Origin of the sequence: Phaeobacter sp. JH204B, from assembly GCF_048055755.1 — a bacterium.
GTDB classification, from domain to species: Bacteria; Pseudomonadota; Alphaproteobacteria; order Rhodobacterales; family Rhodobacteraceae; genus Phaeobacter; species Phaeobacter bryozoorum.
The window spans coordinates 1-56,537 of sequence record NZ_JAYMXF010000011.1; the positions used below are offsets into that span (position 1 = coordinate 1).

Annotated in this window: 51 protein-coding genes and 2 pseudogenes (1 of these 53 running past the window's edge); 25 read left to right on the forward strand and 28 right to left on the reverse strand. The window is 62.6% G+C overall.

What is annotated here, in order from left to right; translation table 11 throughout:
- Positions 1-179 precede the first annotated feature (179 nt).
- Positions 180-1,436: a tyrosine--tRNA ligase gene (tyrS, locus tag VXL81_RS06440; RefSeq protein WP_416553403.1), complete on the reverse strand. Its 1,257-nt coding sequence runs from the start codon at positions 1,434-1,436 to the stop codon at positions 180-182.
- A 153-nt stretch (positions 1,437-1,589) separates the two neighbouring features.
- Between tyrS and VXL81_RS06445 the strand changes: the two genes are divergently transcribed.
- A complete protein-coding gene (locus VXL81_RS06445) occupies positions 1,590-2,750 on the forward strand; it encodes an anhydro-N-acetylmuramic acid kinase (protein WP_340545200.1) in 1,161 nt (386 codons plus the stop codon).
- A gap of 59 nt (positions 2,751-2,809) precedes the next feature.
- On the opposite strand, the gene VXL81_RS06450 is transcribed toward VXL81_RS06445, so the two are convergent.
- Positions 2,810-3,241 carry a cupin domain-containing protein gene (locus tag VXL81_RS06450; protein WP_340545201.1) on the reverse strand — a complete coding sequence of 144 codons (432 nt, stop codon included), beginning with the start codon at positions 3,239-3,241 and terminating at the stop codon, positions 2,810-2,812.
- A gap of 62 nt (positions 3,242-3,303) precedes the next feature.
- Between VXL81_RS06450 and VXL81_RS06455 the strand changes: the two genes are divergently transcribed.
- Entirely contained in the window at positions 3,304-4,743 is a 1,440-nt protein-coding gene (locus tag VXL81_RS06455) for a protein adenylyltransferase SelO (protein WP_416553405.1), read from the forward strand.
- Between the two features lie 2 nt (positions 4,744-4,745).
- On the opposite strand, the gene VXL81_RS06460 is transcribed toward VXL81_RS06455, so the two are convergent.
- Positions 4,746-5,669 carry a DMT family transporter gene (locus tag VXL81_RS06460; protein WP_416553407.1) on the reverse strand — a complete coding sequence of 308 codons (924 nt, stop codon included), beginning with the start codon at positions 5,667-5,669 and terminating at the stop codon, positions 4,746-4,748.
- A 170-nt stretch (positions 5,670-5,839) separates the two neighbouring features.
- Here VXL81_RS06460 and VXL81_RS06465 point away from each other — a divergent pair, with 170 nt between their 5' ends.
- Positions 5,840-6,559 (forward strand): endonuclease/exonuclease/phosphatase family protein, encoded by a 720-nt coding sequence (locus VXL81_RS06465; protein WP_416537334.1) that lies wholly within the window; start codon positions 5,840-5,842, stop codon positions 6,557-6,559.
- A 109-nt stretch (positions 6,560-6,668) separates the two neighbouring features.
- Here the strand turns inward: VXL81_RS06465 and VXL81_RS06470 are convergent, their stop codons facing one another.
- A complete protein-coding gene (locus VXL81_RS06470; RefSeq protein ID WP_340545205.1) occupies positions 6,669-7,997 on the reverse strand; it encodes a DEAD/DEAH box helicase in 1,329 nt (442 codons plus the stop codon).
- Positions 7,998-8,369: 372 nt separating this feature from the next.
- Between VXL81_RS06470 and VXL81_RS06475 the strand changes: the two genes are divergently transcribed.
- The 5 genes from VXL81_RS06475 to VXL81_RS06495 all read left to right on the forward strand — a co-directional run bounded on the left by VXL81_RS06475 (position 8,370) and on the right by VXL81_RS06495 (position 12,442).
- A complete protein-coding gene (locus VXL81_RS06475) occupies positions 8,370-8,783 on the forward strand; it encodes a Fur family transcriptional regulator (RefSeq protein WP_340545206.1) in 414 nt (137 codons plus the stop codon).
- Positions 8,784-9,091: 308 nt separating this feature from the next.
- A complete protein-coding gene (locus VXL81_RS06480) occupies positions 9,092-9,988 on the forward strand; it encodes a DMT family transporter (protein ID WP_416540358.1) in 897 nt (298 codons plus the stop codon).
- Positions 9,989-10,158: 170 nt separating this feature from the next.
- On the forward strand, positions 10,159-11,433 hold the full coding sequence (eno, locus tag VXL81_RS06485; protein WP_260105794.1) for a phosphopyruvate hydratase: 1,275 nt from the start codon (positions 10,159-10,161) through the stop codon (positions 11,431-11,433).
- Between the two features lie 65 nt (positions 11,434-11,498).
- A complete protein-coding gene (locus VXL81_RS06490; RefSeq protein ID WP_340545209.1) occupies positions 11,499-12,014 on the forward strand; it encodes a hypothetical protein in 516 nt (171 codons plus the stop codon).
- Positions 12,015-12,211: 197 nt separating this feature from the next.
- On the forward strand, positions 12,212-12,442 hold the full coding sequence (locus VXL81_RS06495) for a hypothetical protein (protein WP_416537338.1): 231 nt from the start codon (positions 12,212-12,214) through the stop codon (positions 12,440-12,442).
- 214 nt (positions 12,443-12,656) lie between these two features.
- Here VXL81_RS06495 and VXL81_RS06500 read toward each other — a convergent pair whose 3' ends face one another.
- The 18 genes from VXL81_RS06500 to VXL81_RS06585 form a co-directional block, all read right to left on the reverse strand.
- Positions 12,657-12,932: a glycine zipper 2TM domain-containing protein gene (locus VXL81_RS06500; protein ID WP_340545211.1), complete on the reverse strand. Its 276-nt coding sequence runs from the start codon at positions 12,930-12,932 to the stop codon at positions 12,657-12,659.
- A gap of 618 nt (positions 12,933-13,550) precedes the next feature.
- Positions 13,551-14,000 carry a GNAT family N-acetyltransferase gene (locus VXL81_RS06505; RefSeq protein WP_340545212.1) on the reverse strand — a complete coding sequence of 150 codons (450 nt, stop codon included), beginning with the start codon at positions 13,998-14,000 and terminating at the stop codon, positions 13,551-13,553.
- Positions 13,997-14,938, reverse strand: coding sequence for a nucleoside hydrolase (locus VXL81_RS06510; protein ID WP_416553409.1), 942 nt, complete (start codon positions 14,936-14,938; stop codon positions 13,997-13,999). Before VXL81_RS06510 ends, VXL81_RS06505 begins: the two co-directional genes overlap by 4 nt.
- Positions 14,939-15,110: 172 nt before the next feature.
- Positions 15,111-16,331: a DegT/DnrJ/EryC1/StrS family aminotransferase gene (locus tag VXL81_RS06515; protein WP_416553411.1), complete on the reverse strand. Its 1,221-nt coding sequence runs from the start codon at positions 16,329-16,331 to the stop codon at positions 15,111-15,113.
- Positions 16,332-16,499: 168 nt separating this feature from the next.
- A complete protein-coding gene (locus VXL81_RS06520; protein WP_416553413.1) occupies positions 16,500-17,810 on the reverse strand; it encodes an NAD(P)/FAD-dependent oxidoreductase in 1,311 nt (436 codons plus the stop codon).
- 117 nt (positions 17,811-17,927) lie between these two features.
- Complete coding sequence (locus VXL81_RS06525) at positions 17,928-19,286, reverse strand: glutamine synthetase family protein (protein ID WP_340545216.1); 1,359 nt, start codon at positions 19,284-19,286, stop codon at positions 17,928-17,930.
- Positions 19,286-19,966: a type 1 glutamine amidotransferase gene (locus VXL81_RS06530; RefSeq protein WP_416553415.1), complete on the reverse strand. Its 681-nt coding sequence runs from the start codon at positions 19,964-19,966 to the stop codon at positions 19,286-19,288. The genes VXL81_RS06525 and VXL81_RS06530 overlap by 1 nt, the downstream gene beginning before the upstream one ends.
- A 71-nt stretch (positions 19,967-20,037) precedes the next feature.
- Positions 20,038-21,372, reverse strand: coding sequence for a glutamine synthetase family protein (locus VXL81_RS06535; RefSeq protein WP_340545218.1), 1,335 nt, complete (start codon positions 21,370-21,372; stop codon positions 20,038-20,040).
- 191 nt (positions 21,373-21,563) lie between these two features.
- Positions 21,564-22,370, reverse strand: coding sequence for an ABC transporter permease (locus tag VXL81_RS06540; protein WP_340545219.1), 807 nt, complete (start codon positions 22,368-22,370; stop codon positions 21,564-21,566).
- On the reverse strand, positions 22,367-23,248 hold the full coding sequence (locus VXL81_RS06545; RefSeq protein WP_340546298.1) for an ABC transporter permease: 882 nt from the start codon (positions 23,246-23,248) through the stop codon (positions 22,367-22,369). Before VXL81_RS06545 ends, VXL81_RS06540 begins: the two co-directional genes overlap by 4 nt.
- A gap of 113 nt (positions 23,249-23,361) precedes the next feature.
- Complete coding sequence (locus VXL81_RS06550) at positions 23,362-24,072, reverse strand: transporter substrate-binding domain-containing protein (RefSeq protein WP_416553417.1); 711 nt, start codon at positions 24,070-24,072, stop codon at positions 23,362-23,364.
- A gap of 35 nt (positions 24,073-24,107) precedes the next feature.
- The gene (locus tag VXL81_RS06555; RefSeq protein WP_340545221.1) at positions 24,108-24,887 is read right to left on the reverse strand and encodes an ABC transporter ATP-binding protein; all 780 of its coding nucleotides are present in this window, start codon (positions 24,885-24,887) and stop codon (positions 24,108-24,110) included.
- Between the two features lie 278 nt (positions 24,888-25,165).
- A complete protein-coding gene (locus VXL81_RS06560; RefSeq protein WP_416553419.1) occupies positions 25,166-25,951 on the reverse strand; it encodes a phosphate/phosphite/phosphonate ABC transporter substrate-binding protein in 786 nt (261 codons plus the stop codon).
- Positions 25,948-26,388, reverse strand: a complete 441-nt coding sequence (locus VXL81_RS06565; protein WP_340545223.1) for a TerB family tellurite resistance protein — start codon at positions 26,386-26,388, stop codon at positions 25,948-25,950. The genes VXL81_RS06560 and VXL81_RS06565 overlap by 4 nt, the downstream gene beginning before the upstream one ends.
- Entirely contained in the window at positions 26,385-26,927 is a 543-nt protein-coding gene (locus VXL81_RS06570) for a TerB family tellurite resistance protein (protein ID WP_340545224.1), read from the reverse strand. The genes VXL81_RS06565 and VXL81_RS06570 overlap by 4 nt, the downstream gene beginning before the upstream one ends.
- Before the next feature lie 42 nt (positions 26,928-26,969).
- The gene (locus VXL81_RS06575; protein ID WP_340545225.1) at positions 26,970-27,263 is read right to left on the reverse strand and encodes a DUF1330 domain-containing protein; all 294 of its coding nucleotides are present in this window, start codon (positions 27,261-27,263) and stop codon (positions 26,970-26,972) included.
- Positions 27,264-27,543: 280 nt separating this feature from the next.
- Positions 27,544-30,654 carry a valine--tRNA ligase gene (locus VXL81_RS06580; protein WP_416553421.1) on the reverse strand — a complete coding sequence of 1,037 codons (3,111 nt, stop codon included), beginning with the start codon at positions 30,652-30,654 and terminating at the stop codon, positions 27,544-27,546.
- Between the two features lie 434 nt (positions 30,655-31,088).
- The gene (locus tag VXL81_RS06585; protein ID WP_340545227.1) at positions 31,089-31,526 is read right to left on the reverse strand and encodes an Lrp/AsnC family transcriptional regulator; all 438 of its coding nucleotides are present in this window, start codon (positions 31,524-31,526) and stop codon (positions 31,089-31,091) included.
- Positions 31,527-31,647: 121 nt separating this feature from the next.
- Between VXL81_RS06585 and VXL81_RS06590 the strand changes: the two genes are divergently transcribed.
- The 5 genes and pseudogenes from VXL81_RS06590 to VXL81_RS06610 form a co-directional block, all read left to right on the forward strand.
- Positions 31,648-32,799 (forward strand): type III PLP-dependent enzyme, encoded by a 1,152-nt coding sequence (locus VXL81_RS06590; protein ID WP_416536286.1) that lies wholly within the window; start codon positions 31,648-31,650, stop codon positions 32,797-32,799.
- 114 nt (positions 32,800-32,913) lie between these two features.
- Positions 32,914-35,211 (forward strand): xanthine dehydrogenase family protein molybdopterin-binding subunit, encoded by a 2,298-nt coding sequence (locus VXL81_RS06595; protein ID WP_416553423.1) that lies wholly within the window; start codon positions 32,914-32,916, stop codon positions 35,209-35,211.
- Positions 35,189-36,388 (forward strand): DUF2235 domain-containing protein, encoded by a 1,200-nt coding sequence (locus VXL81_RS06600; RefSeq protein ID WP_416553425.1) that lies wholly within the window; start codon positions 35,189-35,191, stop codon positions 36,386-36,388. The genes VXL81_RS06595 and VXL81_RS06600 overlap by 23 nt, the downstream gene beginning before the upstream one ends.
- Before the next feature lie 713 nt (positions 36,389-37,101).
- Positions 37,102-37,644 (forward strand): tyrosine-type recombinase/integrase, encoded by a 543-nt coding sequence (locus tag VXL81_RS06605; protein ID WP_416553528.1) that lies wholly within the window; start codon positions 37,102-37,104, stop codon positions 37,642-37,644.
- Positions 37,623-38,133, forward strand: a pseudogene (locus tag VXL81_RS06610) (transposase); the annotation flags it as partial. The gene VXL81_RS06605 and the pseudogene VXL81_RS06610, both read left to right, overlap by 22 nt.
- Before the next feature lie 451 nt (positions 38,134-38,584).
- Here VXL81_RS06610 and VXL81_RS06615 read toward each other — a convergent pair.
- Positions 38,585-39,598 carry an alpha/beta hydrolase family protein gene (locus VXL81_RS06615; protein ID WP_416553427.1) on the reverse strand — a complete coding sequence of 338 codons (1,014 nt, stop codon included), beginning with the start codon at positions 39,596-39,598 and terminating at the stop codon, positions 38,585-38,587.
- Positions 39,599-39,712: 114 nt separating this feature from the next.
- On the opposite strand from VXL81_RS06615, the gene VXL81_RS06620 reads away from it, so the two are divergent.
- From VXL81_RS06620 to VXL81_RS06665, 10 genes and pseudogenes are all read left to right on the forward strand, one after another.
- Positions 39,713-40,750, forward strand: coding sequence for a helix-turn-helix domain-containing protein (locus VXL81_RS06620; RefSeq protein ID WP_416542892.1), 1,038 nt, complete (start codon positions 39,713-39,715; stop codon positions 40,748-40,750).
- 637 nt (positions 40,751-41,387) lie between these two features.
- The gene (locus tag VXL81_RS06625; protein WP_260108715.1) at positions 41,388-41,780 is read left to right on the forward strand and encodes a hypothetical protein; all 393 of its coding nucleotides are present in this window, start codon (positions 41,388-41,390) and stop codon (positions 41,778-41,780) included.
- Positions 41,781-41,863: 83 nt separating this feature from the next.
- Positions 41,864-42,088: a hypothetical protein gene (locus VXL81_RS06630; protein WP_260084249.1), complete on the forward strand. Its 225-nt coding sequence runs from the start codon at positions 41,864-41,866 to the stop codon at positions 42,086-42,088.
- A complete protein-coding gene (locus VXL81_RS06635) occupies positions 42,088-43,548 on the forward strand; it encodes a TolC family protein (protein ID WP_416553429.1) in 1,461 nt (486 codons plus the stop codon). Before VXL81_RS06630 ends, VXL81_RS06635 begins: the two co-directional genes overlap by 1 nt.
- Positions 43,549-43,562: 14 nt before the next feature.
- Positions 43,563-44,921, forward strand: a complete 1,359-nt coding sequence (locus VXL81_RS06640; RefSeq protein ID WP_260081312.1) for a multicopper oxidase family protein — start codon at positions 43,563-43,565, stop codon at positions 44,919-44,921.
- A 40-nt stretch (positions 44,922-44,961) separates the two neighbouring features.
- Complete coding sequence (locus tag VXL81_RS06645) at positions 44,962-45,660, forward strand: copper-binding protein (RefSeq protein ID WP_416536278.1); 699 nt, start codon at positions 44,962-44,964, stop codon at positions 45,658-45,660.
- Positions 45,661-45,713: 53 nt separating this feature from the next.
- The gene (locus tag VXL81_RS06650; protein WP_260088069.1) at positions 45,714-46,916 is read left to right on the forward strand and encodes an ABC transporter ATP-binding protein; all 1,203 of its coding nucleotides are present in this window, start codon (positions 45,714-45,716) and stop codon (positions 46,914-46,916) included.
- A gap of 11 nt (positions 46,917-46,927) precedes the next feature.
- On the forward strand, positions 46,928-47,368 hold the full coding sequence (locus VXL81_RS06655; RefSeq protein ID WP_416553432.1) for a c-type cytochrome: 441 nt from the start codon (positions 46,928-46,930) through the stop codon (positions 47,366-47,368).
- Between the two features lie 66 nt (positions 47,369-47,434).
- A pseudogene (locus VXL81_RS06660) lies at positions 47,435-48,001 on the forward strand (IS5 family transposase); the annotation flags it as partial.
- 110 nt (positions 48,002-48,111) lie between these two features.
- Positions 48,112-48,525 carry a hypothetical protein gene (locus VXL81_RS06665; RefSeq protein WP_416537353.1) on the forward strand — a complete coding sequence of 138 codons (414 nt, stop codon included), beginning with the start codon at positions 48,112-48,114 and terminating at the stop codon, positions 48,523-48,525.
- 293 nt (positions 48,526-48,818) lie between these two features.
- Here VXL81_RS06665 and VXL81_RS06670 read toward each other — a convergent pair whose 3' ends face one another.
- A complete protein-coding gene (locus VXL81_RS06670; protein ID WP_416553434.1) occupies positions 48,819-49,376 on the reverse strand; it encodes a hotdog fold thioesterase in 558 nt (185 codons plus the stop codon).
- A 99-nt stretch (positions 49,377-49,475) separates the two neighbouring features.
- Positions 49,476-50,345, reverse strand: coding sequence for a methylenetetrahydrofolate reductase [NAD(P)H] (gene metF, locus VXL81_RS06675; RefSeq protein WP_260087554.1), 870 nt, complete (start codon positions 50,343-50,345; stop codon positions 49,476-49,478).
- A gap of 96 nt (positions 50,346-50,441) precedes the next feature.
- On the opposite strand from metF, the gene VXL81_RS06680 reads away from it, so the two are divergent.
- Together VXL81_RS06680 and VXL81_RS06685 are read left to right on the forward strand one after the other, a co-directional pair.
- Complete coding sequence (locus VXL81_RS06680; RefSeq protein WP_260087555.1) at positions 50,442-51,347, forward strand: LysR family transcriptional regulator; 906 nt, start codon at positions 50,442-50,444, stop codon at positions 51,345-51,347.
- 180 nt (positions 51,348-51,527) lie between these two features.
- Positions 51,528-52,313 carry an inositol monophosphatase family protein gene (locus VXL81_RS06685; protein WP_340545240.1) on the forward strand — a complete coding sequence of 262 codons (786 nt, stop codon included), beginning with the start codon at positions 51,528-51,530 and terminating at the stop codon, positions 52,311-52,313.
- Positions 52,314-52,403: 90 nt separating this feature from the next.
- On the opposite strand, the gene VXL81_RS06690 is transcribed toward VXL81_RS06685, so the two are convergent.
- From VXL81_RS06690 to putA, 3 genes are all read right to left on the reverse strand, one after another.
- Positions 52,404-52,817: a GFA family protein gene (locus VXL81_RS06690; RefSeq protein ID WP_416553436.1), complete on the reverse strand. Its 414-nt coding sequence runs from the start codon at positions 52,815-52,817 to the stop codon at positions 52,404-52,406.
- 40 nt (positions 52,818-52,857) lie between these two features.
- Positions 52,858-53,634 (reverse strand): rhomboid family intramembrane serine protease, encoded by a 777-nt coding sequence (locus tag VXL81_RS06695; RefSeq protein WP_416553438.1) that lies wholly within the window; start codon positions 53,632-53,634, stop codon positions 52,858-52,860.
- Positions 53,635-53,711: 77 nt separating this feature from the next.
- Positions 53,712-56,537, reverse strand: partial view of a bifunctional proline dehydrogenase/L-glutamate gamma-semialdehyde dehydrogenase PutA gene (gene putA / locus VXL81_RS06700; RefSeq protein ID WP_416553440.1) — the 3' portion only. The gene runs 651 nt beyond the window's last position; only the last 2,826 of its 3,477 coding nucleotides appear in the window; the start codon falls outside the window, past its right edge; the stop codon is at positions 53,712-53,714.

Consider the following 56,537-nt stretch of genomic DNA (forward strand, 5'->3'; position numbering starts at 1 on the left):
CATCCGGGATGGGGGATGACGGGCGGGAGCCTTTTGCGGAGGTTCCCGCAACGCCTCGGCCCTGGGCTGGCAATGGCGCTGCGGCTGGTCTGATCTTCGGGATCGAAAAAGGGGCCACAGCGGTCCCTTTTTTTGATTGCTGTCGGTTGGTCCGATCCGTCGGCTGCACCGCGGGGCGATTACCCCTCCAGCTGCACCAGCGCGTGACGTTTTTTGCCCGCAGACAGTTTGATCGGCGAGGCCAGAGCGGCGGCGTCTATCATGAGGCCCGCATCGGTCAGCGGCTTATCGTCGATCTTGGCACCGTTCTCGGCGATCAGGCGCTTGGCGTCCTTGCCCGATTTGGCCAGCCCCGATTTCACGATCAGCTGCACGATGGAGATACCATCGCCCAGATCAGCGGCAGTCAGGCTGAGCGTGGGCAGGTCGTCGCCAATGCCGCCTTTCTCGAACACTTCGCGGGCGGTGGCCTCGGCGGCGGCGGCGGCCTCGGCACCGTGCAGCAGGGTGGTCACCTCATTGGCAAGGATCACCTTGGCGGCGTTGATCTCCGACCCTGCCAGCGCCCCCAGGCGGTTGCATTCGTCCACCGGCAGCTCGGTATAGAGCTTGAGGAAGCGGCCCACATCGGCGTCGGTGGTGTTGCGCCAGAACTGCCAGAACTCATAAGGCGAGAGCAGATCGCCATTGAGCCAGATCGCGCCATTCTGCGATTTGCCCATCTTCTTGCCGTCGGAGGTGGTCAAGAGTGGCGATGTGAGGCCATAGATCTCATGGTCCAGCACCCGGCGGGTGAGGTCGATGCCGTTGACGATATTGCCCCATTGATCGGAGCCGCCCATCTGCAACACGCAGCCGTAGCGGCGGTTCAGCTCCAGGAAGTCATAGGCCTGCAGAATCATGTAGTTGAATTCGAGGAAAGACAGCGACTGTTCGCGGTCGAGACGCGATTTCACGCTCTCAAACGACAGCATCCGGTTCACCGAGAAATGGCGGCCGATGTCGCGCAGGAAAGTGAGGTAGTTCAGATCATCCAGCCATTCGGCGTTGTTCAGCATCATGGCGGCGTTACCCGCGCCGCTGTCATAGTCGATATAGGCGGCAAACACCTTCTTGATTCCGGCGATATTGGAATCGATCTGCTCATCCGTCAGCAGCGGGCGTTCATCAGCGCGGAAGGAGGGATCGCCCACCTTGGTGGTGCCGCCGCCCATCAGGGTGATCGGTTTATGGCCGGTTTTCTGGAACCAGCGCAGCATCATGATCTGGATCAGCGAGCCCACATGCAGCGAGGTCGCGGTGGCGTCAAAGCCGATATAGGCGGATTGGCCGGGGGTCATCAGCGCCTCGTCCAGGCCCTGGTAATCGGTGCAGTCGGCCAGATAGCCACGTTCCATCATAACTGCGATGAAGTCCGATTTTGGGTGGTAGGTCATGATGTGCCTCGGCTTTCTAAATTGCGCGCTGCTGTATAAAACGCAAATTGCCGGGGGGAAAGCAGTGTGAACGGCTTTGCGCAAGAAATTCGCTGCTGTATCCTTGGCGCAAACCGGCGCGGCGCGCCCAATATCACAGCAGGCACCATCAACATGACCAGATCCCCCTCCTCGGCCCGTTCTGTGGCGATCCCCAAGACCGGCGTTCTGCGCGCCCTTGGCACCATGAGCGGCACCTCGCTGGACGGGGTGGATGCGGCCATTGTCGAGACTGATGGCGTGGTGATCCACGGCTTTGGCGCCAGTGCCTATCGCGCCTATGAGCCGGTGGAACGGGCGCAGCTGGCGGCCGCATTGGGACAGTGGCAGGGGCCACAGGTGGACGCCGCCGCTGAGATCGTGACCCGCGCCCATGCGGCGCTGCTGGCGCAGGTTCTGGCCGAGGATGCAGCGGCGGGACCGGTTGATGTCATAGGGTTTCACGGTCAGACGCTGGCCCATGCGCCACGCGTGCAGGGCACCCTGCAGGTGGGCGATGGTGCGGCGCTGGCGGCTGAGCTTGACACCCCGGTGGTCTGGGATTTTCGCAGCGACGATGTGCGGCTGGGCGGCGAGGGCGCGCCGCTGGCGCCGTTCTTTCATTTTGCCTGCGCCAAATACCTGAAGCGGGACAAACCCCTGTGTTTCCTGAACCTTGGCGGCGTGGGCAATCTGACCTATGTCGATCCGCGCTGTGACGCGGCTGAGGATCCCGGCGCGCTTTTGGCGTTTGACACCGGCCCTGCCAATGCGCCGATCAATGATCTGGTGCAGGCGCGCTGTGGTCAGATGATGGACGAAGGCGGCGCGATTGCCCGTGGCGGCGCGGTGGAGACCGGGGCGCTGGAGCTGTTTCTGGCGGAGCCCTATTTTGCCCGGATGCCGCCGAAATCTCTGGATCGCAATGATTTTTCCGAGATGATCACGCTGGTCTCCGAATTGAGCGACCGCGATGCGACGGCGACGCTGACCGGCATGTGCGCCGCTGCTGTTGCACAGGGGATGGAGCATTGCCCGGAGCCGCCGGAGGTGGTGCTGGTCACTGGCGGCGGGCGCCACAACCCGGTGCTGATGGAGATGCTGCGGGTGTCGCTGGACTGCCCGGTTCAGCCGATCGAGACGGTGGGGCTGGATGGCGACATGCTGGAGGCGCAGGCCTTTGCCCATCTGGCGGTACGGGTCGCGCGCGGGCTGCCGACCTCCTGTCCCGGCACAACCGGTGTCAGCGCCTGCGTTGGTGGCGGTGTGGTGAGTGTGCCGGGGCGCGAGGACTGAGGTCTGGCGGCCGGGAAACTTGGAGGTTTCCCGACAAATCCCTTCGAAGAAATCTGGGGTCAGGCGCGCGGGATATCGAAGCCGGGGTCGGCGAGGGTGAAGCCCTCGAACCGGAACCCCGGTGAGACGGTGCAGCTGACCAGCGTATAGTCGCCGGTGGTGCGGGCGGCCTGCCAGTGGCCTTCGGGGACGATCAGCTGCGGTTCTCCGGTGGTCAGGTCCGGGGTCAGCAGGTGGTCGTGGGCGGGGCCGTCATCGCTGGCTGACAGCGACAGCACCAGCGGCGCGCCGGCGTGATAAAGCCAGATCTCGGTGGCATCGACACGGTGCCAGTGGCTGCTCTCACCCGCCTTCAGCAGGAAATAGATGCAGGTGCCGGTTGCGCGGTCGTCGTGGCTGGCTGTGGTTTCGGCGATCCATGTCTGGCGGTAATAGCCGCCTTCGGGGTGGGGCTGGAGGTTCAGCCGGGCGATGATCTCATCGGCGGTCATGTCAGTGCTCCGTTTTGTCTGTTGGCTCTGGCAATTTGGCATTTGCCGCATATGTTTGGGCCATGACATTGCACATCCCCTTTGACAATACATATGCCGCGCTGCCGCCGCTGTTCTACAGCAAACAGGCTCCCGTGCCGGTGAAGGCGCCAGAGCTGATTGCCTATAATGGTGCGCTTGGCGCGGAGCTGGGCATCCGGGCGGGTGACAGGGCCGAGCTGGCCGAGATTTTTGCAGGCAACCGTGTGCCCGATGGCGCCGATCCGCTGGCGCAGCTTTATGCGGGGCATCAGTTTGGCACCTACAATCCACAACTCGGCGATGGGCGCGCGATCCTGCTGGGCGAGGCTGTTGGTGTTGACGGCGAGCGCCGCGATATCCAGCTGAAGGGATCCGGGCGCACGCCTTATTCGCGGGGCGGTGACGGGCGGGCCTGGCTGGGGCCGGTCCTGCGCGAATATGTGGTGAGCGAGGCGATGCACGCGCTTGGTATTCCGACGACGCGCGCGCTGGCGGCGGTTGCGACCGGTGAGCTGGTCTGGCGCGAACAGGGCGGTTTGCCCGGCGCGGTGCTGACACGGGTGGCCGCGAGCCACTTGCGGGTCGGGAGCTTTCAGATTTTTGCTGCGCGGGGCGAGCAGGCGGCGCTGCGGCAGCTCACGGATTACGCCATTCAACGCCATTATCCTGAGGCGAAGGGGCCGATGGGGCTGTTGCGGGCGGTGCGCGATCGGCAGTCGGAGCTGATCGCGGCCTGGATGTCGGTGGGCTTTATCCACGGGGTGATGAATACCGATAACTCGTCCATTTCCGGCGAGACGATTGACTATGGTCCCTGCGCCTTTTTGGATGTCTATCACCCCAGCACTGTGTTCAGTTCGATCGACCGGATGGGGCGTTATGCCTATTCCAACCAGCCCGATATTGCGGTCTGGAATCTGGCGCAGCTGGCCACCGCGCTGATCCAGCAGGCGGAGGATCCGCAGGCGCTGGTTGAGGAGGCGACCGAGATCGTTCATGCGATGCCCGCCCGGACCGAGGCCGCCTGGCTGCGGCGCTTTGGCGCCAAGATCGGCATTGCCGAGGCAACGCCTGACGATATGGCGCTGATCACTGACCTGATGCAGCGCATGGCGGCGGGACAGGCGGATTTCACCAATACCTTCCGGGCCTTGGGCGATGCTGTTGCGCCGGACACCGGCAAGGTGCGCGATGAGTTTCTGGAGCCTGAGGCGTTTGACGGCTGGGCAGTGGACTGGCGCGCGCGTCTGGCGCAGGAGGCGGATCCGGCGGCGGTGATGGCGGCAGCGAACCCGGTCTATATCCCGCGCAACCACCGGATCGAGGCGATGATCAGTGCCGCCGTTGCGGGCGATTTTGCCCCGTTCGAGCGGCTTAATACCGTGCTGGCGGATCCCTATGCCGTGCAGGCAGGGGCCGAGGATCTGCGTCGCCCGCCGGCTGCGAGCGAGGTGGTGAAGGCGACCTTCTGCGGCACCTGAACCTATTTGCGATTGATCAGCAGGATACCGACCGCGACCAGCACCAGTGCGGCCCAGACCTGCGGCAGGATCACCTCGTCCAGCAGCAGCCAGCCGAGAATGGCCGCGATCACCGGCGACAGGAAGCTGAAGGAGGCAACGGCATTGGCGCGGTAGAGGCTGATCAGCCAGAGCCACAGCAGATAGCCGAGGCTGGCGATGGCGATGGCCTGAAACAGCACGCCGGAGATATGCAGCGCCGTGGGGTCGCGCAGCAGCGGTCCAAACAGCGGCGAGATCGCCAGCAGCACCAGCGCCGATGTGGCCAGCTGATAGGTGAGCTGGCGGATCGGCGGGACATGGGCCAGTGGCGACAGCCGCGCGCAGAGGGCGATCCCGGCCCAGGCCAGCGTCGCCGCAAGCGCGAGAATATCGCCCAGCAGCGAGGCATCGCCGCTGCCCCGGTGCAACACGGCCAGCACCACGCCGCCCATGGCCAGGATCAGTCCCAACATGCGCAGGCTGTTGAGCCGCTCGCCGGGCAGGAGCAGATGGCCGGCCAGGGCCAGCCAGACCGGCATCGAGTTGAAGATGATCGTGACCCGCGACACCGAGGAGAGATCAAGTGCGATATAGAGGCAGACAAATTCGGCCGTGAACAACAGCCCGGACACCAGCCCCCAGAAATGGACAGAGCGGCTCCAATGCGCCGACGCCTGGGCAGAGGCAGAGGCAGGGGCAGGAGTGCTGGCGCGCTTCAGCTGGCCGCGAAAGGCGAGCCATGTCAGCAGGACCGCCAGCCCGATGAGAGAGCGCAGGCCCGCCTGAAACACCGGGCCGAACCCGCCGTTGGAGACCTTGATCACCACCTGATTAAAGCCCATCAGCCCGCTGAAGCCGATCAGCATTGCGGCCCCGATGCCGTCCATTGCGCGTTTCTCACTCATGCCGCCAGAGGAGGTGGGCTTGGTCCGAGAGTCAAGCCGGGAAAACAGATGCTTAGGCCGCGATGGGTGTGACAGGGCGCGCTCTGGCCTGCGGTGCGGATTTCGGCCATGCTGTGGCCGTATCACGCACCGGATCGGTGACAAGGCGCGGTGGCAAAGAAGGCAGAGGAATGACGCAGGAACAGGGCACCCGGCCGGGACGGCTGCGGCTGGCAAGTTACAATATTCAGAAGTCGATGGGGCTGGATCTGCGTCGGCGTCCGCGTCGCACCTTGCAGGTGATCGAGGGCACCGGGGCGGATCTGGTTCTGTTACAGGAGGCCGACAAGCGGCTGCCGCCACGACCCGCCGCGCTGCCGCATTTCATTCTGGATGAGGCAGGATGGCAGATTGTCGATCTGGGCGGGGCAGGGTCACTGGGCTGGCATGGCAATGCGGTGATCTGGCGGGGCGCCGGGATTGCGCTTCAGGATCACGGCCATATTCCGCTGCCGGGGCTGGAGCCGCGCGGGGCGGTCTGGGCGCTGTTCGAGACGGCGCTGGGACCGCTCAGGGTGGTGGGCGCGCATCTGGGGCTGACCACCAAGGCGCGCCATGAGCAGGTCCATCATCTTGCGGGGATCATCGCCAAGCGCCCGGATCTGCCGACGGTCTGGGCCGGAGATTTCAACGAATGGTCCCGCCAGCCGGTGCTGGATCATCTGGCTCCGAAACTGCGGTTTGTGCCGCCACGGCCCAGTTTTCCGTCGCTGCGCCCGATTGGCGCGCTGGACCGGATTGCGGTCAGCCGGGGGCTGGAGGTGGTGGACAGCGGCGTCTATCGCGCCCGTCCCGCGCATATCGCCTCGGATCACCTGCCGGTCTGGGCGGATCTGGTGGCGGCACGGTAAGTCGGTGACGAAAAAGTAAAAAACCGGGGACGAAAAAGCCGGGGACGCAAAAGGCATCCCCGGCTTTGTCTGGTTTTCAGCCGTGCCCCCATAGGGGCATGGTGAGGGTTTACTGGGCGCGACGGCGCTGACCGCCGGGTTTGCCCTGAGCCGCGCCTGCGGCGGCACCGGATCCACCGCTGCGCGCACCGCTCTGGCCGCCACCGGCACCACCGCTGCGACGCCGGCGATGACCGCCGGGTTTGCCGCTGCCACCGGGTTTGCCGCCGCCACGACGGCCCGCCGGGGCCTTGGCATCGGGCAGAACCTCCCACGGACGGCCTGAGGCCACCGGGATATTGAGGTTCATGGTCTTCTGGATCGCCTTCAGCTCATCCATTTCATCCGGGGCACAGAAGGCCACGGCCTGACCGTCCTTGCCTGCGCGTGCGGTCCGGCCAATCCGGTGCACATAGGCATCCGCCACATTGGGCAGCTCGTAGTTATAGACGTATTTCACATCCGGGATATCGAGACCACGGGCCGCCACATCGGTGGCCACGAGGATCTTGACCTCGCCGGATTTGAAGGAGGCAAGCGCGCGTTCACGCTGGCCCTGGCTTTTGTTGCCGTGGATGGCTGCGGCCGAGAAACCGGCGGCCGACAGCGTTTTCATCAGCTTTTCCATGCCGTGTTTGGTGCGGCCAAAGACCAGCGTCCGCTCGTCCTTGTGTTTGGTCAGCAGCTCTTTCAGCAGCGAGAGCTTCTCTGCCTTGGCGATGAAATGCACCGATTGGGTGATCTTGTCGGCAGCCTTGCCGGGAGGGTTCACCTCGATCCGCACCGGGCTTTGCAGGTAGGAATTGGCGATCTCGTTCATCTGCTTTGGCATGGTGGCCGAGAACAGCATGGTCTGGCGCTGTGCCGGCAGAAGAGCGGCGATCTTGCGCAGCGCGTGGATAAAGCCGAGGTCCAGCATCTGGTCGGCCTCATCCAGCACGAGGAAGTCGCAGGAGCCAAGATCCAGCGCGCCACGGTCAAGGATGTCCAGCAGACGGCCCGGGGTGGCGATCAGGATATCGGTGCCGCGCGACAGGCGGCTGATCTGCGGGTTGATGGAAACGCCGCCGACAACCAGGCCGGTTTTCATCGGAGTGCCTTCTGTCAGGCCCTTGAGGTTGGCGGCGATCTGGTTGGCCAGCTCGCGGGTCGGCGCCAGCACCAGGCCGCGCACGGTCTTGGCGGCGGGTTTGCGGCCGTATTGCATCATCTGGGCAATCAGCGGCACGCCGAAGGCGGCGGTTTTGCCGGTGCCGGTCTGCGCCAGACCCAGCACGTCCTTGCCGTTCAACGCATGCGGGATGGCGCGGGCCTGAATCGGGGTCGGATCGGTATAGCCAAGTTCTGCAATGCGCTTCAGAAGCTGCTCGGGCAGCCCCATGGTTGAAAATTCTGTCACGTCTCGTCCTTTCACAGCCGCGCCAACAGGGCTCGGCCGGTGCCGCCACGGGGGCGGTCTGTCGTTGGGGCAGGGACCTCGGGCGGGGCTGGCATCATGCCAGACCGCTGGTCGCTGCGAGTGCCCCACGCGTGATATTGGGAACGGTGGCATATCCTTAGGGTCGGTGTTTGGCCTGCGCATTGATCTGGCGCGGCCCGACGTCCTCTGCTCACGCGGCAGGGAGGGATGCCTGACAGGGCAGATGGCCCCGCCAGCGGATAAAGTCAATGGGCAATTGTTGTATATTCTGCGCCACAGACTGTTAAAACCCGGTTTGCGGCGCGGGCGTCTTTGTATAAACAGGGACGCCATGCTGAATAAGGGATGACCATGAGCGAGACGATTATCGCACGCTGCGAAGCCATAGGTCTGCGGATGACAGGCCAGCGACGGGTGATTGCGCGCGTATTGCAAGAGAGCGACGATCACCCCGATGTCGAGGAACTCTATGCCCGTGCCAGCGCGCTGGACGGGGCGATTTCGCTGGCCACCGTCTATCGCACGGTGAAGCTGTTTGACGAAGCGGGCATTCTGGAGCGGCTGGAGTTCGGCGACGGGCGTGCCCGCTACGAGGATGCCGACCGCGAGCATCACGATCATCTGATCGACATGACCACCGGGGCGGTCATCGAATTCTGCGACCCGGAGATCGAGGCCTTGCAGGAGAAGATCGCCGAAAAGCTGGGCTATGAGCTGCGCGGCCACAAGTTGGAACTATATGGCGTGCCGCGCAAGAAGAGCTGAGCCAGCGCGCGCCCGCTGACCACATGCCGATGCGCCCGCGGGGGCGTGTTTTCTTAGACAGGATAACGGGTCCGAATATTCCGGAAAATTCCGGGGCGCGCCGCAGCCCGGCGGTGGCCCAGTATCACGGCGCGTGATAGGAGCGGTCACATGAAGTCATGAAGCTGCGCCGCAAATATCGAGTCGCGTCGCAAATGGACAAGTGGGCGGTCGCTTCCGGCTATTTGTTGTGCGGATCAGTCGATGCAGCGACGGCGGGCACGGCCCCTCGGCAGAGCCATCGGACCCATTGGAATGGAACGATCAAGATGAACAATGTCTCGGGAATATTGCTGGTGATCCTCGCCATGGCGGGGTTTTCGCTGGAGGATATGTTCATCAAGCAGCTCGCCACCTCGGTGCCGGTGGGGCAGATCCTGATGATGCTGGGGCTGGGCAGTGGCACGATCTTTGTGATCTGGGCCAAGCTGCAGGGCCACCGGGTGCTGGCGCCACGTAACTGGCGCTGGCAACCGGTGCTGCGTGCCTCGACCGAGGCGCTGGCGGCGGTCAGTTTTGCCTCAGCGCTGGCGGTGGTGGATATCTCGACCGTGGCGGCGGTGTTTCAGGCGATGCCGCTTGCGGTCACTGTCGGGGCGGCGCTGTTTCTGGGCGAGGATGTCGGCTGGCGGCGCTGGACGGCGATCCTTGTCGGTTTTGCCGGGGTGCTGATGATCGTGCGTCCCGGTCTGGCCGGATTTGAGCCGGGGGTGCTGCTGGTGCTGATCTCGGTTGTGGCGGTTGCGGCGCGCGACCTGATGACGCGGGTGATGGATAGCGCGGTGCCCTCTGCCGTGGTCAGCTCGCAGGCCTTTGGCTCGGTGATCCCGGCGGGGCTGGTGATGCTGCTGATCCTGCCCGGAGAGCCGGTCGCCCTGGAAGGCAGCCAATGGGGCATGTTGCTGGGAGGCGTCATCTTTGGCGTGCTGGGGTACTACGGGATTGTCACCGCCACCCGGATCGGCGATGCCGCCGTGATCACGCCGTTTCGCTACTCCCGGCTGGTGTTTTCGACCCTGATCGGCGTGGTGATCTTTGCCGAGGCGCCGGATATGATGACGCTGGCGGGATCGGCGCTGATCATCGGCTCCGGGCTTTATACCTTTCTGCGGGAGCGGCGTCTGGCGCGGCGGGCGGCACGGGCACAGGCGGCGGTCCCTGTCTGAGCACATCGGGCTGGCGGCGGCGATTGATTGCGCAAACAGCGAACTGTTAGCCCTAACCCCGTAAAATAAGTGACGTTAGCGATAACGCTCATGGTTTACTTTTGACCTGTGAATGCTATGACGCAGGCACCAATTGCCGCAATCACTTGCCAAGATCAGGGACCTGAATAATGAGCACCATTATCGATATCCACGCCCGTGAAATTCTCGACAGCCGGGGCAATCCGACCGTTGAAGTCGACGTCATGCTGGAAGACGGCACAATGGGCCGCGCGGCGGTGCCGTCGGGTGCGTCAACCGGTGCCTATGAGGCGGTGGAAAAGCGCGACGGCGACAAGTCCCGTTACCTTGGCAAAGGCGTGCTGGAAGCAGTTGCCGCCGTCAATGGCGAGATCGCCGAAGAGCTGGTCGGCTTTGACGCCTGCGAGCAGGTCGCCGTGGACATGGCGATGATCGAGCTGGATGGCACCGAGAACAAGGGCCGTCTGGGCGCCAATGCCATTCTGGGTGTCTCCATGGCGGTGGCCAAGGCTGCGGCGGACTTCACCACCCAGCCGCTGTATCGTTATATCGGTGGCACCTCGGCGCGGGTTCTGCCGGTTCCGATGATGAACATCATCAACGGCGGCGAACATGCCGACAACCCGATCGACATTCAGGAATTCATGATCATGCCGGTGGCTGCGGACAACATCCGCGACGCCGTGCGCATGGGCTCTGAAGTGTTCCACACCCTGAAGAAAGAGCTGTCGGCGGCGGGTCTGTCGACCGGGATCGGTGACGAGGGCGGCTTTGCCCCAAATATCGCCTCTACCCGCGAGGCGCTGGATTTTGTGCTGAAGTCGATTGAAAAGGCCGGCTACAAGCCCGGCGAGGAAATCTATCTGGCGCTCGATTGCGCGGCGACCGAATACTACAAGGATGGCAAATATGTGCTCTCCGGCGAAGGCAAGACCCTGTCGTCGGAAGAGAACGTGGCCTATCTGGCGGCACTGGTGAAGGATTATCCGATCATCTCCATCGAAGATGGCATGGGTGAGGATGACTGGGACGGCTGGAAAGCGCTGACCGAAGAGCTGGGCGACAAGGTGCAGCTGGTCGGCGACGACCTGTTCGTGACCAACCCGGCCCGTCTGGCCGATGGGATTGCGCGCGGCTGCGCCAACTCCATGCTGGTGAAAGTGAACCAGATCGGCACCCTGACCGAGACCCTGAAGGCGGTCGATATGGCCCATCGTGCGCGCTACACCAATGTGATGTCGCACCGCTCCGGCGAGACCGAGGATGCCACCATCGCCGACCTCGCCGTGGCCACCAACTGCGGCCAGATCAAGACCGGTTCGCTGGCGCGCTCTGACCGGCTCGCGAAATACAACCAGCTGATCCGTATCGAGGAAATGCTGGGTGAAGTCGCCGAATACGCGGGTCGTTCGATCCTGAAGTAAGACCAGAGGCCGGGGCATGTTGCTCCGGCCTTTTTGTTCCTGTGTTCCGTTGTTGTGTGGTTATCATGCTCAAGAAGGTTGCCCATTTCCTGATCCGGCGGGCTGAACGCCGTATTGGCGTCTCGCTCGATTATGCCCATGCCATTGCCGATACGGACCTGGGGTTGCTGGCCCGCTACAATCGGGTGTTTGGTTTTCTGGATCCGAACCGTCAGCTGCCTGCCGCCGCCTATCATGCGGCGCGGCTGACCGGGGCGCTGAGCGCGGATTGCGGGTCCTGTGTCGAGGCGGAGATCAACCTGGCGAAATCCGCCGGGCTGTCGCCCGAGCTGATCAGGTCGATCCTGACAGGCAGCGCGCTGGAACCTGAGCTGGAGGCGGTTGTGCGTCTGGCGGGCGCGGTGGCTGGCACGCGCAGTGACGATCCTGAGGCGCGGGAGGCCGTGCGCGCGGCCTATGGCGAGGCGGGGCTGATCGAGCTGAGTTTTGCGATGAACGGGGCGGCGATGCTGCCGGGGATCAAGCGCGCCATGGGCTATGCCACTGCCTGCGACCTGCAGCTGATGCGTCGGCTGTCCTGAGCGTCTGAGTGCCGGGCCTGGGTGCCGGGCCTGGGTGCCGGGGCGAGGACGGCCCCGGATCTGCGCCGATAACCTCTCAGATCGAAATCTGTGCGGATGGCGCACTTCTGTGGCCTGCTTCACAGACCTGTGATCGCGGCTATGGCAGTCTTGGTCGCAGGCGCTACGGGGGTGGCGCTGGCCAGGAGGGGAAGATCATGGGAGCGACTGCACATCTGAAAGCCCGGGAGAGTGTTTATCCGATGCCTGCGGTGAGGGTGGCCGGAACCGCAAGCTGGCTGCCGCTGGGGTTCATCATTGCGGTGGCCCTGCTGGCCGGTTGTGCGGGGCCCGGGCATTATCCGCTGACAGGGCATGACGCAAATGTGGCTGATCCGGTTCACAGCATGTCGATGACACAGGGCGCAATGGTGGCCGGGGGGCTCTGAGGCGCCCTGCCAAAGGGGGATCGACATTGTCAGCCCTGAGTATGTCAGGGACTTGGCGCAGAGGGGGCGCGGCGTAATTTCAAGCCGTTGGCGACAGGGAAAGACCCTGAGAGCGGATCCGCTCTCAGGGTCTTTCTTTGACTCTTGGGTCGGATCCGCGATCCGTGATGCGTGATGCGAACGCTGCAGGTCTCGCCCGCGCTCTGCGCCGGAATTACGGGCAGGCCGCTGTGTAATAGGTGCCGTCACCGCGGGAATAGGCGCATTGGCGCGACTGGTTGTTCTGCGCCACAAGCGTACCGGCGGCGGCCCCGCCAAGGGCGGCAATCAGGCGCCAGTCGTCATCGGCCTTGAGCGCGTCGGCGGCAATCAGACCTGCTGCGGCACCACCGGCGACACCGGCCACTGTGCGCTGTTCGGGGGTCAGATCGGTGCAGGCGGAGAGCGCCAGCGTCGCGGCGCTGAGGCCGGCGAGGATATGGGATTTCATGAGATTTCCTTTCCTGTCATTGATGCGCTTGTGATGGCTGTGCAGGAGCGCTCCTGCATCTTTGTGGCTTGTCCCGGCGATACGCCGTCTCCGGCCCGCTTCGACTGGCGCCAACCGGAGCCGCCACACCCCAGGACGGCTCCGCTCAGCTGCTGGGGCCCACCCCTGAACCCCGGTTTGGTCGACCGCCAAAAGGCCCGCCGCCGTCGTGCGGATCCATGGCCCCATGGTGTGATGAGGCGTGACGGATCCGGTGTTACGCGCGCGGGTGTTCGCCCGGCGCCCACCCCTGTGGGTGGCTGTGCATCACGGCTTCTGCCGCTGTCTTCGTTGCGCCGCCTATCGGTTGGCGGCGCGCTCCCACACGTTCCACGGTGTGTTCAATTGGTCTGTTCCATCGCGCTGGAGCTGGCCGGTGCCCCGCGCCGCTGGTTCAGAGAGAGAACCCCAGACGTGCAGATTGGTTCCCTGTGTCATGAAAAATAATTCACGGGGCGCGAAACTGGCGCCAGACAGCGTGCCATCCGCGCACAGGCAATCTCTGTGCGGCGGCCTGCGCGCACGTCCGGGAACGCCCGGGCGCGTCCGCAAGCGGGCGGCATGCGCGGTGGTCCGGTGCTAGAGCTTGCGGCTCATCAGCATGTGTGTGTCGCGCGGCTCGAACCGGGCTCGGGCATAGAGCCCGCGGGCAGGCGCATTGTTTCTGTCGACGTCCAGATGCAGCGCTTTGATGCCGGCTTCGGCCAGGGTGCGGGGCAGGGAAAACAGCACTTCGGTGGCAATTCCGCGCCCGCGCACCGGCGGGCGGATGAACAGCTCGTCGATAGAACCATCCATGCCGCCAAACTCCACCGACCAGCTGAAGGTGACAACGATATAGCCCACCGGTGCGCGGGTCGGGCCGATCAGATAGACGGCGCCATAGGGCAGCCCGTTCAGCAGCGGCTCAATGGCGGCGCGGCGGTGCGGCTCATCTGAGGCGATGCCCATCTCGCCGTGAAAGGCCGCGACGAGATCCAGAACACGGGTCAGATCCTCCGGGCCTGCAAGGTGCAGCGCGGCGCTCATAGGGTGGCCAATCGGCTGGTGATCAGGTCAAAGAAACCATCGGCGTCCAGATCGCCAATGAACAGCGCATTGGCAGGCCGGTCGGTGACCCCCCACCAATCGGCCACAGTCATGCCAAGGGTCAGCTCGGAGGTGGTTTCGACCACCACGTTGATCTTGCGGCCCGAGAACAGCTCAGGCCGGATCAGATAGGCAATGACGCAGGGATCATGCAGCGGGCCGCCTTCGGAGCCGTATTTCTCGACATCAAAGCGTTCAAAGAAATCAAGCATATCGGCGGTGAAATCGCCCACTTTGGTGGCCAATGCACGGATCGCCTCGATCCGGGGGCGGGTGGCCAGCGCCTTGTGGGTGACATCCAGCGGCATCATGGTGACCGGTACGCCGGAGCTGAGCACGACGGAGGCGGCCTCCGGATCGACGTAGATGTTGAATTCCGCCGCCGGGGTGATGTTGCCGACCTCGAAATAGGCGCCGCCCATCAGCACGATCTCCTGTACGCGGGCGACGATGTCGGGGGCTTTCTGAAAAGCGGTGGCAATATTGGTCAGCGGCCCCAGCGGGCAGAGCGTAACGGTGCCGGGAGCTTCGCGGCGCAGGCTGTCGATGATGAAATCGACAGCATGTGTTGCAGCCAGCGGCATGGTTGGGTCCCAAAGGTCCGGCCCATCGAGGCCGGTCTTGCCATGCACATGTTCGGCGGTGATCAGCGGCCGGGCCAAGGGCGCGTCGCAACCGGCGTGGACGGCCATGTCCGGGCGGCCTGCCACTTCGCAGACGCGGCGTGCATTGGTCTGGGTCAGCGCCAGCGGCACATTGCCCGCAACACAGGTTATCCCAAGCAGATCAATCTCTTCTGGGCTGGCCAATGCCAGCAGAATGGCGACAGCGTCATCCTGTCCGGGGTCGGTGTCGATAATGATCTTGCGCGCGCTCATGGGGCTGTCCTTCTGGTCGTTGCCAGACCCTCGCAAGGGTGGCGGGCAATGTCCAGCGGCGGCGCGGGCTGCGGTCGGGAATTCGCCGGTTTGCGGCCTAAGCCGCCAGCAAAAAGGCGCGCCGCCTCAGCCTGCGCGCCCCGGTGTCCGATGAACCCCGCCGCCCGCAGAGTCAGGCGGCAGCGGCCCCCATGGCGTCGGCCATCGCAGACAGCAGCACAGTGGCGATCACATCGAGTTCGTCGCGGCTGAGGCGCACCGGCAGGCGCACATCGCAGGCCTGCATCAGCATGGCGCGGGTCTGCGGCAGCTCGGGGATATCGCGCAGGAACTGCCAGTTCCAGAAAGCGCGGGCGTTGTCTTCGGAGAGGCCGAAGATCTGCACCTTGACGCCCCGCGCCTCGGCTGCGGCGGCAAAGCGGTTGATCTCCTCGCTGCTCATATCGACCAGGTTGAACTGGATCGAATCCGGCGCGCGCTGTTCCGGCGGCAATGGGGCAGGCACGTCGATATGCGGCGAGCGGTTGAGCTGATCTGCGACATAGTCGTGGTTCTTCAGCCCGTCGCGCACCCGGCGCGCCAGTTCGGGCAGCTGCGGGCGGATCACGGCGGCCGACAGGTTGCTCATCCGCAGGTTATAAAGCGGCAGCTGGTTCTGCCATTTGGCAAAGGCCTGCTCGAGCGCGCCGGTGTTGTCGCCGGGGGAGGATTTGTGTTTTTTCCAGTTGTGCTCATAGGCGCCGGACATGATCACGGCGCGGGCGACCAGATCGGCATCATCGGTGACCAGGATGCCGCCTTCGCCGGCGTTGATCATCTTGTAGGACTGGAACGAGAAGCAGCCGATGGCGCCCAGCGTGCCGATATTGCGGCCATGCCAGGTGGTGCCCAGCGAATGGGCGGCATCCTCAATCACCGGAATGTCGCGCGCGCTGCAGAGCGCCATGATGGCATCCATATCGGAGGTATGGCCGCGCATATGGCTGATGATCACCGCCTGCACATCCCCCAGCTTGGCCTCGAAATCGGCCATGTCGATCCGGTAGTTGGCCCCCACCTCGCAGAGGACCGGCACGCAATCGGCGTGGACAATAGACGAGGGCACGGCCGCAAAGGTGAAGCCGGGGATCAGCACCCGGGCATCGCGGGGCAGGTCCAGCGCCTTCAGCGACAGGAACAGCGCCGCAGAGCAGGAGGAGACCGCCAGCGCGTATTTGCTGCCAAGGAGCTGGGCAAATTCCTCTTCCAGCAGGGCAACCGGCGCGTCCTGCGGCGCGGTGTAGCGGAACAGATCGCCAGACTGCATCAGGGCGTCAATGGCGGCGCGGGCGGCCTCCGGGATCGGTTCTGCCTGATGGACGTTCGGGACTTGCGACGGGGATGCCTGGCTCATATTTCAAAATCCTGAATCTACCTTTCCAAAAACATAAATGCTTGGCGCAAAAATGCCAAGCCTCGCCCGCGGGATCGGCAGGTTTTGGCGGAAAATTTCACAGAACTGTTGCTTTGGCTGCGGGCGTGGTCTGCGGGGGTGATCCCCTGTGGCCTGGGCCGCGCAGGATCAGACGCCGATCCGGTCGCGCAGCGCATACCAGGTCATCGCCAGCGCCAGCAGGGGGCTGCGCATGGCGGTGCCGCCGGGAAAGGCGGGGGCTGGTACGCGGGCCATGGTATCAAAGCCGTCGCTCTCTCCGGCGATGGCCTGCGCCATCAACTGGCCTGCATGGGTGGCGGTGCCGACGCCATGGCCGGAATACCCCGAGGCCGAGAGCACATTGGGCGCCAGCCGCACCAGATAGGGCATCCGTTTCATGGTGATCGCGAGGGTGCCGCCCCAGGCGTAGTCGATCTTCACATCGCGGAGATGTGGAAAGATCTGGACCATCGGCTTGCGCACGGTGGCGGCGATATCGCTGGGGAAGCGGTAGCCATAGCTTTCACCACCGCCGAACAGCAGCCGCCCGTCATGGCTGAGCCGGAAATAGTTCACCACAAATTTGCTGTCGGCCACCGCCACATCGCGGGCCAGTACCCGCGCGGTTTCGGCGCCAAGCGGCGCAGTCGCGGCGATGAAATTGTTGATCGGCATCACCCGCGCCGCCACGCGGCGGTTGAGCCCGCCGAGATAGCCGTTGCAGGCCAGCACCAGCTGATCGGCAACGACCTCTCCCGCCGCGGTGCGCAGCCGGATCTGCTTGCCCTCGTCGATGTTCAGAACCTCGCTGCCCTCACAGATCCGCACACCGGCTGCCGCAGCGGCACGGGCGAGGCCAAGCGCGTATTTCAACGGGTGCAGATGCGCCGCCCCCATATCGAGAGAGCCGCCGATATAGGCGGGCGAGGGGCAGATCGCCTGCAAACCATCGTGATCCAGGGCGGTGATCTCCTGGTAACCATAGCGGTTCTGCAGATGCTCCACATAGCGGTGTTCGTGGTCGACCTCGCCCTTTGAGAAACAGGCATGGGCAATGCCGGGCTTCAGATGGCAATCGATATCGTGGCGCGTGATCAGCGATTTCACCAGATCCTTGGCGTTCTCTGCCAGCTGCCAGAGCTTTTCGGCATCCGCCGCGCCCAGCAGGTTTTCCAGCCCGTCCTGTTCCATACGCTGACCGCTGCCAAGCTGGCCGCCGTTGCGACCGGAGGCACCAAATCCGACGCGGTTGGCCTCCAGCAGGATCACCGAACGCCCGGACTCGGCCAGATGCAGCGCCGCCGACAGCCCGGTGTAGCCACCGCCGACAACGCAGACATCAGCGCGGGCGTCGCCCGTCAACGGCGCAAAAGGCGCCAGCGGTGTGGCCGTTGCGGCATACCAGCTATCGGGATAGGTCCCTTTGCGGTCGTTGGAATAGAGCAGGTTCAACCCCATGGCACACCTCAGTCCCCGGCAGTCGCCGCCCCATGTCCGGTTACGCGCAACTGCCTGTCATCTTTCCATAAATACTCACCGGCGCTGACCTCGGCGGAGAGATCAGCGCCGACAGTTTTAGACGTTCATCAGCAGATGCTCGCGCTCCCAGGGGGAGATCACCTGCAGGAATTCGTCATATTCGGCGCGTTTCACGATCGAGTAGACGCGGGCGAACTCGGGTCCCAGCACCTCATGCAGGGCGGTGGCCTCTTCGAACAGGTCGAGCGCCTCGCCCATGACCTGCGGAATGTCGCCATCCCCGTCATAGGCGTTGCCCTTGAACTGCTTGCGCGGGCGCTTTTCCTCCATCAGGCCCAGATATCCGCAGGCGAGCGACAGAGCGATGCCCAGATAGGGGTTGCAGTCCATGCCGGCGATGCGGTTCTCCACCCGCCGCGCTTCGGGGCCGGACAGCGGCACGCGGATGCCGGTGGTGCGGTTGTCGCGCGCCCATTCCAGATTGATCGGCGCGGCGTGGTCCTTCACGTAGCGGCGGTAGGAGTTCACATAGGGTGCCATCACCGCAAGGCCTGCGGGCAGGTGGTTCTGCAAACCGGCGATAAAGTGGAAGAAGGCATCCGTCTCGCCGCCCTGCGGGCCTGAGAAGATGTTCTCGCCGGTCTCCATATCGATCACCGAATGGTGGATGTGCATGGCAGAGCCCGGCTCATCCTCGATCGGCTTGGCCATGAAGGTGGCAAAGCAGTCGTGGCGCAGGGCGGCCTCACGGATCAGCCGCTTGAAGTAGAAGACCTCATCCGCGAGCTTCACCGGGTTGCCGTGGCGCAGGTTGATTTCCAGCTGGCCCGCGCCGCCTTCCTGGGTGATGCCGTCGATCTCGAACCCCTGCGCTTCGGCAAAGTCGTAGATGTCGTCGATCACGGGGCCGAATTCGTCGACCGCGGTCATCGAATAGGCCTGTCGTGCCGCGGCGGGACGGCCGGAGCGGCCCATCATCGGCTTGATTTCATGCGCCGGGTCCAGATTGCGCGCGACCAGGAAGAATTCCATTTCCGGCGCCACAATCGGCTCCCAGCCTTGATCATGATACAGCTGGACCACCCGCTTCAGCACGTTGCGCGGGCTGTAGGGGATCGGGTCGCCGTCCCGGTCATAGGCGTCGTGGATCACCTGCAGCGTCCAGTCCGCCGTCCAGGGGGCGGCGGTGGCGGTGGATATGTCCGGCTTCAGCGTCATGTCCTTTTCGATCCAGCCGTCGTCATCCGCAGCATCAGCCCAGTCGCCGGTGATGGTCTGGTAGAAAATGCTGTCGGGCAGGTGGAAATAATCCTGCTTGGCAAATTTGGATGCCGGCACCGCCTTGCCTCGGGCGATGCCCGGCAGGTCCGAGATAACGCATTCGACTTCGTCGAGACGACGCCCCTCCAGATAGGCTTGTGCTGCTTCGGGAAGAGTGTCGAGCCAGGCTGACATCAGGTCCTCTCTTTCTTGAAAAAGGCATTGAGGAAGGTTGCGATTTCGTCCGATTGGACGGGGTGATGCAGGTCGGCGCTGGCAGCGTCCAGTATCTCATCGGGGACCACGCCGCGACCGCGGCTGTCGATCAGACCGCCGACAAAGCTGCTGGCGAATTCCGGGTGCGGTTGCAGGGTCCAGATATGATCGCCATAGGCCAGAATGCCGTTCTTGCAGTGGTCGTTGCCCGCCAGCACGCGGGCGCCTTCGGGCAGGGCGGTGACCTGATCCTGATGCCAGGCATTGAGCCGCAGGGGCTTGCCGTCCATCTGATACGTCACCGGGCCAACGGCCCAGCCGCCTGCGAATTTCTCCACCTTGCCGCCGAGCGCCTGAGCGATGATCTGATGGCCAAAGCAGATGCCGACTAAAGGCTTCTTGCGGGCGTGGATTTCGCGGATCAGATCCTCCAGCGGGGGGATCCAGTCGTGATCCTCATAGGCGCCATGTCTGGAGCCGGTGATCAGCCAGCCATCCGCCGCATCGGCGCCGGAGGGGAAGACATTGTCGACCACCGCATAGGTGTCGAATTCAAACCCGCCGTCGGCGAGCAGGGTGCGGAACATCTGGTCATAGTTGCCGGCTCTGTCGATCAGGTTTTCGGGCGCATGGCCGGTTTGCAGAATGCCGATTTTCATAAGTCACCAGTTAGAAAGGAGTTCGCTGCACGGGACGATAGCCCGCCGTGAGGACGGCGGGCAAGAGGCCGTCAGACGGTATCCAGGTAGATCTCCACCCGTTCCTCCGGGGTGAGTTCTTCCATGTAATGCAGCTCTTGGCGTTTGGTCAGCACCATGTTGCGGATCATCTCGGCGGAGAAGAACTGCGGGATGATCTCGGAGCTCTCGAATGCGTCGATGGCGCTTTGCCAGGTATTGGGCACCTGCGGCAGGTCCAGCGCATAGGCGTTGCCGGTGATCGGCTCATTGGGGTCGATCTTGTTCTCGATCCCATACAGCGCGGCGCCGAGGATGGCGGTCAGCATCAGATAGGGGTTCACGTCGCCGCCGGCAAAGCGGTGCTCGATGCGGCGCGCCTTGGGGCTGCCCGAGGGCACGCGGATGGCGGCGGTGCGGTTCTCATAGGCCCAGCAGATGCCGGTGGGGGCGTGGGCGCCCGGCACCATCCGGTCATAGCTGTTGCCATGCGGCGCAAACACCAGGGTGGAATCGCCCATGGCCTTCAGACAGCCGCCGACAGCGTGGCGCATGGCATCGGTGCCCTTGGGGCCGCCATCGTCAAAGATGTTGTTGCCGTCCTGATCCAGCACAGAGAAATGGGTATGCAACCCGTTGCCGGCGTAATCGTCATAGGGTTTGGCCATGAAGCTGGCAGCGAAACCGTGGCGGCGGGCAAGACCCTTGACCAGCATCTTGAACAGCCAGGCGTCATCGGCGGCGCGCAGCGCGTCGGGACCGTGCATCAGGTTGATTTCGAACTGGCCCAGACCCGCCTCGGAAATCGCAGTATCGGCGGGGATGTCCATGTCCTCGCAGGCGTCGTAGAGATCGGTGAAGAAGGTGTCGAACTGGTCCAGTGCCCGGATCGACATGGTCTCTGCTGCCTTGCGGCGCTTGCCGGAGCGGGGAGAGGTCGGCACCTGCAGTTTTTTGCCGCTGTCGTCGATCAGGAAGAACTCCAGCTCCACCGCGACCACCGGGGTCAGCCCCAGTGCCTTGTAGCGGTCCACCACGGCGCGCAGCGCATGGCGCGGATCGCCCTCATAGGCGCGCCCGTCTTCGCGGTACATCCAGATGGGCAGCAGCGCCGAAGGCGCGTCGAGCCAGGGCATCGGCACAAAGCCACGTTCGGTTGGCTTCAGCACGCCGTCGGCATCGCCGCTTTCAAACACCAGCGGGCTGTCGTCGATATCCTCGCCCCAGATGTCGAGGTTCAGGACCGATAGCGGGAACCGGGTGCCTTCCTCGACCGCCTTGTCGGCAAAGCGGGCAGGGACGCGCTTGCCCCGGGCCTGACCGTTGATGTCCGCCGCCGCAACGCGGATGGTGCGCACATGCGGGTTTTTCCTGAGCCAGTTCTTCATTTAATCACCTGACGGTTTCGAGGGCACCACCGGCCGCCAGCGCCCCCGGATGGGGCGCAGCAGGGCCGGGGCAGTTTATCACCCCTGGTCCAATTTTTGATCATAACTTAGTATAACCTAGAATTTGTCCATGAACTCGCAGGATTCTGCGGCCAAAAACTCAGGTTCTAAATTTGATCAAATAATGGATACTACCGGATCAGATTAGGACGCAAGCGAATTTTTTTCCGTCGGTCCTGCGGCAGATGTGCGTTCAGACGGGTATTGATCGCGCCAAAGAGGGTGATCACCGCCAGCGTCAGCAGGATGAAATAGAAGGCCAGGATCGGGTAGGGCACGAAGGGGTTGAAGGTCTTGTCCGCGAAATAGCTGGCGTAGTAGAGCGCATCGCCGCGCTGTTGCCATGCCGGAAAACCGGAGAAGAACACCAGCGTGGTGGCGTGGAAGAGAAAGATCGCTTCGTTGGTGTAGGAGGGCCAGGCCAGCCGCATCATCGTTGGCCACATGATTCGACGAAACCGGGTCCAGCCGGAGAGGCCATAGGCATCTGCCGCCTCGATATCGCCCTTTGGGATCGACCGCAGCGCGCCGTAGAAGATTTCGGCGGAATAGGCGGCGGTGTTGAGGATCAGCACGATCAGCGCCCCGAGCCAGGCTGCCGACAGCGGGTCAAAGATGGAGGACACCGATTTCAGTTGCAGGAACAGGAAGTAGGCAAAGAAGAACTGGATGAACAGCGGCGAGCCACGGAAGATGAAGATGAACCATTCCGCAGCTTTGCGCAGCGGCGTGGAGGTGGAATTCTTGGCCAGTGCTACGCCATTGGCGATGACAAACCCGATGATGACGGCGATCGCGCCGAAATAGATGTTCCACAGCATCCCCGAACCGATCAGCACAAACTGGTCGCAGAGGGTGAAATCGCTGCGCGGCAACATGCGTTCGCCGATGCCGAGGGCGCGCAGGCCGTAATCTTGCAGTGTCTGGATACAGCTCATGACGCTTTCCTTTGCGCTTCGCCGGCCAGCGTGGCCTGACCGTGGGAGAGCCGGTCGCGGATCCGGTCCAGCACCAGTTCGGAGAGTTTGGTGAACGCGAGGTAGAAGACCAGAAGGCCGAGGAAATACCACATGCGCCAGTCGCCATGGGGGTATTCGGTGAAGCGGGCCGTCTTGGAGCCGCCGAGTTCACGTGCCCAATAGACGATATCCTCAACCCCCAGCAGGAACAGCAGCGGCGTCGCCTTGATCAGGACCATCCACAGGTTCGACAGACCGGGCAGCGCATAGGTCCACATCTGCGGCACCAGAATGCGCCAGAAGGCCTGTCGGTGGCTCATGCCATAGGCTTCGGCGGTTTCGATCTGGGCGCGGGGCACAGCGCGCATGGCGCCATAGAGCACATTGGCGGCAAAGGCGCCGAAGACGATAGCGAAGGTGACCACCGCAAGGGTGAAGCCATAGACCTCATGGATCCACTGTTCGGAGGTGCTGAGCGGCATCTTGGCGATGTCACAGACCACAAAATCATTGCCCTGGCGCACCGGCGCGTCCCAGTCGGGGCATTTCACCTGATGGCGCAGATATTCGATGCCCTGATCCAGAGCGATGACGAAGAACAGGAAAAAGGCAATGTCCGGCACGCCGCGCACAATGGCGATATAGGCCTTGCCCAGCCAGGAGAGCGGCGCGAATTGCGCGCGGGCAGCCATGGCGCCGCCAAAGCCGAAGGCCAGCGCCGCGGGCGCGGTGACAGCCAGCAGCAGCAGAACCGTCCCGAAGGAGGCGTAGAAGGCAAAATGCTTGCCGGTGGTGAGATAACAGCTCAGCCACTGGAAACCCTCCAGGCTGGCCGGATCGGTGCAAAAGGAGAAGATGGCGGGCCTCGTTCGGACAGGGACCGGTCAGGGCGCCACAGCGGAGCGGGACCGGTCAAGGGCGAAGGGGGGCATGCCGCCCCCCTTCCTTGATATCAGGATGATGCGAGGGCTCAGAACCGGCCTTCGATTTCCCATTTTTCCAGCAGGGCGTTCAGCGAGCCGTCTGCCTTCATCGATTCGATGGCAGCGTCGAACTTGCCGCGCAGCTCATCATCGGATTTGCGGAACGCCATGCCGATGCCACCGCCCAGCAGCACGTCCTCTGCAACGAAGGTCAGCTCGGTTTCGTCGACGATCGGGATCAGGAAGTCCTTGTCGGCCATGACCGCGTCGACTTCGCCAGCTTTCACCGCAGCGACGGTTTCATCCGGGGTGGGGAATTCGACCAGGGTGGCGCCGGTGGAGGCGACATGGGCGGCCTGAATGGTGGAGGCCTGTGCTGCCACAACGGCGCTGTTCACATCGACATCAGCCGACATCGCCGCATAGGCGGAGGGCGACGGGCGGGTGTAGCCGGTGGTGAAGTTCACAACTTCCTTGCGCTCTTCGGTGATCGACATGCCGGCGATGATGGTGTCGTAGTTGCCCGACAGCAGGTTCGGGATGATCGAATCCCAGTCATTGGTGACCCATTCGCAGTCCAGTTCGGCGCGCTTGCACAGCTCGTCGCCCAGCTCACGCTCAAAACCGTCAACCTGACCGTCGTCGTTCAGGAAGTTGTACGGAGGGTAGGCGCCCTCGGTGCCCAGACGCACGGTGTCGGCCATCGCGATACCGGCCGTAAGAGCCAGCGCAGCGGTGCTGAGGATAAGAGATTTCATGAGGTTACTCCCGTTTGGTTTGGTTGTTATGATGATTATTTACCGTGTCGCGTGGAGGCAAGAAAGCCCCGCAGGCGTTCGGAGCGGGTGTTGCCAAAGAGTTCGTCCGGGCAGCCTTCTTCTTCGATGAGGCCCTTGTGCAGAAAGACGATATGGCTGGACACATCTGCGGCCATGTTCATGTCATGGGTCACGATGATCATGGTGCGGCCTTCGGCTGCGAGATCCTTGATCACCCTGACCACTTCCTGTTCCAGTTCGGGATCAAGAGCAGAGGTCGGTTCGTCAAACAGCAGCGCCTCGGGTTCCATGCAGAGTGCGCGCGCAATGGCGGCGCGCTGCTGCTGTCCGCCGGACAGCTGCGCCGGATAGGCATCGCATTTGTCGCCGATCCCCACCTTGGTGAGGTATTTGCGCGCGGCCTCCTCGACCTCGGCACGGTCGCGACCGAGCACGGTCAGCGGCGCCTCCATGACGTTTTGCAGAATGGTCATATGGGCCCAGAGATTGAACTGCTGGAATACCATCGACAGGTTGGTGCGGATGCGCAGCACCTGTTTCGGGTCCGCGGGACGCCGCGCAAGACCGCGTCCTGACCAGCGGATCGGTTCGCCTTTGAAGAGGATGTCACCCTCCTGGCTGTCCTCCAGGAGGTTGCAGCAGCGCAGCAGGGTGGATTTGCCCGAACCGGACGATCCAATGAGAGAGACCACATCGCCCCGGTGGGCGGTGATATCAACACCTTTGATCACTTCCAGCTCGCCATATGACTTGTGCAGGCCGCGGATTTCCAGAACTGGTGTTGTGTCGGTCAAGGTGTCTCTCGTTCAATTGTCGTTGAATTCGTCCTTATTGGACCGAAAAAAAGAGCGGATGCAACGTGCAAACCGATAAGGCCGGTGCGGAATTTATCATTTTGGCGGGTAATCTGATCAAATTGTACTCATACATGTGGAGGCTGTGGCAGATGCGAGATCTGCCTGTAATCAATGGGCGAGTTTGTGGCCCTTCGACTGCTCGCGGCGTGGTTGTCAGGCCCTCGCGCACCCTCCGGGCCGGCTCAGCGCGGGCCCTGAGGGTGGGAACCAAGGGGTCAGACTGCGGCCTGCTGGCGGATGGATTGTTCCGTCAGCACCGGCCCGAGCGGTGTCGGGACCGCCAGATAGGCGCCGGGGGCAATATCGCTGACGCCCTTCAGGTGCAATATCTGACGGTGGGTCTCGTCCAGCTCGGCGACAGCCTGGGCCACGGCGGCGCGCAGCGGAACCGGGTCGCGGGTCCGGGCGGTGATCAGCGGCAGGCCCGGCGTCGGTTTGGTGCGGGCGATTTCCACAAGCTCCGTCGCCCAGTCGTCATGCTGCTGCATCAGCGCCCAGCTGACGGCATCAAGTGCCGCGAAATCTGCGGTCCCGTCGGCGACGGCGCGGGCGGATGCGCGATGGCTGCCGGATTGGAACAGGCTGCCGGGCAGCAGCGAGAGGTCGCGCAGGTGCATCATCGGTGCGGCCCAGCCCGATTGCGAGAGCGCTTCGTTATAGGCAAAGCTGCCGCCCGCGATGGTCCGAAGATCCGCGCCGGATCGGTCGCGATGGGCGACAAAGACGCTGGTGTAATAGCCCGGCGGACAATCCGCGACGCCGTGGTCCAGCGTGGTGACCAGATTGACCTGTTCATAGAGCCGCGTGCGGTAGGGCAGGCCACAGGTCTGCGCCAGCAGCAGTGTCGAATCGGACCAGATCGACCAGAGGTCGCCGCCTCGGCTCAGGGTTTCGGGGGCCTCGATTGAGGCATCGGCCAGAGCGCTGCGGATCGCCTGCCACAGGGCATCGAGCGCTGCGGCGGTTTCCGGGCGGTCATACATCGCCAGGCTGGCAATCATGAGCTGGCCTCGGCGCGTTGGCGGGCGCGGGCGCTGTCCATATCGCTGACCCCGAGCAGGCTGGCGGAAAGCCGCAGGAGCGCATCCTCGGCGTCGTCGCGTTTGCCATCGGCCAGCACCACCTGCCACAGCGCCTCGACCACGGCCATGCGGTTTTCATAGGGCACCGCGTCCTTGATCGCGCGGGTGAAGCGGACGGTGTCGGGGGCCTCGGCCTCCAGCGCCTCGGCCTGTTCGCGCAGCAGGATCGCACCGCCCATGTCGAGGTCGTAACGAGCGCGCAGGATCCGGTCGATCCGGTCCCGTTCGTCATCGGAGTAATTGTGATCGGAGCGCGCAATCCGCACCAGCAGCGCGCAGAGCGCCAGTCGGGCGTCGCGGTCATCCAGCGGTTCGGGCGCTGGCGCCAGAAGCCGTCCCAGCAGTTCCTTGATCATGGTTGCGGTTCCCTGTCTGGAATGGGCGGCGGCGGGGTGTCCTCGGCCGTGCCCACAGCCTGCGGTCGCTGGGCTGCGGCAATGGCTGGCTCCGGGGCGAGCAATTTGCCCTGCGCGCGGGCGCGGGCGGTGTCGCTGTCGGCCCTTGACAGACCCATCGCCTTGCGCGCGTCCTCGACGATTTTCATCTCGCCGGGGTGTTCGTGACCATCGGCCAGCACCACCTCCCAGAGCGCATCCAGCGCCGCGAGCCGTTCCTCAAGCCCGGTGGTTTCGCGGATCAGACGCCCGAATGTGTCGGTTTCCGGCGCGGCGGCATGGAGTTTTTCGCAGGCGGCACGGACCTTTGCCGCCTCGATCGCATCGTGCTGGTAAAGGCGGGCCAGAATGCGGTCGATCAGGCTGATTTCTTCCAGCTGGTAGTCGCGATCCGATTGCGCCACACGCACCAGAAGCGCACCCAGGGCCAGCTCGGCATCCGGGTCCGGCTGGGCGGGGGTCTTTTGCGGTCGAAAGACCTGAAACAGTTTCTTCAGCATGGCATTACTCTACTGTTGAGTGCGTCCAGGGCCAAGCGGGTCCTAGTCGCCGTAGCCTTCGATGATTTCCATGTCGCCGGTTGCGACCGGATCGCGCAGCGCCTTGGCCTGCTGGTAGGCGACAGAATCATAACAGGCCTTGGCGGTGGCGAAATCCTTGAACTCGATGACCACGGTGCGCGCGCGCGTCTGGCCTTCGCGCACTTCCTTGGCACCACCGCGGATCAGGAATTTCGCACCATATTCGGCAAAGGCGGTGGCATTGGCTGCGACATAATCCTTGTAGCGGTCCATATCATCAACGTCGACATGGGCGACCCAGTATCCTTTGGGCATGGGGGGTCCTTTCTGGCGCGGATATCAAGCTGTTGGCACAGGCTGATACAGAACCGGAGCAAAGGCAATGACCGCGTTGTGTGGTTTTTCCCCTTATGGGGACGATTTGACGGGATGGCTCAGCCAGGAGTGCAAATCGGGGCGGCAGATCGCGCCGTTTATGCAGGGCATATGACCTAATCGCGGGCGGTTGCTGCCGCGGCGCTGGATCTCATCTTTGGAGATCGTATCGGGGCAAGCCGGTCGGAATACCAATGGCTTGCCCCGCAGTTTGTTGTGATCAGCCGATCTCGGCGAGGCGCGCCAGCGCTTCCTTCACCTTGGCTTCTTCTTCCTCGCGCAGGTTCAGGTTTTCGCGGGCCTCAGCGACCACCTCTTCGGGGGCGGAGGCCGCGAATTTGGGGTTGTTGAGGCGTCCGCGCAGGCCGCCCAGCTCCTTGGCCAACTTGCCCAGGGTCTTCTCCAGACGCGCCTTTTCGGCGTCCACGTCGATGACATCCGCCAGCGGCAGGCCGAAGGAGGCACCGGGGGCGGCGACGCTGGCGCAGCCCTTGGGGAAGGTGTCGACCTGCTCCAGCGTGGTGATGCGGGCCAGTTTCTGGATCATCGCCTCGTTCTTCTCCCAGGCGCTGCGCGCCTGATCGGAGAATTCTGTCACCACCATCGGGATCTTGGCGCCCGCCGGGACGTGCATCTGCGCGCGGGTGGAGCGGATGTTCTCGATCGCGGTGATCACCCAGTTCATTTCGGCGTCCGCATCGGCGTTCACCAGCTCGGTGCCATAGGTCGGCCAGTCTTCATGCACCAGCATGTTTGACCGCTTGGCGGTATTGCCCCACAGCTCCTCGGTGATGAAGGGCATGATCGGATGCAGGAGGATCATGCACTGATCCAGCACCCAGCCGAGCGTCTGCCGGGTTTCGGCGATCACCGCCTCATCCTCGGAGCCGAACAGTGGTTTGCTGAGTTCGATGTACCAGTCGCAGACCTTGCCCCAGACAAAGGCGTAGAGGCCGAGGGCGGCGTCGTTGAAGCGGAAGGCCTCAAGGGCGGCATCCACCTCGACCCGGACCTTGGCGGTTTCGCCGATGATCCACTGGTTCACGGCAGCCTTGGCATCGGGGATGTCATAGGCGGGGGTGTCGGCGTCATAGACATTGTTGAAATGGGCGAAGTTCACCGCATTCCACAGTTTGGTGCCAAAGTTGCGGTAGCCCGCAATGCGCTGCATGTCGAGCTTCAGCACACCGCCGAGGCTGGCCATCGCCGCATTGGTAAAACGCAGCGCGTCGGCGCCGTATTCGTCGATGATCTCCAGCGGGTCGACCACGTTGCCGGTGGATTTCGACATCTTCTTGCCCTTGGCGTCGCGGACGAGGCCGTGGAGGTAGACGGTGTCAAACGGGATGCGCTGTTCGACCGGCAGATCCTGATCCAGAACCGCCAGCTGCATCATCATCATCCGCGCAACCCAGAAGAACAGGATGTCCTGACCGGTGACGAGGGTCGAGGTCGGGAAGTATTTCGAGGTTTCCTCAGTCCACTCGGGCCAGCCGAGTGTGCCGATCGGCCAGAGACCGGAGGAGAACCAGGTGTCCAGCACGTCGGGGTCGCGAAGCAGCAGTACAAAGTTTGCAGAACCGTCTTCTTTCCCGGCTTTGTTACCCGACTGCGAAATAAACGTGGCTGTTTCAACTTCGTCATCCCAGAGGAATTTTGCGTTTTCCTGTGGGCTGTTATAAGCGAACTCAACCTCGTAGAGTGCTTTGGCTTTTTCTTCAGCTTCACTCGCTGAGGATGCACAAATCATGACCTCCATGCGCGAATAGTCGAATTTGCCGGTAGCTTGGTCTTTGACTGGCCCATACCAAACCGGGATCTGATGGCCCCACCACAGCTGGCGCGAGATGCACCAGGGTTCGATGTTCTCCAGCCAGTGGTAATAGGTCTTTTCGCCGCTTTCCGGCAGGATCTTCACGGTGCCGTCTTTCACGGCGTCCAGCGCCGGGCCAACGATTTTGGCGGCGTCCACAAACCACTGGTCGGTCAGCATCGGTTCAATGACCACTTTGGAGCGGTCGCCAAAGGGCTGCATGATCGGCTTGTTCTCGACATAAGGCGTGGTCTCGGTCACCTCGGTCTCGTTGCCGTCCTCATCCTTCACCGTTCTGCTGGTGGTCTGCATCACGGCGAGACCTTCGGCGGTGATGTCGGCGACCACGCGTTTGCGTGCCTCGAAGCGGTCCAGGCCACGGTATTCTTCCGGCACCATGTTCATCGCGGCGATGCTGGTTTCGGTGAACTCTGCCTCGCCATTGGCGATGGCCTGTGCTTTGGCGGCTTCCTCGGCATAGGGCGCGCCGTCGCTGCGCATATTCGCCTTGGTATCCATCAGGTTATACATCGGAATGCCGCCGCGTTTGGCGACCTGATAGTCGTTGAAATCATGCGCGCCGGTGATCTTTACGGCACCAGAGCCGAAATCCTTGTCCGGGTATTCATCAGTGATGATCGGGATCAGGCGGCGGTGCTCCTTGGGGCCGACCGGGATTTCGCACAGCTTGCCCACAATAGGCGCGTAGCGTTCATCCGAAGGATGCACAGCCACCGCGCCGTCGCCCAGCATGGTTTCGGGACGGGTGGTGGCGATGGAGATATAGTCGCGCTCTTCCTCGAGGATGACATTGCCGTCCTCGTCCTTCTCCACATAGGTGTAGGTGGCCCCACCGGCGAGCGGGTATTTGAAGTGCCACATGTGGCCCGCAACCTCGATATTCTCCACCTCAAGGTCGGAGATCGCGGTCTCAAAATGCGGATCCCAGTTCACCAGCCGCTTGCCACGGTAGATCAGCCCCTTGTTGTACATCTCAACAAAGACCTTGATCACCGCATCGTGGAAATTGGGCGAATTCTCATGGCCCGTACGGGTGTCGCCCGCAGCGCCGGCCATGGTGAAGGCGGTGCGGTCATAGTCACAGGAAGCGCCAAGGCGCTTCAGCTGGTTGATGATGGTGCCGCCGGATTGTTCTTTCCATTCCCAGATCTTTTCCAGGAACTTCTCGCGGCCCAGTTCTCCGCGGGAGGGCTGCTGGGTCTGGGCCAACATGCGCTCCACCACCATCTGGGTGGCGATGCCCGCGTGGTCGGTGCCGGGCTGCCAGAGCGTGTCATACCCCTGCATCCGTTTCCAGCGGATCAGGATGTCCTGAAGCGTGTTGTTGAAGGCATGGCCCATGTGCAGGACGCCCGTGACATTCGGGGGCGGGATCATGACGCTGTAGGTTTCGCTGCGCTTGGCGTTTGCACCTGCGCGGAAACAGCCTGCCTTTTCCCAGGCCTCGGAAAGCCGGGTTTCGGCTTCGGCTGCGTTAAATGTCTTGTCCATCGCCATCGGAATGTCCTGCCTGCGTATCCATCTAATCGGCTCATCCCATAGCGAATGGCGGGGGAAAGGGAAAGGCTCGATAGGAGGCGGCGGTGCTGGCGGGGCGGTGTTGGCAGATGATTTTTGAAAAACCAAAATTAATTTGGAACGATCGCGGTGATAACGGCGTTTTAAGCTTAATCCGGCACGGTTGGTGGTGGGGATATCGGGATGCAGATGACAGTGAGTGATGTCGCGCCCGGGTCACCGAGGTGGAGTTCCAAGCCGCCTTTGTCCACAGGGATCTCCCTCGGATCCTGATTGCCGATGTCTATGGTTTCAAGCCGCCCGGGCGCCCTTGATGCGGATACCGCAGGGGCGGCCGGGCGCACGACTTTTCACGTTTTCCAGGGCTTGAATGTGGTGAGGCGCGTTGGCACGCGTTGCGGCGCGTGGGAACACTATTGGCCGGTGCGGTCCAGTTTGGTTGCGAGATGGATCAGGCTTTCGGAAGAGCGCACGCCGCGTGCCTCGCCGATGCGGTCAATGGTTTCGTCCAGCTCCGCCGTGGTCTGCGCCACCACCTGTGCCAGAAGGTCAAAGCGCCCCGAGGTGGTATGGACCACTTCGACGCCGGGTAAGCCGCGCAGCCGGGCCAGCACCTCGGGGCCGGAGCGGGGTTCAATCGAGATCAGCACCGTCGCCTGAAGCGGCGGACGCGCCTGCGACGAGGTGCGCAGCGTGTAGCCGCTGATCACGCCTGAGGTCTCCAGCCGCTCGATCCGTGCCTGCACCGTCGTGCGCGCCAGCCCCAGACGCCGGGCCAGATCCGCCACAGGGCGGCGGGCGTTCTCGCGCAGGAGCGTCAGCAGATGTTGGTCGGTTTCGTCGGTTTGCATGTTTGACCTGCGATATGACGGTGATTTTCGTCACTATAGTCAATGTGACGAGCGAAATCGACGGGGTTTCGGCGGAAACTGATAAAAACACCACCGAATATTCCAATTAGGGCCGTTCCTCATGCAGCAGATCCCACCCCTTTGGCTTTCCCCTGAAACCCATCTGGCGCGCAGCACCCCGGATCATCCGATCCTCTATTTCTCGCCGCGGGTGCTGCATGATGTGGCCAACCGCTTTCAAAAAGGCTTTCCGGGGCTGGTGACCTATGCGGTGAAGGCCAACCCGCATCCTGCTGTGCTGTCCAATCTGGTGGCGGCGGGGATCACCGGTTTTGATGTGGCGTCGCCTGCGGAAATGGATGCGGTGCGCGCGGCAAGCCCCGATGCGGTGATGCATTACAACAATCCGGTGCGGTCGGAGGTGGAGATCGCTGCAGGGATCGCCCATGGCGTTGCCAGCTGGTCTGTGGATGAGGCCAGCGAGCTGGACAAGCTGGCCGAGGTGCCCAAGACCTGCGAAATCGCCGTGCGCTTTGCGCTGCCGGTGGCCGGTGCCGCCTATGATTTCGGCAGCAAATTCGGGGCCGAACCCGAGCTGGCGATTGAGCTGCTGAAACGGGTGGCAGCTGAGGGCTGGACCCCGGCCTTGTGTTTTCACCCCGGTACCCAATGCGAGGATGAGAGCGCCTGGGTCGAATATGTTCATGCCGCCAAACGGATCGTGGATGCCGCCGGTGTCCGCATTGCCCGGCTCAATGTCGGCGGGGGGTTTGCTGCCAACCGTGACGGGGTGGCGCCGGACCTGGAAAAGGTTTTTGCGGCGATTTCAGCTGCCGCCGATGAGGCTTTTGGTGCGGAGAGGCCGCAGCTGATCTGCGAGCCGGGGCGCGCGATGGTCTCTGAAAGCTTTACCCTGGCGGCGCGCGTCAAGGGGATGCGCAAGCAGGGCGCGGTGGTGTTCCTGAACGACGGGATCTATGGCGGGCTGGTCGATATCCGCGACATGGGCCTGCCGGGCCGGGTCGAGGTGGTGGCCGCCGATGGCACCCGCCGGGTGGCGGACTGCCAGCCGCGGGTGGTCTTCGGGCCGACCTGTGACAGCCTGGACCGGCTGCCGGATGGGCTGCCGCTGCCAAGCGACACCCGGATCGGTGACTATGTGCTGTTTCCGGGGCTTGGTGCCTATTCCTCGGCCATGAGCACGCAGTTCAACGGTTATGGGCTGTCGGACGTGGCGACAGTGATCGAGCTGTCTGGACAAGCGCGCCCCTGAGGCTAGTCTCGCTTTTGACAGGATCAACACGGCGGCGCGGGGCGGACCCGGCGCCGCTGTGGACGTTTTGCAGCTGAAACGCGATCCGACACGCAAGGCAGGTCAGGGGCAGTGATGGATAAATTCGGCAAGAGCCAACCCGTGAGACGGGTCGAGGATGTGCGGTTTCTGACCGGGCAGGGGCGCTATCTGGAAGATATCGCGCCAGCCGGGGCGCTGCGGGCCTGGGTGCTGCGCAGCCCTGTCGCCCATGGCACCATCACCCATCTGGATCTCGACATGGCGCGCGAGGCCGACGGCGTCGCGGCGGTGCTGGCGTTGGCTGATCTTGAGGCAGCTGGACTGATCGTGGGCATGGACGGTGCCGTGGTGACCAACCGCGATGGCAGCAAGGCAGCTGCGCCCGAACGGCCAATGCTGGCGCGCGAGCGGGTTCGATTTGTCGGTGAGCCGATTGCGGTGGTGATTGCCGAGACGCTGGATCAGGCGCGCGACGCAGGTGAGATGATCGAGCTTGATATCGACGATCTGCCGGCGAAACTGGATCTGGTCGCAGGGGGCGAGCAGCTGCACCCGGAGGCGCCTGACAACCGGGCCTTTGACTGGGGCATGGGCGATGAGGCCGCGACGGACGCCGCATTCGCCGCTGCCGCCCACCGGGTGGCGCTACAGGTCGAAGACAACCGGATCATTGTCAACACGATGGAGCCGCGCGGCTGTTTTGCGCGCTGGGCCGATGGCCGGTTGCAGTTCACCTATGGCGGTCAGGGCGTCTGGGCGATGAAAAAGCAGCTCAGCGATAAGCTGGGACTGGCGCCCGAGGCGGTGCATGTCACCACACCGGATGTTGGTGGCGGCTTTGGCATGAAGGCGATGCCGTATCCTGAGTATTTCGCGGTTGCCCATGCCGCGCGGTTGCTGGGTCGGCCGGTTCTGTGGGTCTCGGACCGTACCGAGGCGATGCTGAGCGATAATGCCGGACGCGATCTGACCTCTCTGGCGGAGCTGGCCTTTGATGCGGATCTGCGCATTACCGGCTACCGGGTCCACAGTCACTGCAACCTTGGCGCCTATAATTCACATTTCGGCCAGCCGGTGCAGACGCAGCTGTTCAGCCGGGTGCTGGCCGGGGTCTATGACATCCGCGCCACCTGGCTGCGGGTTGAGGGGATCTATACCAATACCGCTCAGGTCGATGCCTATCGTGGGGCCGGTCGGCCGGAGGCGATCTATGTGCTGGAGCGGGTGATGGATCACGCCGCTCACGCGCTGGGCGTCGACCCATGGGAGCTGCGGCGACGCAATTTCATCTGCGCCGACCAGTTTCCCTACCAGACCGCAACGGATGAGACCTATGACGTTGGCGATTTCCACCAGCTGCTGGCGCGCACCGAAGAGGCGGCAGATCTGGCGGGATTCGCTGGGCGCAAGGCCGCTGATGCGGAACGCGGAAATTTACGGGGCGTTGGGCTGTGTTACTATATCGAAAGTATTTTGGGCGATCCTTCTGAAAGCGCGGAGGTCGCCTTTGAAGCGGAGGGTCGGGTGAGCATCTATGTCGGAACGCAGAGCAACGGGCAGGGCCATGAAACGGTCTATGCGCAGTTTCTTGCGGATCAGACCGGAATCCCTGCCGCTGATATCACCGTGGTGCAGGGTGACAGCGACAGGATTGCCCAGGGCGGCGGCACCGGCGGATCACGTTCGGTGACCACCCAGGCCAATGCCACGCTTGCAGCCGTCGATGTGATGATCGCCGCCTTTACCCCCTTCCTCGAGGAGGAGCTGGGCGTCGCCCATGGCTCCGTCACCTTTGACGGGGAACGGTTCACTGCCCCGGGCAGCAACCAGCGGCCAAGCCTGGTGGAGGCCGCAGAGATGGCCCGTACGCAAGGCCGCCACGAGTTGCTGCGTCACGCGGCACGGGCCAAACTGCCGGGGCGTTCGTTTCCAAACGGAGCCCATGTTGCCGAGATCGTGATCGACCCGGAAACCGGGCTGAGCCATGTCGATCGCTACACGGTGGTCGATGACTTTGGCAATCTCATCAACCCGTTGCTGGCTGAAGGTCAGGTTCATGGCGGGGTGGTGCAGGGGCTGGGGCAGGCGATTCTGGAGCGTGTCGTCTACGATGCCGACGGGCAGCTGCTCACAGCATCGTTTATGGACTATGCCTTGCCGCGTGCCGCCGATGTGCCGATGATTGAGGTGGGCTTTGCGCCAGTGCCATCGACCCAGAACCCGATGGGTATGAAAGGTTGCGGCGAGGCCGGAACCGTGGGGGCGCTGGCGGCGGTTGCCAATGCGGTGCAGGACGCGGTCCGGGAGCGCGGCGTTCAGCAGATAGAGATGCCGTTTACACCACTTAGACTATGGGAAGCATTGAGGAATGTCGCTGACGCAGCTGAGTAAGAGGATCCTGGGATGGCTTGGGCGGCCTTTGCGCTCCGAGCATTCCGCCGAGACCAAGCTGCGTGGGCCGCAGGCGCATGTGATCATCCTGGATGGCACCATGTCGACGCTGGAACCCGGACATGAGACCCATGCGGGCATGGTCTACCGGCTGTGCCGCGAGGTCGGCCCGCAGGTTTCGGTGTTCTATGAGGCCGGTGTGCAATGGCAGAGCTGGCGCAAGACGACGGATGTGATGATCGGGCGCGGCATCAACCGTCAGATCCGCCGAGCCTATGGCTATCTTGCCTCGCGCTATCGTCCCGGCGACCGGATCTACCTGATGGGCTATTCGCGGGGGGCCTATGCGGTGCGCTCCCTTGCGGGGGTCATCGACGAGGTGGGGCTGCTGAAGGCCGAACATGCCACGGTGCGCAATATCCGCACCGCCTACCGGCACTATCAATGCGGCGGGGCCTCGGCCAGCGGGATGCGTGATCATACCGCCACCAGCCTGCCGCCCGTGGCCGAGATGGGCGCAGAGACGGCCCCTGAACCCGATGCGGCCGGTCATGGGCAAGCGATGGCGCAGACCGGAGCCTGTGTCGCCTCCACCTTCAGCGAGCGGTATTGCCACCGAAATGTGGAGATCGAAATGGTGGGGGTCTGGGATACGGTGAAGGCGCTGGGTCTGCGCCTGCCGCTGCTATGGCGCTGGGCGGAGCGGCGACACGGATTTCACAACCATCAGCTGGGCCGACATGTGAAGAACGGCTTTCACGCGCTTGCGCTGGACGAAACCCGCCGGGTGTTTGAGCCGGTTCTCTGGGAATGCCCGGATGGTCACGACGGCAAGGTTGAGCAGGTCTGGTTTCGCGGCAGCCATGGCGATGTCGGCGGGCAGCTGGGCGGGTTCGAAGCGGCGCGGCCGCTGTCAAATGTCTCGCTGGTGTGGATGCTGGAACGGGCAGAAAACTGTGGCCTACCGTTGCCGCGCGACTGGCGGATGCGGTTTCCGGTTGATCCGACGGCGCCCTCCGTCGGGACCTGGCGCGGCTGGGGCAAGATTTTCCTGCTGCGCGGCAAGCGGCGGGTCGGGCTGGACAGCAGCGAGAGGCTGCACAGCAGCGTTGGCGCCAATGCCACCGACAAACGTCTGGCGCATTGGCAATCAGAGATGTCGAAGGCAGCCCGCTAGGCGCGCAGTAGGGCGCCATTGTCTGTGAGCGGCTGTCTGGGCGGGGATGGTGGATGCGCTGATGACGAGCACACAGCTGCGGGCAAAACCTGGCGGCTGCGGGAAGAACACTCATAGTCGTTGGTCCGAAAGGGGGCAGGCCTGAGGGCAGGTTGCGGCTGAAGTTATTCGCCGCGCTGGAGGAGCTGTGAGGGCAGGGAGATGTATGTTCCTGGTTCATCATATCCTGCGGCAATTTTCTGTGACATATGGCGCGGCCGCGAAAGTCATAGAGATACCGACAGTTACGCCTCTTTGACCAGATGCGGTGCGTTCTCCGCGTCCTCAAGAAAAGCGCGCCAGGCTCGACCGCCCAAACAGCCAGGATTTCGGACCCAGTCCAGCCCTTCACCACGAGCGTGCAACGGTCCGGAGCGCGGGACGGGGACGAAGCCGCGACGGCGGCAGGGGCGCTCGGTGATACCGTTGCGGGATGATCTGACGACTGAGATTTTGGGAATGGGCGTGTCTGTCTGACGATTGGGGTCTCTCAATCAACAGACAGGAGTTTCCCATGGCGGACATGAAGTTGACACCGCTTCGAGAGCGGATGATCGAAGATATGCGGATCAAAGGGCGAGGGGAGAGTTCGCAGAAGGCGCACATCCGGGCCGTTCGATTTTCTTGGCCGATCGCCGGATACTGCAACGCCCGAAGACCTGCGCGCTTACCAGCTGCATATGGTGAACACGAATGTCACCCCGTCGACCAACAATGCGGGGCTTGTGGGTTTGCGGTTCTTTTTCGAGACGACGTGTAAACAGCCCGCGATGAAGGATTGCCTGCACTTTCGCACGGAACCGCGCAAGCTTCCGGTGGTGTTCAGCGCCGAAGAGGTGTTCGAGATCCTCAGGGTCGCGCCCGGCCCTCGGCTTAAGTATCGAGCGGCGCTCAGTATTTCCTACGGTACAGGGGTGCGCGCGTCGGAAGTTTGCAATCTCAAGGTCACGGATATCGACAGCGATCGGATGTTGGTCCACGTCGAGAAGGGCAAAGGCGGCAAGGATCGCAAGGTAATGCTGTCGCCCGGATTGCTGGAGCTTCTGCGTGACTCCTGGCGTGAGGCTCCACCGGATGGCTGGCTCTTTCCCGGAAAGCCCCGGATCAACCCGCTCTCACGGCGGCAATTGCATCGCGCCTTCAGCGCAGCCAACTGCGCCCCACGTCGGCCATCGAGATCCGTCGCACGGAAGCGCTCGGCGCCCGTGTCGGCTTGACCAGCGTGCTGCACACCTGGGAATCAGCGTCGTGCTGAAAGCACGCCTCCGGCGTGGCCCCATCATCCCTACATCCACATGATCGTCCCGGGTGGCGGCCTGCCGCCGGACGGCACCCGGTGGGTTGCCTGCAAACCTGGGTTTGTTCTGCATGTGCGCATGCTGTCGCGGCTGTCCCGGCGGGTGTTTATCGAAGGCCTGATGGCCCTGCACCGCGCAGGACAACTGAGGTTCTCTGGTGATCTCACCGTACTGGCATACCTGTCCCGCTACACCCACCGCATCGCCACCTCCAACCACCGCCTGGTCAGCGCTGATGCAAACACCGTGGCCTTCAAATGGAAAGACTACCGGATCAATAGTGGGGCTCGCATGAAGACAATGCGGCTCAATACGTATGAGTTCATCCGCCGCTTCCTGATGCACGTCCTGCCAAACCGGTTCCATCGCATGCGCCATTACGGCTTCCTGGCAGGTGCCGGTCGCAAAGAGGCTTTGCCCCAATCCAATCCATGCGTCGCAACGGGGGCCAAACCGACGCAGTAAGGCCGATAAACGAGACCAACCCCATGCCAAAGGCACCTGCGCGGAGCCTACAAACTCAGAAAAACCGCGAAACTCTAACCGATATTATGGACCGATGTCTGCGCTTTCCCCATAGCACGGCGCTTCCATCCCGTGGCTTCCACCTTGTCAGATTGGTTAACGCGGTCCACACGCATGACACGAGCCTAACCAACTGATCTAAATGGAAAAATATTAGATAGAACGGGCTTCCGCTGCGGCTGCGCCAAGATCATTTTTGATGATTTAGCGGCGTCAAAACCGGTCCTTTCCGCCGGTGTTAGAAACTGTTGAGTCTTGGCAAAGAGTGCTGCCTTCGGCGCTGTTAACTGGAAGCCGCACTCTTTTTTATTGGTGGATCGAGCGAGAGCCTCTCTTAGAGCTCAAGACCAAACGTAATTGCGTCAATCAGCTGCAAGTGCGCAGTGGTGCGATCCGCGCCTTTCGGGTCCGTGCAGATCGGGTCGTCCTGCTCCTCTTCAAGCAACGCGGCGGCACCAGATTTGCAGGTGCCGAGGAACGTGAAGTGGTTTGCCGCTGCAATCTCAACGTATGTTGCATCGGGCAACCTGTTCGCGAGGTCATTTCCATCCGGTCCCACGTCAACAGCTCCGAGTCTGTCTGCATCACCCAGGTTGATGAGAGTAATCCCCGCCAAAGCGCCCTGGAGCGTCCCTGGATCAGCGGCACCGCCAAAGCCGGGGTCGACAATCACGGCCCGTGAGATGCGCGGGTCGCGTGCATCCGCTTCGAAACCGGGGTAGTCGGCAAACCGTACTCCGCCACGGCGGAAGAAAACGCAATCAGCAGCATCGGAACCAGTGCTGCAATTCGTGTCTTGCGCAGCACCATCGAAGCGGACGCCGGCCATTCCGAGAGCGGTGGTCCCGCCCAAGGAGAATCCGACGACGCCAATCCGATCTGGATCGATGAATGGCGCAAAAGCAGGGTCAGCGAGGATCATGTCGAGCGCGGCCGTCAGGTCATTTGCGCGCGCGCCCAGATCAACCGATCGGCGAGGGGAACTATCGCCGCTTGTGGATCCCGGATGGTTCACCGCCAAAACAATCGCCCCGTTCGCGACAAGGCCGCTTGTCAGCCATCCCAGGCTATCGGAATTACCGCCTGATCCATGGGACAAAAGTACAAGCGGATGCTCTCCCTGTGCAATGGCGGGGCCAATGAACGCGAAGGTCGGGTCGAAGATCGGACCATCGCCGACAGGCGCGCGATATGTGGGGTTCGCTGCCGGATACCAAATCGAGGCGGCGATGGGGCTGGCGCGGTGGTCGGCCGTCAGATCGAACCGGTCATAACCGGGCAGCATATCCGCCGCAACCGGAGCCGCGATTGGCAATCCAAGCATGGTGAGAAGGGCAAGGCGTTTCATGGGAACCTCCGTTTTTGAACGCATGCCAATTGATGTGCGGATAAAGGCAGTTTATCGCGTCCTATTTTCGGGATTCAGGTCGTCACAATCCGGATTTTGGACAATAGTCGTGGCATGCCCATGCTCCCGATCCCTGCTTTTGCAGCCATTGTCCTCGCGTATCTTGCCGCTCGCACCTTTATGTCAGAGGGCAGGCCGCTGCTTGTCGCCTTCCTTACCGCCTGCGCGGTTCAATCTCTTCTGGTCGCTCTGGTTCTGGGCTACGATATTGCGTGGCTCAGACCCATTTTGCCAGTCAGTGCCACGGTCATCCCGCCGCTCGCCTGGATCACATTGCAGGATGCCCTGATCAGCCGGATATCGCTGCGTCAAACCGTGCTGCACGGCGCGGCCCCGTCATTTACACTGTTCTGTCGTGTCTTCGCGCCCGAGACGACGGATATCGTCGTGCCGCTAGTCTTTACTGGCTATGGCTGCGCGATCCTATATCTGTTGCACAGCGCCACAGACATGCCCCTTGCCCGGCTGGACGCCGGGCGAGTCCCTAAGGTTCTTTGGCAGGTCCTGGGCTGGGCGTTGATTGCTTCCGCCCTCAGCGACGTTCTCATCGCGGTCGCCTTCATGACGGGCAACGAAAAATGGGCTGGATGGCTGATCACCTTCTCTTCGTCTCTGGTGCTTGTGCTTTTGGGGTTGCTCAGTGGCAGCCCCTCTGCAGCGGGTGTGGTTGGCGAAGACCCAGATGAGCCAGCTCCACGCCCCAGAGAGACGAGTAAAGAGGACATCGAAATCCTGGAAGTGCTTGAGACGTTTTTGAGGCGCGAGCCCATGCATCTTGATCCCAACCTGAGCTTGTCGCGGCTTTCGCGCCGCTTGCATCTGCCGGAGAAGCGCCTTTCGATGGCCGTCAACCGCGCGACCGGTGCCAATGTCTCTCGCTACATCAATAGCTGGCGCATTCGTCATGCCTGCAAGCTTATCGAGGATGGTGCAACCGTCACCGATGCGATGCTGGACAGCGGTTTCAACACCAAATCGAACTTCAATCGGGAATTTGTACGAGAGACCGGCGTTCCGCCGAGCCAATGGAAACGCGGAGTGCAACCATCTGCAAATGTGGCGCGGATTTTCGACGCGGGCAAAGGTGTTTGAACCGGTAAGCGTTTGAACATTATCCCCCTGCAAGCCGCCAGGCGCAAGAAACGGCCCTTTTGCCACGCACAGCCTGAAGCCCGAAGTCTCCAGAAAATCTCGCGCCACAACCCTGTGGCAAAACCTCGTTTGGTTTTAGCATGTTTTGGGCTGCCGACGGCCGACCTGTCATTCGTCGCCCCGCAGCATTCCTACACGTTGGGCTCAAACTGTTCGTCTGGAGCACCTTCCGCGGACGGCTGGTTTTGCGTTCCGCTGCCTCCGGTGCAACCCGCAGCATCCCATGAAGCAACTTGGCCCTGGCGAGCGTCCGCTTCCGGGGAAATGACCACGGAGTTTCGCACCAGCAGCATCTTTGGCGCGGCACCACTTATCTACGACAGCTTTGGGCTGCGTCCTTCCCTTAGCTGAGTATCCATCGGGGTACTGGATTGTGACTTTATCGACTAATTCAGGGACCGAATCATCACCGTGAACTGCAGCGCCCTTCCTGCGCTGGAAGGTTTGTGGCTTTTTCCGAAGCTTGGGGATCCATCCCCTGGATTGACGGAAAAGACCTCTTAAAAGCGCTGATTTGTGCTCTCGACGCATGATTGCCGCCTTGACGCGGTCGGGTCCTTTCGGAAGAAATAACCGCATGGCGTTTATGGCACATATTCTTCGGCTGATCAGGGTGACTGCTACATGTGCAGTGATCATTGTGCTGGGTTTTTCGCTGCCATCCGCCGCGCATACTGTCGCGGGGCACCACGGCAATACGCTGACTGCGCAAAGTGCTAGCAACCACGGCGACGTTGCCGTGATCGCCGCGGCGCAAGACGTTTCCACGGCCGGGGCGCATGATCCCCAGGAGGCGTCGCAAAATGCTGCCGACACTGGAAACTGTTGCCTAGGCGCCTGTATGGCGGTTGGAGTGATCTCCCTGGAGTCGGCGGAAATCGCCCTCAAGCGCCCAGTGCGCTGGCGGCAAGCAGCTTCGCAGCTGCCGTCCCAGCAACTGAACTCCCTGCTGCGTCCTCCGAAAGCCTGAAACATCTGAACCGTTATTAACGGCCGCTAATCACTCCTGCACATCCATGCAGGAGCCGCGCAGATATTTCTCAGGAAGAACACATGAAATCTCTCTTACTGGCCGGGGCGGGCGCCCTGCTGCTGGGGGCGTGCGCCAAGTCACCGGCGGCGCTGCCCGATACCGCAGACTTGCAACGTGCCGCCGCGCCCTCAGGCCCCTACCGGTCCCTGAATTACCAGTCCCCTTTCAGGGGATTTGAAAACCACACGCCCCGCGGCCCTGCGTCCTGGCGCGGTGTCAACGGGCAGCAGCAGGAGAACCACTGATGACAGCGAAAACTTGGCGCGTTCTTTTGGCGTCGCCCCTGGTGCTGGCCGCCTGTTCGGCGGCGGTGCCGGAAAAATATACCAGCCCGCAGGCCGGGTTTCAGGAGGTCGCCAGCCAAACCGCGGCCGCAATCGGCAAGCGTACCGCCTTTGCCCAGACACAGGCCCAGAACGAGGCGCTGGCGAAAGAAGTCCGGCAGTTGGTGCAGGGCAAGACAATCTCTGCTGATACCGCAGTGCAGGCGGCTCTTCTGAACAATAAAGGCCTGCAGGCGTCTTATGCCGCTGTCGGGCTGTCGGCAGCGGATGCCTGGCAGCAGATGACGCCGGAGAACCCGGTGGTCTCGATCGGCCTGATGGGGATCGGCGCGCCGGAGCTGGGCCTGTACCGCGCCCTGGAATCCACCATCGCCATGAACCTGCTGGACGTGAAGACCCGCAAGCAGCGCATCGCCGTGGCTGAGACGCAGTTCCAGCAGGCGCAGCTGAACGCGGTGAACGACACGCTGGCGCTGGCCGGGCAAACTCGGCAGGCGTGGATCAACGCCGTGGCGGCCTTTGAGCGGCTGAGCTATCTGCGCCAGGCTGGCGAGACAGCAGCGGCGGGGGCAGAGCTGGCCAGCCAGCTGGGTAGGACCGGCGCGCTGAACAAGGCGAGCCAAGCGCGGGAGTTTGCCTTCAATGCAGAGCTCGCGGGGCAAGTGGCCCGCGCCCGGCTGGAGGCAAAGCTTGCCAAAGAGGAGCTGACCCGGCTGATGGGGTTGTGGGGCAGCGATGCCAATTACTATGTGCCCGATGCGCTGCCGCCGCTGCCCAAGTCGCTGAGCAAAGTGTCGGCAATCGAAAAGGCAGCGCTGCAGAACCGGGTAGACCTGCAGGTGGCCAAGCTGGGGCTGGAAGCGCAGGCCCGTGCCTTTGGCCTCACAGACCGGACCCGGCTGGTCACAGACCTGGAACTGATTGCCGGGGTGGAGGCCGAGCGCGAGCGGGAGGACGGGGAGACGGAAACCGAAACCCTGCCGCAGCTGGAGCTGGAGTTCGCCATCCCGGTGTTCGACACCGGCAAGGCACGGATGCGCAAGGCGGAGCTGTCCTACATGCAGGCGGCCAATGCGCTGGCGGAACGGGCGGTCAATGTCCGCTCAGAGGCCCGCAGCGCAGAGCTGGCCTATTACGCCTCCTACGAGATCGCCCGACATTACCGCGACGTGCTGGTGCCGCTGCGCCGGACCATCGAGGAGGAAGGGCTGCTCAGCTACAACGGCATGATCACCAGCACCTTCGAACTGCTGACCGACGTGCGCGAAAAGCTGGCGGGCTCGCTGGAAGCGGCCAATGCCAAGCGCGATTTCTGGCTGGCTCAGGCAAATGTCAGCGCCGCGATCTATGGCGGCGGTGCGGAATCAGCTCCGCAGGGCGGCAGCGCCGAGATCGCTGCCGGCGGCGGCGCAGGCCATTGAAAGGATCAAATGACATGATGAACAGACGTCAAATGCTTGGAGCCGGCGCGGCGGGGGCTGCGCTGGTGTCCAGCCAGGCTTGGGGCAAGACCGCGAACATGGGCCTGCCCGAGGCCGCCAGCATGAACAGCGCGGCAACCCAGCCGCCGCTGGCCCCAACCACCGGGCCGGACTACAACCCGGTGGTCACGCTGAACGGCTGGACGCTGCCGTTCCGGATGAACAACGGGGTGAAGGAGTTCCACCTGGTCGCCGAGCCGGTCGAGCGCGAGCTGGCAGACGGCATGACCGCCCATCTGTGGGGTTACAACGGCCAGTCCACCGGTCCCACCATCGAGGCGGTGGAGGGCGACCGGGTGCGGATCTTCGTCACCAACAAGCTGCCGGAGCATACCACGGTACATTGGCACGGACTGATCCTGCCTTCCGGTATGGACGGGGTTGCCGGCCTCAGCCATCCCGGCATCCCGCCCGGCAAGACCTTTGTCTATGAGTTCGACCTGATCAAATCCGGCACCTTCATGTACCACCCGCATGGCGATGAGATGGTGCAGATGGCGATGGGCATGATGGGGATGTTCATCGTGCATCCCAAGGACCCCTCCTTCATGCCCGTCGACCGGGATTTCCTGATCATGCTGAACGCCTTCGACATCGACCCTGGCGCCTATGTGCCGCGGGTGATGGAGATGACGGATTTCAACCTGTGGTGCTGGAACAGCCGGATCTTCCCGGACATCGACCCGCTGGTGGTCAATCAGGGCGACCGGGTGCGGGTCAGGACCGGCAACCTGACCATGACCAACCATCCGATTCACATGCACGGCTACGACTTTGAGGTCACTTGTACCGACGGCGGCTGGGTTCCGGAAAGCGCCCGCTGGCCGGAGGTGTCGATCGACATTCCCGTCGGCGCCATGCGTGCCTATGAGTTCGACGCGGTGCATCCGGGCGACTGGGCGATCCACTGCCACAAGTCCCACCACACGATGAACGCCATGGGCCACGACATTCCGACCTTCATCGGGGCCGACAAGCGCAAGCTGACCGGTCAGATCCGCAAGCTGCAGCCAGAATACATGCCGATGGGCACCTCAGGCATGGCGGATATGGGTGAGATGTCGATGCCGCTGCCCGACAACACCGTTCCGATGATGGCCGGTTGGGGGCCTTACGGGCCGCTGGAAATGGGCGGCATGTTCTCGGTCGTGAAGGTGCGCGAGGGCATCGGCGCAGACGACTACAGCGATCCCGGCTGGTACGAGAACCCGCCCGGCACCCAGGCCTATGAGTGGACCGGACAGCTCCCGGAGACTGCCCGCGTCGAAGACGCGCAGACGCGCATTACCCCCAAACCACCCGTTAAGGGCTGACCAGCCCTTGACCTCAACCAAACCTAATAAGGAAACAAACATGAACAAAGCTCTTTACACCGCCCTTCTTTGCCTACTTCCCGCAGCCCCGGTCTTTGCCGATGGAACACACGGCGGCGGCCATGATGGCGGTATGGAAGTTGGCAAGCCCGGCGACCTGTCCCGCACGGACCGCGAGGTCGCCGTCACCATGATGGAAACCGATGACGGGGAGATGCTGTTTGAGCCTTCCAGCTTTTCTTTTGTTAAGAATGAGACGGTGAAATTTGTGATTACCAACGCCGGTGAGCTGGAGCATGAGTTTGTGCTGGATACGGCAGAGCGTAATGTTCGGCACAAGGCGATGATGGCCGAAATGGAGATGGAACATGATGATCCGAACTCGGTGCGCCTAGATCCGGGTGCAAGCGGAGAGGTCATCTGGACCTTCTCCAATGCAGGCACATTCGAGTTCGCATGCCTGATCCCTGGTCATTATGAATCGGGCATGCACGGGCCGGTTGCCGTGCTGGCTGATAGCGCAGGTAGCTTCACCAAGGGCACGGTAAAAAAGCTCGATACCAAATCTGGCAAGGTTACCATCATCCATGAGGAACTGGTGAACCTGGAGATGCCCGCGATGACCATGGTGTTTCGGGTAGCGGATCAGGCGATGCTGGACCAGCTCGAGGTTGGCGATGCCATCGAGTTCGTTGCCGAGCGGATCCAGGGCAAGCTTACCGTGACGGCCCTGAACTAAGTTAGGCGGGAGGCGGGCCATCCCGCTTCCCGTGTTTTCCAGCAGAGAATTCGATGCCCAAATTTCACAGTCTAGCGCATGATGCAGCGGCGGCACTTGGCTTCAGCTATGACAGCAGCGCGCCGGCCTGGCTGCATCCGGTGATGCATCTGGTGCTGGTTCTCGCCCCGGCACTGCTGGCAGCAACCTTGGCGGTTCAGGCGGCCTTGCTGCTGCGCAGGCATCTTCGGACCGTCGTGTCACCTGATGAAGCGATACCGGGGCAGGCAGCCGGAATTCGGGCCAGTCTTCCGCGCCATATCCTGACCGCCACCGGACGGCAGCAGGCAGTCCTGGTTGTGCTGAGCCTGACCGCCATGCCCACCCTCTACCTGACACTTGAACTGCCCAAGCAGATCGTGAACCGTGTTTTTGAGAGCCAAGACGGGACGGTTGCGGTCCTGGGATATGACCTCCCGCAAATCTCGCTGCTGTTTGTGCTCTGCGGCGCCTATCTGGCGGTTATATCGCTCAACGGCCTCAATAAATACTGGCTGAACATCTGCAAGGGTCGGGTCGCCGAGAGCTTCGTGCGCCGGCTCCGCCTTGCAGTCTACCGCCAGTGGCGACGAAAGCACCCCGCGCAGCGCCAGGCTGCCATCATGCCAGTACTTGGTCCCGAGGTTGAGCCTGTCGGCGGCTTTGCCTCCGAACTGCTGGCAGTCCCGCTCCTTCAAGGCGGAACCCTCGCGACAATCCTTCTGTTCATGTTCGTGCAGGATCCGATCCTCGCGGCTGCTGCGCTCACAGTGCTCCCTTTGCAACTGATCATCGTGCCGCGACTGCAGCGGCGGGTAAATGCGGTATCCCGCAAACGTATCCGCGAGATGCGCCTGCTTGGTGGCCATCTGGACTTGCAACTGCGGGAGTTGGGCTCCGGCGTTCTGCCGGTTGCGCAGAGCTTCCGCCAACTGCAGGATCTGCGACTGCAGATCCACCGGCTGAAATTCCTTGCCAAGGCCATCAACAACTTCCTGACAGCCTTGACCCCGTTCCTGTTCTATTCCCTGGGCGGCTATTTTGTTTTGCAGGAGCGCGTCTCGCTGGGTGCGCTTGTGGCGATGCTATCGGCACACAAGGAGTTTTCCTCACCGCTGAAGGATCTGTTCCGTTTCTACCAGCAAAGCGAGGATGTGCGGATCCGCTACCAGGAAATTCGCGCCTTCGCGGCGCTTTCCGGCGGGATACTGAGACCAGCGCCTGACTTCCAAAGATGAAAGAACTTCTCATGAACAAAATCACCACGATCATTGTTGCTGCGACCTGTGCAGCGGGAGCGACCTATTTCGTACTTCGCAGCGCTGGCGGAAACGATGCGGCCCTGCAGGGTTCCGTTTTGGAATACGGTGCCCCCCTTACGGAGGTTCAGCTGCCGCATGACTTGAGCCAGACTGCAGCAATCGGCAAACGCGCCTTTGATGCGGTCTGCGCCGAGTGCCATGGTACGAATGCCGCCGGACGAAACGGGATTGGGCCGCCGCTGGTTCATAACATCTATGAACCATCTCACCATGGTGACGCTGCCTTCCTGCTCGCCGTCCGCAACGGAGTGCGGGCACACCACTGGGATTTTGGCAGCATGCCGCCGCAGCAGGGGCTTACCGATGGCGACGTCAGTGGCGTCATCCGCTATGTGCGGGAACTGCAGGAAGCAAATGGTATCCGCTAACTAGGGTCAGGCCCCATTGATTTCCGCTTGGCTGGATGGTTCACGGTTCGAAAACGAGCGGTGAACATGTCTGATCTTTTCTGGCTGAGGGACGCGCAGGTGGCGCGCCGTGAGCCTTATTCTCCGAAGTCCCACGGCGAACCACGCGTTGATGACGGGCCGGTGCTGAGTGGGATTATCTTCATTAATCGCAGTGGCTTACGATGGCGCGATGCGCCTACAGCATATGGCCCGCAGAACACCCTCTACAACCGTTGGAAGCGGTGGAGCGACAAGGGCATTTTCGCTCGGATGATGGTCGGCCTGGCCGCCGAGGATGGCGAACAGAAGACCGTGATGATCCCCTCTCATTGATTGCTGCGTAATCAACTGCCGGGCAGTGGACGCGACGTATCTGAAGGCCCACCGGACAGCGACCAGCATGGGCGTCAAAAAGGGGGGCGTCGACGTCTGATTGGCCGGACCACGGGTGGCATGAACACCAAGCTGCATGCCATCCGCGATAGCCAGGGCCGACCGCTCAACCTGTTCGTCACGGCCGGTCAGGTCAGCGACTACATTGGCGCACGGGCATCGCTGAGCAGCCTGCCTGATGCCGACCGGCTGCTTGGGGACCGCGGATATGACGCTGATTGATTCAGAGATGTGTTGAAAGACAAAGGGATACGCGCATGTAAAAGGATGCTGCGCGCAGGGCGAAAGCCTGCTATGTGACTTGTTATTAGGGGGAAAATTGTGACTACATGACTGAGCTGAACACAATAGAAGAACATGACGCATTTCTTGTTCGGAAATTGCCTCTTTGGGTGAAGTTACGTTTTGTGCGCCACGAGGCTTGGGTGCTCAAGGTCGCAAGGAGAGTGCCTCTCCTGGCTATATTCGCCTTCGGAACGCTGTGGATTTGGTTCTTTTTACCCATGATCCCTGTTGGCATTCTGTCCGTCCTCCTGCTTGAGAAAACGGGTATTTTCGGAGCAATCGTCAACATGGTTCTGGGCATCGGAGTGTTGGTGCTCTTCGCCCCATGGTTCTTTCGTTGGTATTTTATCTGTGCAGGCTTGATGTGGGGGCGCACCAGGATGGCGCAATCTAAAGAGGATGAGGTTTCAGATCGCATTATGCGGCTCACAAGATCGAAAGCCGCACGAGAAACCTGATGATTGCTTTTCAGCCAAATGGTCGATGCAACTAAGGTTGCAAAGTTGTGGCAATCAATCAGGACTGCAAGCGCTCTTAACCTCCAAAACTATCGAACTGAAAAATAAATGATTCTTGCGGCACAAAACATCTTCGCGGCGGCAAAGATCAAACGCCCAACACGCTTTACAGACATTGCTTGATTTTTTATGCGTTGGCCAAAAGAGCCGGGCGCGCTCCCTCTGGGAGCGATCTTTGGGGGAGTTTCCGAACTCCAAGCAGCGCCTGCACCGGAGGGGAAGCGCTTCGGCGCTTAGCCGACGGTGATCTGCATCACGATGCAGGTGGTGGAGCCGGTGGCATAGAGGCGGCCATCCGCAAGCCCGCGCAGCTCACCATGGGCGACACCGGTCGAGCGCCCGACATGGTCGGTCATCCCGATACATTCGATTTCAGTGCCGAGTGGGATGGAACGCAGGATATTTACCTTGAATTCCAGCGTGGTATAGGCTGCTCCCTTCGGCACGCGGGTCATCACTGCGCAGGCCATGGCGCTGTCCAGCAGGGTGCCGTACCAGCCGCCGTGGACCGTGCCCATTGGATTGGTCACAGCAAATTCCGGGGTGCCGCGAAACACCACTTTGCCTGCCTCGACGCTGTGCAGGTGGTAGCCGAGTGTCTCGCCAATGGGCGGGCCGGGCAGGCGACCTGCGAGAATGCCCTGCATGAAGTCCAGCCCGGACATGCCGGTGATGTCCTCGGGGCGCAGCAGGTCGTCCGGGCCGGTCGCGCGGCGCAGAGGGGAAGCGGCTGCGGCGGTGGTGGAGGACGTCTTGGCCGACGTTTCGGGCGAACTTATGGGTGAGGTCATGCAGAAATCCTGATCCGGTCGGCAAAGACGATGCCCCCGCCGACAGCGGCAGGGGCGACCTGATCAAAGGCTAGGAGGACAGCGGTGGCAGGACAAGCGCTACGCCACGTTCTCCAGCGAGACCGTTGGTGTGATGCCGAGCGCAAAGCAGACATCGCGGGTCAGCTCGGGCCGGTTCAGCGTGTAGAAATGCAGCTTGTCAACGCCGTTGTCCATCAGATCGGAGCAGAGCTCGGTGCACAGCGCCGTGGCAAGCAGGTCCTCGCGCCCATCGCGGATCGCCTTGTCAAAGGCATCGTCGATCCAGGCCGGAATATTGGTGCCACAGCGTTTGGCAAAATTGCGCGCGCCCTTCCAGTTTTCGATGGGCAGGATACCGGGCGTGATGCGGCTGGTGTCGATCCCGGCCTTGGCGCAGTCATCGCGAAAGCGCAGGAATGTATCGGCTTCAAAAAAGAATTGGGTCAGCGCCTCATCGGCGCCAGCGTCCAGTTTGCGCTTCAGCCAGTCGACATCCGCACGCGCGCTAGTGGCCTCCGGGTGGCGGTCGGGATAGGCGCCGACGCGGATCGAGAACTGATCACGCTCTGCCAGCGCCGAGATCAGCTCGACCGAATTGGCAAAACCCTCGGGGTGGGGTTCAAACCCGGCGGAGCCTTTTGGCGGATCGCCACGCAGGGCAACGATTTCGCGCACGCCGGCCTCGGCAAACTGGTCGGCAATCTCCATGGTCTCGGATTTGCTGGCGTTCACGCAGGTCAGATGCGCCGCCACATTGAGACCGGAGGATTTATGCAGCGTTGCCACCGCATCGCGGGTCAGGTCGCGGGTGGTGCCGCCGGCCCCATAGGTGACGGAGACAAAGCGGGGCGCCAGCGGCGCCAGTGTCTGAACCGTATCCCAGAGCCGGAAAGAGGCCTCCAGCGACTGCGGCGGGAAGAATTCAAAAGAGATGTCAGGGGTCGTCATTTTCAAAAGCGCTCCGCATGATTTCATCTCTTGTTGCATAGCGTCTATTGTGAAACAATTTCATAATACTCAAGAACAACATGAGCGACACGATAGATGCACATCGAATTTCGTCACCTGCGCACCATCAAGGCCATACATCAGGAAGGCGGGTTGGCGCGGGCGGCCGATCAGCTGAATATCACTCAGAGCGCGCTGAGCCATCAGATCAAGGGGCTGGAGGATCAGGCGGGGGTCGAATTGTTCCTGCGCCGCTCCAAGCCGATGAAACTGTCGGCAGCGGGGCTGCGGCTGCTGCGGCTGGCGGATCAGGTGCTGCCACAGGTGGAGGCGATGCAGGCGGAATTCTCGGCCCTGCGTGACGGAAACACCGGGCGGATGTATATCGCCATCGAATGCCACGCCTGTTTTGAATGGCTGTTCCCCGTGCTGGAGGGGCTGCGCAAGAACTGGGCCGATGTCGATGTCGATATTCGCCCCGGCCTTGCCTTTGACGCGCTGCCTGCATTGCAAAAGGAGGAGGTCGATCTGGTGGTGTCCTCGGATCCAGAGGTGCTGCCGGGAATCGAATTTATCGAGTTGTTTGACTATAAACCGGTTTTTGTTGCCTCGGCGCTGCATCCGCTGGCTGAGAAACCCTATGTCGAGGCCGAGGATTTTCGCGGCGAGACCCTGATCACCTATCCGGTGGACAAGGCACGGCTGGATATCTTCAGCCAGCTGCTGACGCCTGCGGGCGTGGAACCTGCCGGCATCCGGCAGGTGGAGCTGACGGCGGTGATCCTGCTCTTGGTGGCGTCGAACCGGGGTGTTTCGGTGCTGCCGGACTGGGTGGTGCGGGAGGTCAAATATTCCTCCGACTATGTGACCCGGCCGCTGACTTCCAAAGGGATCACCCGCAGGCTTTATGCGGCGATCCGCAGTGAAGATCGTGAAAAACCCTATATGCAGGAGCTGATCCGACTGGCCAAGGTGGAGGCGCGCAGGCTGCAACAGCAGTAGTGCGCGAACACTGGCGGTGGCGCAGGGGGCAGAGCAGGGCATACCCATGCGCCAGAGGCATAGCTCTCATGTGTCGTACTGGTGCGTTCAGGCTCCTATTGGGCCTTGGCAAGCGGCAATCAGGCGCGTATAGGCACGGTTTGACCGACATCTCCCCCTTTTCGCTCAGGAGTCTTTCGCATGATTGGCAGCGCAAACCTCAACATCATGATCAAAGCTGCCCGCAAGGCGGGGCGGTCGCTGGTCAAGGATTTTCGCGAAGTTGAAAACCTTCAGGTGTCGAGAAAGGGGGCAGGCGATTTTGTCTCCAAGGCCGATATCGCTGCCGAGAAGATCCTGAAAGAAGAGCTGATGGGCGCCCGCCCCACTTACGGCTGGCTGGCCGAAGAGGGTGGCGAAGAAGAAGGCGCAGATCCGACCCGCCGCTGGATCGTCGACCCGCTGGATGGCACCACCAACTTCCTGCACGGTCTGCCGCATTGGGCGATTTCCATCGCGCTGGAGCATAAGGGCAAGGTTGTCGCCGGTGTTGTGTATGATGCCGCCAAGGACGAGATGTTCTTTGCCGAAAAAGGTGCTGGCGCCTGGATGAATGACACCCGGATCCGGGTCTCGGGCCGTCATCGCATGATCGAGTCGATCTTTGCGACGGGGCTGCCGTTTGCCGGTCGTTCCGACCTGCCTGCGACCCTGCAGGATCTGGCGCGTCTGATGCCTGCCTGCGCCGGTGTGCGTCGCTGGGGCGCGGCTGCGCTGGATCTGGCCTATGTGGCGGCGGGCCGCTACGAGGGCTACTGGGAGCGCCGCCTGAATGCCTGGGATCTGGCTGCGGGTGTGATCATCGTGCAGGAGGCAGGCGGCCTTATCGAAGCGGTGAACCCCGAGGATGATATCCTTACCTCCGGGGATGTGCTCTGCGCCAATGAGTCGATTTACGACAGCTTTGCCAAGGTGATCCGGGGCTGATGCCGCCCCGGTTTTTTCGCTGGATTTGACGTATTTAAACGCGGCCCCTCGGGTCGCGTTTTTGTTTTGCGGCTGATTTGCGGCGTCTGCCTAGCCGTCAGAGGGGTGATTCACCCCGTCGTGCCAGGGAATGTCACCATAGGTTTCGGCGTGGGTGCGCGGGTTGCCACCGTCGATGCAGCCCAGATTGATCCCGCATTCTGCCGGATCGGAACGGCGCTGGTGATAGACGTAGATGCCGCATGTCTTGCAGAAATAGTGTTTCGCCGTATGGCTGCCCCAGGTGTAGAGGCTGAGATTTTCGGCGCCTTTGAGAATGGTCAGGCTGGCGGTGCGCGCGGTCACTGCCGCGGCCCCGCGACGGATGCAGAAGGAGCAATTGCAACGGCTGGCTGAGGCGAGCCCGTCAGGCAGCTCGGCTCTGATTACAACGGCGCCGCAATGACAGCTTGCCTGCCAGGGCTGGGCGCCGTTCTGCGGCGTGGCGGAGGTGGATGCGGACATCTGCTGCGGCCCTTTGTTTGAGATTGCGATATCTGGACGGCTACTTGCCCCAGGGGGTGTTGCGCCGGTTGGGGGCGGATGGCCTGCGCTGCACGCGTGGGATGCGGCTGTCGGTATAGCTGACCTCGGGATGAGGCGGATGGCCGTGGGTCTTGCCCCAGTACACCGGCCCGCCGCGCCTGAGCCAGAGCGGTAGTGTCAATACCAGCCCGACGCCGAAACCGCCGGCATGCGCCCAATAGGCGACGCCGCCTGCCTGAGGGTCAGAGCCGATCCCGCCGAGGAACTGCATGCCAAGCCAGACGCCCAGCATGACGAAGGCAGGGATCGAGAAGACGCGGAAATAGATGATCAGGATCAACAGGATATCGACGCGCGCCCGTGGGAACAGCAGTAGGTAGCCGCCCATGACACCGGCAATGGCGCCGGAGGCCCCGACCAGCGGCACCAGCGAGTCCGGGGCACTTGCGACATGGACCAGCCCGGCGCCGATACCGGAAACAAGGTAGAAGGCGAGAAAGGTGAAATGCCCCATCTCGTCCTCCATATTGTCGCCAAAGATCCATAAAAACAGCATGTTGCCGCCCAGGTGCATCCAGCTGCCATGCAGAAAGGTCGAGGTGACCAGGGTTTTCCAGTCATAGCCTGCCATGATCTCCGCCGGCAGCAACGCATAGGCGTTGTAGAGCGCGGTCAGGCGGCGCGGGCTGTCATAGCCAAAGTAGGTCAGCGCAAAGATCGCGATATTCGCAACCATGAGCGCATAGGTCACATAGGGCGTGCGCCCGGAGGGGTTGTGGTCACGGATTGGAAACATGGGGGAACGCTGGGTCGGATATGGCCCAGCGTCAAGAGTTTAGCCGGATATTGTGCGCATTGGCCTGACGCTCGCGGTCAGGACATCCCGCCAAGCAGGGCTGCGTTGCCGCCTGCGGCGGTGGTGTCGACGCAGACATGCCGTTCGGCCTGTACCCGTGCCACATCCGGCAGGCCGGGGATCAGCGGCAGGATTGGCCCGTTGCGTCGCGCCAGCCCAGTCTCAATCTCGCGCGCGGTTGCCTCATCACCCCACCAGATCACCCCGGAGATTCCCTCTGCGGTCAGAAGCAGGGGCATATCGCAGGGGCCGGTCGCTTCGATCGCGGTGCCGCCGAGCGCGTGAACGGCGCGGGCCTGGGCCGCCACGGCCTGTGGTCCCGGTCCCAGGCAGAGCAGCGGTGGGCGGGCCTGCTGCGACAGGCGGTTCGATTCGCCGGTCGGGCCGGGCAGGCTGGTGGTGGTCTGTTGCATTGGCTGACCTGTTGGCGCGGGCAGAGACACCATCGCTGCGGTATCGGCGGGCCAGCTGTCGGTGCTCTGCTGACGGTCAGGCGCACAGAAACGCGTCATGTAGAAGGGGCCGCCGGCCTTGGGACCGGTGCCGGACAGGCCTTCGCCTCCAAAGGGCTGGCTGCCGACGATGGCACCGATCTGGTTGCGGTTCACATAGAGGTTGCCTGCGTGAATACGGTCGCAGACATATTGCACCCGGTCGTCGATCCGCGTGTGCAGGCCAAAGGTCAGCCCATAGCCGGTGGCATTTATATCGTTGATGATCCGGTCGAGATCCTGCGATCTGAAGCGGGCGACATGCAGGACCGGGCCAAAGATCTCCTGTTCCAGCGCGCTGATGCCGGAGACTTCGATCAGGGTTGGCGCCACGAAGGTGCCGCCCTGCGGTGCGGTCAGTTCCTTCAGCACCCGGCCCTCGGCGCGGGCGGTGTCGATATGGGCGAGAATACCGGCGCGGGCGGCCTCGTCGATCACCGGTCCGCTGTCGGTTGCCAGGTGCCAGGGATCGCCAAGCCGCACGGCATCCATCGCGCCTTTGAGCATTTTCAACACGTTATCGGCGATATCTTCCTGGAGGTAGAGGCAACGCAGGGCCGAGCAGCGCTGACCTGCCGACTGAAAGGCGCTTTCGATGACGGCCTGAACGGCCTGTTCCGGCAGCGCGGTGCTGTCCACGATCATCGCGTTGAGACCACCGGTCTCGGCAATCAGCGGCGCGCCGGGACGCAGGTGCTCGGCCATGGCAGCGCGGATTTTCAGTGCGGTTGCAGTGGAGCCGGTGAAAGCGACGCCGCCGACGCGCGGATCTGAGGTCAGCGCGCCGCCAACAGCGCCGCCGCCGGGCAGCAGCTGCAACGCCTCTTTCGGGACGCCTGCCTCATGCAGCAGCGCGATGGCGCGATGGGCGATCAGCGGGGTCTGCTCGGCCGGTTTCGCGAGCACTGCATTGCCGGTTGCCAGGGCGGCTGCAATCTGGCCGGAGAAAATCGCCAGCGGGAAGTTCCAGGGCGAGATGCAGGTGAACACGCCGACCGGCGGCTCTGCTGGAATGCGGGCGGCGTAGTAGCGCAGGAAATCCACCGCTTCGCGCAGCTCGGCCACACAGTCGGGCAGCGTCTTGCCCGCTTCGCGCGTCAGCAGCGCAAACAGTTCGCCATAATTTGCCTCGTAGAGGTCGGCGGCCCGGTTCAGCACTTCGGCTCGGATGTCGGCGCTGGCCTGCCATGGGGCTGCGGCGCCGAGGGCCGCCTCGATTTCGGCCTGACCGGCGCTGTGCACCTGGCCTACCGTGGTGAGATCAGCCGGGTTGCGTACTGCGTCTTCGGTGGTGCTGGGGCTCGCGGGCGCCTTGGCCAGCAGGGGCGCTGCGGTCCAGCTGTGGCTCTTCCAAGGCGCGCGGGCGGCGTCGATCGCCGCAAGGGTGGGGGCGTGGCCCAGATCGAACCCGGTGGAGTTCGGCCGCTCCGGCTGGAACAGCTCCGGTCCGCTGCGCAGGTTCGCAGTCAGATCCTCGACCTGATCGAAGGGATCGGCGGCGACCACTTCGGGAGGCACATTTTCATCAACGATCTGGTTCACAAAGGAGCTGTTGGCGCCATTTTCCAGCAGACGGCGGACCAGATAGGCCAGCAGGTCGCGATGGGCGCCTACCGGCGCATAGATCCGGCAGTGGGTGCGGTTCTGTTCCAGCACCATCTGATGCAGGGTCTCGCCCATACCATGCAGGCGCTGAAACTCATAGGCGCCTTTGTCGGTGTCCTTGGCCATATGCAGAATGGCTGCGACGGTATGGGCGTTATGGGTGGCAAACTGCGGGTAGATCCGGTCAGTCATCGACAACAGTTTGCGGGCGTTGGCGATGTAGGACACATCGGTCAGCGATTTATGGGTGTAGACGGGGAACCCATCGACGCCCTCGACCTGGGCGCGCTTTACCTCGGTGTCCCAATAGGCGCCTTTGACAAGGCGGACCATCAGGCGGCGGTCATAGCGGTTGGCCATATCATAGAGGGCATCCAGCGCCACTCCGGTGCGCGGTCCATAGGCCTGCACCACCACACCAAACCCATCCCAGCCAGCAAGCGCGGGATCGGAGATCACCTCTTCGATCACCTCAAGCGACAGGGACAGGCGGTCGGCCTCTTCGGCGTCGACGTTCAGCCCCATGCCGGCGGCCTTGGCCAGCAGCGCCAGCGCCTGCAGGCGCGGCACCAGTTCCTCCATGACGCGGGTTTCCTGCGCCAGTTCGTAGCGCGGATGCAGCGCCGAGAGTTTGACCGAGATACCGGGATTCTGGCGGATATCCTCGCTGTCGCAGGCGGCCGCGATGGCCGAAATCGCGCGGGAATAGGCCAGGTGATAGCGGGCGGCATCCGCTTCGGTGCGGGC

What these genes read in the sequence shown, in the direction of transcription:
- tyrS (WP_416553403.1), bottom strand. Translation starts at nt 1,436, where the DNA reads ATGACCTACCACCCAAAATCGGACTTCATCGCAGTTATGATGGAACGT.
- VXL81_RS06445 (WP_340545200.1), top strand. Translation starts at nt 1,590, where the DNA reads ATGACCAGATCCCCCTCCTCGGCCCGTTCTGTGGCGATCCCCAAGACC.
- VXL81_RS06450 (WP_340545201.1), bottom strand. Translation starts at nt 3,241, where the DNA reads ATGACCGCCGATGAGATCATCGCCCGGCTGAACCTCCAGCCCCACCCC.
- VXL81_RS06455 (WP_416553405.1), top strand. Translation starts at nt 3,304, where the DNA reads ATGACATTGCACATCCCCTTTGACAATACATATGCCGCGCTGCCGCCG.
- VXL81_RS06460 (WP_416553407.1), bottom strand. Translation starts at nt 5,669, where the DNA reads ATGAGTGAGAAACGCGCAATGGACGGCATCGGGGCCGCAATGCTGATC.
- VXL81_RS06465 (WP_416537334.1), top strand. Translation starts at nt 5,840, where the DNA reads ATGACGCAGGAACAGGGCACCCGGCCGGGACGGCTGCGGCTGGCAAGT.
- VXL81_RS06475 (WP_340545206.1), top strand. Translation starts at nt 8,370, where the DNA reads ATGAGCGAGACGATTATCGCACGCTGCGAAGCCATAGGTCTGCGGATG.
- VXL81_RS06480 (WP_416540358.1), top strand. Translation starts at nt 9,092, where the DNA reads ATGAACAATGTCTCGGGAATATTGCTGGTGATCCTCGCCATGGCGGGG.
- eno (WP_260105794.1), top strand. Translation starts at nt 10,159, where the DNA reads ATGAGCACCATTATCGATATCCACGCCCGTGAAATTCTCGACAGCCGG.
- VXL81_RS06490 (WP_340545209.1), top strand. Translation starts at nt 11,499, where the DNA reads ATGCTCAAGAAGGTTGCCCATTTCCTGATCCGGCGGGCTGAACGCCGT.
- VXL81_RS06495 (WP_416537338.1), top strand. Translation starts at nt 12,212, where the DNA reads ATGGGAGCGACTGCACATCTGAAAGCCCGGGAGAGTGTTTATCCGATG.
- VXL81_RS06500 (WP_340545211.1), bottom strand. Translation starts at nt 12,932, where the DNA reads ATGAAATCCCATATCCTCGCCGGCCTCAGCGCCGCGACGCTGGCGCTC.
- VXL81_RS06505 (WP_340545212.1), bottom strand. Translation starts at nt 14,000, where the DNA reads ATGAGCGCCGCGCTGCACCTTGCAGGCCCGGAGGATCTGACCCGTGTT.
- VXL81_RS06510 (WP_416553409.1), bottom strand. Translation starts at nt 14,938, where the DNA reads ATGAGCGCGCGCAAGATCATTATCGACACCGACCCCGGACAGGATGAC.
- VXL81_RS06515 (WP_416553411.1), bottom strand. Translation starts at nt 16,331, where the DNA reads ATGAGCCAGGCATCCCCGTCGCAAGTCCCGAACGTCCATCAGGCAGAA.
- VXL81_RS06520 (WP_416553413.1), bottom strand. Translation starts at nt 17,810, where the DNA reads ATGGGGTTGAACCTGCTCTATTCCAACGACCGCAAAGGGACCTATCCC.
- VXL81_RS06525 (WP_340545216.1), bottom strand. Translation starts at nt 19,286, where the DNA reads ATGTCAGCCTGGCTCGACACTCTTCCCGAAGCAGCACAAGCCTATCTG.
- VXL81_RS06530 (WP_416553415.1), bottom strand. Translation starts at nt 19,966, where the DNA reads ATGAAAATCGGCATTCTGCAAACCGGCCATGCGCCCGAAAACCTGATC.
- VXL81_RS06535 (WP_340545218.1), bottom strand. Translation starts at nt 21,372, where the DNA reads ATGAAGAACTGGCTCAGGAAAAACCCGCATGTGCGCACCATCCGCGTT.
- VXL81_RS06540 (WP_340545219.1), bottom strand. Translation starts at nt 22,370, where the DNA reads ATGAGCTGTATCCAGACACTGCAAGATTACGGCCTGCGCGCCCTCGGC.
- VXL81_RS06550 (WP_416553417.1), bottom strand. Translation starts at nt 24,072, where the DNA reads ATGAAATCTCTTATCCTCAGCACCGCTGCGCTGGCTCTTACGGCCGGT.
- VXL81_RS06560 (WP_416553419.1), bottom strand. Translation starts at nt 25,951, where the DNA reads ATGATTGCCAGCCTGGCGATGTATGACCGCCCGGAAACCGCCGCAGCG.
- VXL81_RS06565 (WP_340545223.1), bottom strand. Translation starts at nt 26,388, where the DNA reads ATGATCAAGGAACTGCTGGGACGGCTTCTGGCGCCAGCGCCCGAACCG.
- VXL81_RS06570 (WP_340545224.1), bottom strand. Translation starts at nt 26,927, where the DNA reads ATGCTGAAGAAACTGTTTCAGGTCTTTCGACCGCAAAAGACCCCCGCC.
- VXL81_RS06575 (WP_340545225.1), bottom strand. Translation starts at nt 27,263, where the DNA reads ATGCCCAAAGGATACTGGGTCGCCCATGTCGACGTTGATGATATGGAC.
- VXL81_RS06580 (WP_416553421.1), bottom strand. Translation starts at nt 30,654, where the DNA reads ATGGCGATGGACAAGACATTTAACGCAGCCGAAGCCGAAACCCGGCTT.
- VXL81_RS06585 (WP_340545227.1), bottom strand. Translation starts at nt 31,526, where the DNA reads ATGCAAACCGACGAAACCGACCAACATCTGCTGACGCTCCTGCGCGAG.
- VXL81_RS06590 (WP_416536286.1), top strand. Translation starts at nt 31,648, where the DNA reads ATGCAGCAGATCCCACCCCTTTGGCTTTCCCCTGAAACCCATCTGGCG.
- VXL81_RS06595 (WP_416553423.1), top strand. Translation starts at nt 32,914, where the DNA reads ATGGATAAATTCGGCAAGAGCCAACCCGTGAGACGGGTCGAGGATGTG.
- VXL81_RS06600 (WP_416553425.1), top strand. Translation starts at nt 35,189, where the DNA reads ATGTCGCTGACGCAGCTGAGTAAGAGGATCCTGGGATGGCTTGGGCGG.
- VXL81_RS06615 (WP_416553427.1), bottom strand. Translation starts at nt 39,598, where the DNA reads ATGAAACGCCTTGCCCTTCTCACCATGCTTGGATTGCCAATCGCGGCT.
- VXL81_RS06620 (WP_416542892.1), top strand. Translation starts at nt 39,713, where the DNA reads ATGCCCATGCTCCCGATCCCTGCTTTTGCAGCCATTGTCCTCGCGTAT.
- VXL81_RS06625 (WP_260108715.1), top strand. Translation starts at nt 41,388, where the DNA reads ATGGCGTTTATGGCACATATTCTTCGGCTGATCAGGGTGACTGCTACA.
- VXL81_RS06630 (WP_260084249.1), top strand. Translation starts at nt 41,864, where the DNA reads ATGAAATCTCTCTTACTGGCCGGGGCGGGCGCCCTGCTGCTGGGGGCG.
- VXL81_RS06635 (WP_416553429.1), top strand. Translation starts at nt 42,088, where the DNA reads ATGACAGCGAAAACTTGGCGCGTTCTTTTGGCGTCGCCCCTGGTGCTG.
- VXL81_RS06640 (WP_260081312.1), top strand. Translation starts at nt 43,563, where the DNA reads ATGATGAACAGACGTCAAATGCTTGGAGCCGGCGCGGCGGGGGCTGCG.
- VXL81_RS06645 (WP_416536278.1), top strand. Translation starts at nt 44,962, where the DNA reads ATGAACAAAGCTCTTTACACCGCCCTTCTTTGCCTACTTCCCGCAGCC.
- VXL81_RS06650 (WP_260088069.1), top strand. Translation starts at nt 45,714, where the DNA reads ATGCCCAAATTTCACAGTCTAGCGCATGATGCAGCGGCGGCACTTGGC.
- VXL81_RS06655 (WP_416553432.1), top strand. Translation starts at nt 46,928, where the DNA reads ATGAACAAAATCACCACGATCATTGTTGCTGCGACCTGTGCAGCGGGA.
- VXL81_RS06665 (WP_416537353.1), top strand. Translation starts at nt 48,112, where the DNA reads ATGACTGAGCTGAACACAATAGAAGAACATGACGCATTTCTTGTTCGG.
- VXL81_RS06670 (WP_416553434.1), bottom strand. Translation starts at nt 49,376, where the DNA reads ATGACCTCACCCATAAGTTCGCCCGAAACGTCGGCCAAGACGTCCTCC.
- metF (WP_260087554.1), bottom strand. Translation starts at nt 50,345, where the DNA reads ATGACGACCCCTGACATCTCTTTTGAATTCTTCCCGCCGCAGTCGCTG.
- VXL81_RS06680 (WP_260087555.1), top strand. Translation starts at nt 50,442, where the DNA reads ATGCACATCGAATTTCGTCACCTGCGCACCATCAAGGCCATACATCAG.
- VXL81_RS06685 (WP_340545240.1), top strand. Translation starts at nt 51,528, where the DNA reads ATGATTGGCAGCGCAAACCTCAACATCATGATCAAAGCTGCCCGCAAG.
- VXL81_RS06690 (WP_416553436.1), bottom strand. Translation starts at nt 52,817, where the DNA reads ATGTCCGCATCCACCTCCGCCACGCCGCAGAACGGCGCCCAGCCCTGG.
- VXL81_RS06695 (WP_416553438.1), bottom strand. Translation starts at nt 53,634, where the DNA reads ATGTTTCCAATCCGTGACCACAACCCCTCCGGGCGCACGCCCTATGTG.